This window comes from Streptomyces sp. NPDC051104, assembly GCF_040682835.1.
Classification (GTDB): Bacteria; Actinomycetota; Actinomycetes; order Streptomycetales; family Streptomycetaceae; genus Streptomyces; species Streptomyces cynarae.
In genome coordinates this window covers 1-57,671 of the sequence record NZ_JBFBBS010000019.1, presented here as the reverse complement: position 1 = coordinate 57,671, position 57,671 = coordinate 1, and the positions used below count along the sequence as shown (strand labels likewise).

The following is a 57,671-nucleotide window of genomic DNA, read 5'->3' as shown; positions in this document are numbered from 1 at the left end:
CGGCGCCGACGTCCGCCTGACGGGCATCAGCAAGACCTACGGCTCCTTCACCGCCGTGCACCCGCTCGACCTGACCGTGCCGCAGGGCTCCTTCTTCGCCCTGCTCGGCGCCTCGGGCTGCGGCAAGACCACCACGCTGCGCATGATCGCGGGCCTGGAGGAGCCCACGAGCGGCACCGTCCACCTCGGCGACCAGGACGTCACGCACCTGCCGCCGTACAAGCGCCCGGTGAACACGGTCTTCCAGTCCTACGCCCTCTTCCCGCATCTGGACATCTTCGAGAACGTCGCCTTCGGCCTGCGCCGGCGCGGCATCAAGTCGGTGAAGAAGCAGGTGGAGGACATGCTGGAGCTGGTGCAGCTCGGCGAGCAGGCGCGCAAGAAGCCGCACCAGCTCTCCGGTGGGCAGCAACAGCGCGTCGCTGTGGCCCGTGCGCTGATCAACCAGCCCAAGGTGCTCCTCCTGGACGAGCCGCTCGGCGCCCTCGACCTCAAGCTGCGCCGCCAGATGCAACTGGAGCTCAAGCGGATCCAGACCGAGGTCGGCATCACCTTCATCCATGTCACGCACGACCAGGAGGAGGCCATGACGATGGCCGACACGGTCGCCGTGATGAACGCGGGCCGGGTCGAGCAACTCGGCTCGCCCACCGACCTGTACGAGAACCCGCGGACGACGTTCGTCGCCAACTTCCTCGGCACCTCCAACCTGATCGAGGCCGAGGTCGACTCCAAGAACGGCTCGGAGATCGTCCTCAAGGCGGGCGGCGGCAAGCTCACCCTGCCCGAGGCGCGCTGCTCCGCGCCGACGAGGCCCGGCGGCAAGGTCCTGGTCGGGGTCCGCCCGGAGAAGATCTCCCTCACCCACGCCGACGACGCGGGCGAGGTCCCCGAGGGCCGCAACCGCATCACCGGCAAGATCGCCGACGCGAGCTTCATCGGCGTCTCCACCCAGTACGTCGTCGACAGCCCCGTCTGTCCCGAGTTCGCGGTCTACGCCCAGAACATCGACCGCGACCCCCGTCTGGTGCCCGGCGCGGAGGTCGTCCTGCACTGGAGCCCGGCCCACACCTTCGGCCTGGACGCGGCCCAGTCCCTGCTTGCCGGGACAACGGGCGACGCCGGCGTCGAGACCGTGGAGCCGGAAGAAGGGGTGGCCGCCTGATGGCCGCCGTCACCGAGGCGCCCCCGCCCCTCGCGCCCACCGCCCCCCAGAAGCAGAAGCCCCCGCGCAGACGGGGCCGCCTCACGCCGTACTGGCTGCTGCTGCCCGGCATCCTGTGGCTGCTGGTCTTCTTCGCGCTGCCGATGATCTACCAGGCGTCCACGTCCGTGCAGACGGGCTCCCTGGAACAGGGCTACAAGGTCACCTGGCACTTCGCCACCTACTGGGACGCGCTGTCCGCGTACTGGCCGCAGTTCGTGCGGTCGGTCCTCTACGCGGCCGCCGCGACGCTGCTGTGTCTGCTCCTCGGCTACCCGCTCGCGTACCTCATCGCCTTCCGCGCGGGCCGCTGGCGGAACCTGATCATGATCCTGGTGATCGCGCCGTTCTTCACCAGCTTCCTGATCCGTACGCTCGCCTGGAAGACGATCCTCGCGGACGGCGGCCCGGTCGTCGGCGCCCTGAACACCCTGCACGTCCTGGACGTCACCAACTGGCTCGGCTGGACCTCCGGCGACCGCGTGCTCGCCACCCCGCTCGCGGTGGTGTGCGGACTGACGTACAACTTCCTGCCGTTCATGATCCTGCCGCTGTACACCTCGCTGGAGCGCATCGACCCGCGCCTGCACGAGGCGGCCGGCGACCTGTACGCGAAGCCCTTCACCACCTTCCGGAAGGTCACCTTCCGGCTGTCGATGCCGGGCGTGGTCTCCGGCACCCTGCTGACCTTCATCCCGGCGGCCGGCGACTACGTCAACGCAGATCTGCTCGGCTCCACGGACACCCGCATGGTCGGCAACGTCATCCAGACACAGTTCCTGACCGTCCTCGACTATCCGAAGGCCGCCGCCCTCTCGTTCATCCTGATGGCCGCGATCCTCGTCATGGTCACGGTCTACATCCGCAGGTCCGGCACGGAGGATCTGGTTTAAATGAACACGCGACGGAGTCGCACATTCGGCACGAGCGTCAACTGGCTCAAGCGCCATCTCGTCGTCATCGCCGGACTGCTGACGCTCGGATACCTCCTGCTTCCGAACGTCGTCGTCACGGTGTTCTCCTTCAACAAGCCGACGGGTCGCTTCAATTACGAGTGGCAGCAGTTCTCCATGGACGCCTGGAAAGATCCGTGCGGCGTCGCCGGAATGTGCGGCTCGCTGGCGGTCAGCCTCCAGATCGCCGTGTGGGCGACGCTCGGCGCCACGGTCCTCGGCACGATGATCGCCTTCGCGCTGGTCCGCTACCGCTTCCGCGCGCGCGGCGCCGTGAACTCGCTGATCTTCCTGCCGATGGCGATGCCCGAGGTCGTCATGGCGGCCTCGCTTCTCACCCTGTTCCTCAACATGGGCGCTCGGCTCGGCTTCTGGACCATCCTGATCGCGCACGTCATGTTCTGCCTCAGCTTCGTCGTCACGGCGGTCAAGGCGCGTGTGATGTCGATGGACCCGAGGCTGGAACAGGCGGCGCAGGACCTGTACGCGGGCCCGGCGCAGACCTTCCTGAGGGTCACGCTCCCCATCGCCGCCCCCGGAATCGCCGCGGGCGCGCTGCTGGCCTTCGCGCTGTCCTTCGACGATTTCATCATCACCAATTTCAACGCGGGCTCCACCGTCACCTTCCCCATGTTCGTGTGGGGTTCGGCGCAGCGCGGAACGCCCGTCCAGATCAATGTCATCGGCACGACGATGTTCATCGTCGCCGTCCTGTTCGTGCTGGCGTCCATGGCCGTCGGCAACCGCAGAAAGCGCCAGAAGGCGTAGTCCTCCGTTCCTTGGAATTCCGTAGGGAGTTGACATCATGGCCCCGAGCGCCATGACCCGTTGGACGAGATCCCTCTCCGAAGCCCGGCCGGTCCCGTACTGGCTGGACGACCCCACAAGGCCCCGCCCCGAGCCCGCGCTCACCGGCGCCGAGACCTGCGACCTGCTGGTCGTGGGCGGCGGCTACAGCGGACTGTGGACCGCGCTGATCGCCAAGGAGCGCGACCCCGGGCGGGACGTGGTGCTGATGGAGGGCCGTGAGGTGGGCTGGGCCGCCTCCGGCCGCAACGGAGGCTTCTGCGCCGCCTCCCTCACCCACGGCCTGGCCAACGGTCTTGCCCGCTGGCCGGACGAGATCCACAAGCTGCAGGAACTGGGCGCCCGCAACCTCGACGAGATCGAGAAGGCGGTCGCCCGCCACGCGCTGGACTGCGACTTCGAGCGCACCGGTGAGATCGATGTGGCGACCGAGACGTACCAGGCGTGGGAACTGAAGGACTGGTACGAGGAGATGGAACGCCGGGGCCTCGCGGACGGCGTCGAGTACCTGGACGCGGACGCGGTGAGGGAACAGGTCGACTCGCCGACCTTCCTGGCGGGCCTCCACGACCGCCGGGGCGTGGCCCTGGTGCACCCGGCGAAGCTCGCCTGGGGCCTCAAGCGGGCCTGCCTGCGGCTCGGCGTCCGCATCCACGAGCACACGCCCGCCCTCACCCTGAAGCCGTACGGCGCCGGCATGGCCGTCCGCACCCCGTACGGCGAGGTGCGCGCGCGGCGCGTCGCGCTCGGCACGAACGTCTTCCCGAACCTGGTGCGGCGCGTCCGCTCGTACACGATCCCGGTCTACGACTACGCGCTGATGACCGAGCCGCTCACCGCCGACCAACTGGCCTCGGTCGGCTGGAAGAACCGCCAGGGCCTCGGGGACTCGGCGAACCAGTTCCACTACTTCCGACGCTCGGCCGACAACCGCGTCCTGTGGGGCGGCTACGACGCGATCTACCCGTACGGCGGCCGGGTGCGCGCCGAGTACGACGACCGCCCGGAGACGTACGCCAAGCTCGCCGGGCACTTCTTCACCTGTTTCCCGCAACTGGAGGGCGTCCGCTTCACCCACGCGTGGGGCGGGGCGATCGACACCTGCTCGCGCTTCTCGGCGTTCTTCGGCACGGCCCACCAGGGGCGGGTGGCGTACGCGGCCGGTTACACGGGCCTCGGGGTCGGCGCGACCCGTTTCGGCGCGGAGGTGATGCTGGACCTGCTGGCGGGGGAGCGCACCGAGCGGACGGAACTCCAGATGGTCCGCAGGAAGCCACTGCCGTTCCCGCCGGAGCCGTTCGCCTGGACGGGCATCGCGCTGACGAAGTGGTCGCTGGCGCGGGCGGACGCGCACGCGGGGCGGCGCAACCTGTGGCTGAGGACCATGGACAGACTGGGCCTGGGCTTCGACAGCTGAGGGCCTGGCGCCGCCTACCGCCGGTCGTCCCGGCCGAGGAACACCGCGAGCCCGGTCAGCAGCACGGCGCACAGGCACCAACTGGCCACGACGTCCAGGGGCCAGTGATAGCCGTGGCGGACCAGTCCGAAGGCCACACCGAGGTTGAGGGCGAGACAGCCGAGGAGCACGCCGCGGCGGGCGTACGACGTGCGCAGCCAGGGCCACAGGACGAGGGCCGCAGAACCGTAGGCGACGGCGGCGGTGGCCGTGTGGCCGGAGGGAAAGAAGCCGGTGGCCGGGCCCATCACGGGTGGGCCCGGCCGTGCGACGAGGTCCTTGAGCGGGACGACGACCACCGGGACGACGGCCATCAGGACGGCCGCGGCGACGGACGGCAGCCACCACCGCCGCGTACCGGCGCGCCTGGCCCGCCAGGCGACGCACACGAGCACCACGGCGAGGATCGGGACGGCGACGGAGATGTTCCCCAGGTCGGCGAGAGCCCCGGAGACCCGGTCGGGACGGACCAGGTCCCCGCTCAGCCGCCGGTCCGCCCGGGCGAGCGGCCCCTGAGCGACGACCTGCCAGGTGAGGAGGAGGAAGAGGAGGACGGCGGTGGCCAGGACGCAGGCCGGCCGCCTGCGCCGAGGGGCGGGTTCTCGGGACGTTGACACGCCGAACAGCTTCGCAGGGCCGGTCGGGCCGCCGTGATCGGGTGCCGTCCGGTGTCCGTGCCGGTGGTTAGGGTGGAGCAGCACGCGAGCCGGGGAGGGACAGCAATGGCCGATGCGCCGATCGAGTTGATGCGCCTGGAGGGCGAGGGCAACAGCGTGGTGCTGCGGATCACCGGGGAGCAGCCACGGAAGGATCCGGACGCAACCCGTGTGCTGGCCGGGGAGTTCCTGGTGGACACACCGTTCGTGCGGGGCAGTGCGGCGGCCTGGCTCTTCCCCGAGGACCTGCGGCAGTGGCAGCAGGCCCTGGACGCGCTGGACGCCGGGCAGGACATCGCGTGGCGCGAGGGCGCACGGGGTCCCCGGCTGTTCATCGAACGCGATGAGGACGGCGAACGGTGCCGCGTCACCGTCGAGGACGCCTCGGCGCCCGGGACGTCGGTGACCGTGACGGTCCCCCTGAAGGACGCGTGGTTCGACGACGCGTACCACCGCCTGGACCTCGTTTGGGAGACCTGGCCCCTGAACGAGTGAGGCGGGACGCGGGACGGCCGCCCCGGAACAGGGGGGGGTGGTTCCGAGGCGGCCGTAGTGATCGGGGTGCCGCCCGCCCCGGGGGGTTTGGGGCGTGCGGCCGTCCGATCATGAGGAGATCCGGAGCCGAAGGCTCCTTGTGTGCGCGAGGGCACGACCAGGTCGAAGCTGGGGAGGCCCCGGCCCAGTGCCGCCCACAGTCCCCTGTGAGCGGGTGTATCTCTCATCCGGGTAGAACCTACGGCAGGGAAAACCGCTCCGACAGCCGGAATCGCGTCCCGCCATCCACCTCGCACACCTTCTTCACACCCTCTGACGTTGGTGGTCAGATGCGCGCGAACGCCTGCTCGATGATGTCCAGTCCCTCGTTCAGCAGGTCCTGGCCGATCACCAGCGGCGGCAGGAAGCGCAGCACGTTGCCGTAGGTGCCACAGGTCAGGACCAGCAGGCCCTCCTGGTGGCAGGCCTTGGCGAGCGCCGAGGTCGCCTCCGGGTTGGGCTCCTTCGTCGTACGGTCCTTCACCAGCTCGATCGCGATCATCGCGCCGCGGCCGCGGACGTCGCCGATCACGTCGAACTTCTCGGCCATCGCCGTCAGGCGGGCCTTCATGGTCTCCTCGATCTCCTTCGCCCGGGCGTTGAGGTCGAGCTCCTTCATCGTCTCGATCGCGCCGAGCGCGCCCGCGCAGGCGACCGGGTTGCCGCCGTAGGTGCCGCCCAGACCGCCCGCGTGCGCGGCGTCCATGATCTCGGCGCGGCCGGTGACCGCCGCGAGCGGGAGGCCGCCCGCGATGCCCTTGGCGGTGGTGATCAGGTCCGGGACGATGCCCTCGTCCTCGCACGCGAACCACTGGCCGGTGCGGCAGAAGCCCGACTGGATCTCGTCGGCGACGAAGACGATGCCGTTGTCCGTGGCGAACTTCCGCAGCGCGGGCAGGAAGCCCTTCGCCGGCTCGATGAAGCCGCCCTCGCCGAGCACCGGCTCGATGATGATCGCGGCCACGTTGTCCGCGCCGACCTGCTTGGTGATCTGGTCGACGGCCTGCGCGGCGGCCTCGGGGCCGCAGTTCTCCGGGCCGGTCGGCCAGCGGTAGGCGTACGCCATCGGCATCCGGTAGACCTCGGGCGCGAACGGCCCGAAGCCGTGCTTGTACGGCATGTTCTTCGCCGTCAGCGCCATCGTGAGGTTCGTACGGCCGTGGTAGCCGTGGTCGAAGACGACGACCGCCTGGCGCTTGGTGTAGGCGCGGGCGATCTTGACCGCGTTCTCGACGGCCTCGGCGCCCGAGTTGAACAGCGCCGACTTCTTGGCGTGGTCACCCGGCGTGAGCTCGGCCAGCGCCTCGGCGACGGCCACATAGCCCTCGTACGGCGTGACCATGAAACAGGTGTGCGTGAAGTCCTGCAGCTGGGCGGAGGCCCGGCGTACGACGGCCTCGGCGGAGGCGCCCACGGACGTCACGGCGATACCGGAACCGAAGTCGATCAGCCGGTTGCCGTCGACGTCCTCGATGATCCCGCCGCCCGCGCGCGTGGTGAAGACCGGCAGCACGGAGCCCACGCCCTGCGCGACCGCGGCGGTGCGACGGGCCTGCAGCTCGAGCGACTTCGGGCCGGGGATGGCGGTGACGACGCGGCGCTCCTGCGGAAGTGCGGTCATGGGGGCTCCCTGATGATCTTGCGTTCGGCATGTCGACGGCCGTGTCGACGAAGGTGTTTTTCGGACGCTTGCCTTCTTTTCTCGCAGGCTAAGACGGGCCGCGTAGGGTGTGCATGCTCCATGTGGGCGCCTTGCGCGGGCCCGCTTGTCCGCCGTGGACATAGCGGTGGACGCCACGGAAGGGGACGCGTCACCGGACACCCGGTCGCGTATGCGGTGAACTCCCCTTGCGGGGACGTTAGATTGACTCGCTGATGGTGGACGGAGCGGCTGGTCAGGGGGCAACGGCGATGGACAGCGACGGAACGCAGGACGCACGGAGCACACGGGCCGATCCCGTGCCGCGTCCGGCGGGGCCGCCCCCGGTGCCGCCCCGCCCGGCGCACGCCCCCGGGCTGCCGCCGCGGCCGGACGGCTCGGCGTTCCTGGCCTGGCTGCGGGCGCCACGGCCGCCCGCGCTGCCCGGCGTGTGGCGCTTCGGGCACCGGCCACGGCCCGAGCAGGAACCGGAGCGGACCCCGACACGGCAGCTGCTCAGCGGAGCGCTGATCGCCTTCCTGGTCGGCTGGCTGATCTGGTCGCTGCTGTGGAACGGCTACCTCGGCGGCTGGTGGGTCGTACCGCTGGACCTCTTCACCCCCGACTCCTGGCGGCACAGCAACGACCGCGTCGGCAACGCCGTCCTCTGGTACGGCTACTACACGGTGATCGCCCTCGCCATCATGCTCACGGTCGGCAAGATCGGCCGCTGGGGCGAGGTCTGGCGCCGCTTCGGACCGCCCGCCTGGCGCGCCGCCGCCCCCGAGGCCGAGAAGCCCCCGGCGCCCGAGGACGACCCCGCCCGTTTCAACCAGCTCCGCGCCGCCGGGGCCCACGAGGCCGCCGACCGGCTCGCCGCCGACGCGCACGCCGGACTGATGCGCGACGTCGACCACGCCCGCATCACCCGCGCCTGGCAGGGCGTGCTCAGCGGGAGGCACGACCTGACCACGTTCACCGGCGCGGTCCTCAAGGACGGCGCCGCCGCCTGCCCGCACCCCTCCGGGGAGCGAGACCTGCCCGCCCGGCTCGCCCGCCACGACCTGTTCACCGGCCAGGTCCGGCTCGGCACCACCGTGGACGACCCCCGCAACCCCTACGCCTACCGCGGCAGCGGACTCGCCCTCGGCCCCGACCTGCTCGCCACCTCCCTGGTCGCCGTGGGGCCCGCCGGGTCCGGCAAGACCGGCTCGTTGGTGTGGCCGCTCGCCGAGTCGCTGTGCCTGCACGCGCTCACCGGGCGGGCCGCCGTCGTCGTGGTCGGGGCGGCCGGCGCCGGGCTCGGACCGGCGGACGCCTACGACGTCGTCGTGCGCGTCGGACACCCCGAATCCGTCTACGACCTGGACCTGTACGGCGGGACCACCGACCCGGACGAGGCGGCGTCCGTGCTCGCCGAGGCGCTCGTCGGCGACCTCGCCGACCCGCACCCCGGCGGGGACAGCCGCCGCTCCACCACCGTCCTCGCCCAGCTCCTCGGGCCCTACCGGGCCGTCCACGGCCGCTTCCCGTCCGTACCGGAGCTGCGCCAGCTCCTCGACGGCGCGCCCGGGCCCCTCGCGGCCCTGCGCAAGGCCCTGCAGGACACCGGGCAGGACGCCCTGCTGCGCGAACTGGACGCCCGGGAGCGGCAGTCCCGGCACCCCGGCGACGTCGGTGGCGTCCTCGCCGACCGGGTCGCGCTGCTCGACCGGCCCGCCTTCGCACAGTTCTTCGACACTTCCGGGCAGACCCGGCCGTTCTCGCTGCGCGCCCTCGACCACCCGGTGCGGGTCCGCATCGACCTGCCCGAGCGCGGTCACGCCGACGCCTCGCGGATCCTCGCGCGACTGGTGCTCGCCCAGTTCACGGCCAGTGTCGCCACCCGTGAGGACCGCTCGCTCTTCGCCTGCCTGCTCCTCGACGACGCGAGCGGCGTCGTCACGCCCGAGGCCGTCCGCGGCATCCAGCGGCTCAGGTCCGCGAACGCCGGTGTCGTCCTCACCCTGCGCACCTTGGACGACGTGCCCCGGCCGCTGCGCGGGCCCCTGCTCGGCGCCACCGGGTGCCGGATGGCGCTGTCCGGCCTCACCCCCTGGGACGGCCAGGACTTCGCCGAGGTGTGGGGCAAGGAGTGGACCGAGACCCGGGACGTCACCGACCGGCAGATCATCGCCGAGACCCCGGCGGGCAAGGCCCTGCACATGCTGCGCCGGGTGATCACCGGCCACGCGCCCACCGCGCGCGCGGTGACCGTCCGCCAGGTGGAGCGCGAGCGGTGGTCCGCGTCCGAGCTGGCGCACGCCGTGCCGCCGGGGCACGCGGTGCTGTCCCTGACGAATGTGAAGGGCGAGCACGCCCCGCCGCTGCTGGTGGATCTACGGAACTGACGGGGATCAGGGCACGCGCCGACCGTACGGTGAGGCAGAATCGGCATAGGTCGTTCATACGCGGCGGCCAAAGGATCACGACGATCACACGATGATCGCAGCGATCGCAGCGATCACACAGGACCCGAAGGCCTCATGCCCCTCACCCTCGCCTCGCTCGTCCACCACTCCGCGCTCAAGCTGACCGTGCGCGCGGGCGAGGACCGCCTGGACGTCCCCGTCCGCTGGGCACACGTCAGCGAACTCGCCGACCCCGTGCCCTACATGGAGGGCGGCGAACTGCTGCTGATCACCGCGCTGAAGCTGGACGCGGAGGACCCGGAGGCCATGCGCCGCTATGTGAAGCGGCTGGTGGGCGCGGGCGTGGTCGGCCTCGGCTTCGCCGTCGGCGTCAACTACGACGAGGTCCCCAAGGCCCTCGCGGACGCGGCCCGCGAGGAGGGGCTGCCGCTGCTCGAGGTGCCGCGCCGCACCCCGTTCCTCGCCATCAGCAAAGCCGTTTCCGCCGCGATCGCCGCCGACCAGTACCGGGCGGTGACCGCGGGGTTCGCCGCGCAGCGCGAGCTGACCAGACAGGCCCTCAGCGACGGCCCGGAGGGACTGCTCGCCGCGCTCGCCGCCCAGGTCGACGGCTGGGCGGCGCTGTACGACGCCTCGGGCGCCGTCGTCGCCGCCGCGCCCGAGTGGGCGGGACGGCGTGCGGCGCGGCTCACCGCCGACGTGGAGCGCCTGCGGGAGCGGCCCGCGCCGGCCACCTCCGTGGTCGGCGGGTCGAACGGAGAGGCGAACGGAGAGGACCGGGTCGAACTGCACTCCCTCGGCACCGGACGGCGCCCGCGCGCCGCGCTCGCCGTGGGCACGGCCGCCCCGCTGGGCACCGCCGAGCGGTACGCCGTGCACTCCGCCATCGCCCTGCTCACCCTCACCACCGAACGCTCCCGGTCCCTGCACGCCGCCGAGCAGCGGATCGGCGGGGCCGTGCTGCGGATGCTGCTGGCCGGGGAGCCGGACCACGCCCGCGCCGTGACCGGGGACCTGTACGGCGACCTCCTGGACGCGCCCTTCCGGGTGATCGTCGCCGAGTCGGCGTCCGCGTCGGCCGCCCGGGCGCACGCGGACGGGCACGCGCGCGTGGTGACCGCGCAGCCGACCGCCGCCGCGCTCGCTGCCGCCGACACGGACGGCGACCCGCTGGAAGGGCTCGCGGAGACCGTGGAGTCAGCCGCCGCCCGCTCCGGCGAGGCCGTGCTCGTCGTGCCCGAGGGGGAGGCCCGGCTCGTGATCCTCGCCGTCGACGGGGGCGCCGCCGTGGCCGCCTGCCAGGAGTACGCGCCGGCGGTCCAGGCGGCCCGGGCCGCCGCCCGCGAGCAGTCGGCCACCGACGAGGACGAACTGGTGGTCGGGATGTCGGCGCCCGCCGGGCCGATCGCCGCGGCTGCCGCCTACAAACAGGCCGAACAGGCGCTCTCGGTGGCCCGACGGCGAGGCCGGGCGCTGGTCGAGCACGAGGAACTGGCGACCGGATCGGTGCTGCCGCTGCTCCAGGACGACGCCGTACGCGCCTTCGCCGACGGACTGCTGCGCGCCCTGCGCGAACACGACGCGACGGGCCGCGGCGACCTGGTCGCCTCGCTGCGGGCCTGGCTGTCCCGCCACGGCCAGTGGGACGCGGCGGCGGCCGACCTCGGCGTCCACCGCCACACCCTGCGCTACCGGATGCGCCGGGTCGAGGAGATCCTGGGCCGCTCCCTGGACGACCCGGACGTCCGGATGGAACTGTGGCTCGCGCTCAAGGCCACGGCAGCGGCTGGGGAGTGACGCCGTACGCCGGACGGCACCACCGCCGTACGACCGCCGGACGGCACCACCGCCGTAGGCCGGACGGCACCACCGCCGTAGGCCGGACGGCACCACCGCCGTAGGCCGGACGGCACCACCGCCGTAGGCCGGACGGCACCACCGCCGTACGACCGCGGGACGGCAGCACCGCCGTACGACCGCCGGACGGCACCACCGCCGTAGGCCGGACGGCACCACCGCCGTACTCCGGACGGCACCACCGCCGTGCGGTTCTCCGCGGAGCCCCGCTGTACATCCCGTAGAAGCCCGCCCGGGCTGTGCTACTCCCCGGACAAACGACCCCTGGGCGTCCCGGCCCTACCGTGGACCACGCAACCCCAAGCACCAGCCAACCTCGGAAGGGCCGGGACCGAACGCTATGACTTCCACCCACGCCTTCTGGCTCGCCGGCCGCCAGGTCACCGGTGAGACCACCTTCGACGTCACCTCCCCGTGGGACGGCCGGCTCGCCGGCAAGGTCAGTGTCCCGACCGAGGCGCAGGTCGAGGAGGCCGTGGCCGCCGCGTACGCCGTGCGGGACGAGTTCGCCGCCACCCCGGCCCACGTCCGCGCCGCCGCCCTCGACCACGTCTCGAAGCGGCTCGCGGAGCGCACCGAGGAGATCGCGCAGCTGATCTCCGCCGAGAACGGCAAGCCCATCAAGTGGGCGCGAGGCGAGGTGGGCCGTGCCGTCTCCGTGTTCCGGTTCGCGGCCGAGGAGGCCCGCCGTTTCAACGGCGGCGAGGCCCAGCGCCTCGACACGGACGCCGGCGGCCAGGGCCGTCTGGCGCTGACCCGCCGCTTCCCCAAGGGCGTCGTCCTCGGCATCGCGCCGTTCAACTTCCCGCTGAACCTGTGCGCCCACAAGGTCGCCCCGGCCATCGCCGCCGGCGTCCCCATCATCCTCAAGCCCGCCCCGGCCACTCCGCTGTCCGGCCTGATCATCGGCGAGCTGCTCGCCGAGACCGAGCTGCCCGCCGGCTCCTGGTCGATCCTGCCGGTCCCCAACGACCGCATGCCCGCCCTCGTCCAGGACGAGCGCCTGCCGGTCATCTCCTTCACCGGCTCGGAGAAGGTCGGCTACGCGATCATGGACTCGGCGCCGCGCAAGCACTGCACGCTGGAACTGGGCGGCAACGGCGCGGCCGTCGTGCTCGCCGACTACGCGAGCGACGAGGACCTGGACTGGGCCGCGAACCGCATCGCCACCTTCTCCAACTACCAGGGCGGCCAGTCCTGCATCTCCGTGCAGCGCGTGATCGCCGACGCCTCGGTGTACGACCGGCTGCTGCCGCGCATCGTCGCCGCCGTCGAGGCCCAGGTCACCGGCGACCCCTCCGACGGCGCGACCGATGTCGGCCCGCTGGTCAGCGAGGACGCCGCGAAGCGCGTGGAGTCATGGGTCGACGAGGCGGTGAACGCGGGCGCCACGCTGCTCACCGGTGGCAAGCGGGACGGGGCCTCCTACGCGCCGACCGTCCTCACCGACGTCCCCGCCGATGTGACCATCTCCTGTGAGGAGGTCTTCGGGCCCGTCCTCACCGTGCAGAAGGTGGACGGCGAGGCCGAGGCGTTCGACGCGGTCAACGACTCCAAGTACGGCCTGCAGGCGGGCGTGTTCACCCATGACCTCCAGGTCGCCTTCCGCGCCCACCGTGCCCTCGAGGTCGGCGGCGTGGTCATCGGCGACGTGCCGTCCTACCGCGCCGACCAGATGCCCTACGGCGGTGCCAAGCTGTCCGGTGTCGGGCGCGAGGGCGTGAAGTTCGCGATGGAGGACTACACCTACGAGCGGGTCCTAGTCCTGACGGGCCTCGCCCTCTGACCCCACCTGCTCAACGACGGCCGGTGCCCGCTGTGCGGGGGCTCCGGCCGTCGGTGCGTCGGCCCGGTCCGGACCCTCAACCGGAGAAGCCGACGTGCGCGAGCCGCAACCGGCCGCGCAGCCTGAGACGGACGTCGTGCAGCCACGGCCGTGTACAGGCGCGGGCCCGGCCACCAGAAGTGGGCGCGCTCCTCGGCCGCCAGCTCGCCGCCGTCCTCCGTGCGCAGGAAGCGGATCAGGCCCTCGGCGTCCACGTCCACCGTGAGCGCGCCGACCGTGAGCCGCCCCCGCCCCTGTTCGATCTTGACGCTGCTCCCGGCGGCCGGCGGCTCGTCGAGCAGGGCGCCAGGCAGCCCGTCGAGGACCGGGCCGCCGAGCCGGGCCCGCACGCGCACGGCGTCCGGCCCCCACGGCTCGATGCGTACGGTCTCCTGACGTCCGCTCCACTCCAGCGCACCGTCCCGCTCACGGAAGGTGCCCACGGTGGGGGAGGACTGGGCGAGGCTGACCTCGGGCTGGTTTTCGGCAGGCTGATTCACGGTGGGGTGCTCCTGGAGGGGTGCAGACAGGATGGTGTCTGGAACGTCGGGCGCCGGGAACGGAAGGCGCCTGCGAGGAGTACGGCGTGGGGCGCCCCTGCGGCCGCGTGGTGCGGCGCGGAGCCCTGGTGTCAGGGCGCGGACGGCGCCGGGCCGGTGCTCGCCCGGACCGCGAGCTCCGGTGCGAGCAGCACCACTTCGTCCGTGGCGTGGCCGTCCAGCTTGGCGACCAGCAGTTCGACCGCGCGCCGGCCCATCTCCTGCGCGGGGATGGCGACGGACGTCAGCCGCACCGACGCCTGGGTGGCGACCTGGTCCGGGCAGACGGCGATCACCGAGACGTCCTCGGGGACGGCCCGGCCCTGCTGGCGCAGCAGCGCGAGCAGCGGTTCGACCGCGGACTCGTTCTGCACGACGAACCCGGTGGTCCCCGGCCGCTCGTCCAGGATCCGGGCCAGGGTGACGGCCATCGCGTCGTACCCGCCCTCGCAGGGGCGGTGCAGCACCCTGAGGCCGAGCTCCCGGGAGCGGGACCTGAGGCCCTCGAGGGTGCGCTCCGCGAAGCCGGTGTGCCGTTCGTAGACGGCGGGCGCCTCGCCGATGACAGCGATGTCACGGTGGCCGAGGACCGCGAGGTGCTCGGCACACAACGCGCCCGTCGCCCCGAAGTCGAGGTCCACGCAGGTCAGTCCGGAGGTGCTGGCGGGCAGGCCGATGAGCACCGACGGCTGGTCCGTCTCGCGCAGCAGGGGCAGCCGCTCGTCGTCCAGCTCGACGTCCATGAGGATCATGGCGTCCGCGAGGCCGCTGCCCGTGACCCGGCGCACCGCGTCCGGGTCCTCCTCACCGGTGAGCAGCAGGATGTCGTACCCGTGAGCGCGCGCGGTGGTCGCCACGGCGATGGCGATCTCCATCATCACCGGCACGTACATGTCGGTGCGGAGCGGGATCATCAGCGCGATGATGTTCGACTTGTTGCTCGCCAGGGCGCGCGCCCCGGCGTTCGGGTGGTAGCCGAGCTCCCGGATGCTCCGCTCGACCCGCTGCCGGGTGGTCGCGGAGATGGACCGCTTGCCGCTGAGGACATAGCTCACCGTGCTCGCCGACACTCCGGCGTGCTGGGCGACCTCGGCGAGGGTGACCATCCAGCTCTCCAAGCGTGAGTGAAGCGCTTCGACAGTGCGCGCGTCGTGGAACAGGGGCGTGTGAGGGTGGATCGACAGTAGCTTGGCGAGAGAGGGCTGTCCATAGGCTATCGAAGCGCTTCGACAATCCAAGGGAATTCACCGAGCGCCCAGGGCGAGCTCAGTGGCTCCCGGGCGGCCACTGAACGGGCGTATCCGAACCGCCCCCCGGAAGGCCCCCCGACGCAAGGACTTCGAGGGCGCCGGCCGACTTGACACCGAGGCGTACCCGGTGGACGTCGGCTGAGCGTTTTTCCGCGGCCGGTCGCTGCGCGAGGACTGGTGACCTTGCCCGGATCGGGGTACCAACGATCGAGTAGCACCGGTCAGTAACGTACCCCCGCAAGATCGTCGTGCGGCACCCCTTGGTCGCCGTACGACGCCTCGAGCGGCGTACGCCCCAAACATCCCGATTCGCGGCGAGGTGAGCCTCATGACCGCACCAACAGCCCCCACTCCCAAACCGACGGTCACCGAGCGTGAGGCCCGCCAGGTCGCGGAGGCCGCGCGCGAGCAGGACTGGCGCAAGCCCAGCTTCGCCAAGGAACTGTTCCTCGGCCGCTTCCGGCTCGACCTCATCCACCCCCACCCGATGCCCGCCGAGGAGGCCGTGCAGCGCGGCGAGGAGTTCCTCGCCAAGCTGCGCGACTTCTGCGAGACGCACATCGACGGCGCCCTTATCGAGCGCAAGGCCCGGATCCCCGACGAGACGATCACCGGGCTCAAGGAGCTCGGCGCCTTCGGCATGAAGATCGACACGAAGTACGGCGGTCTCGGCCTCACCCAGGTGTACTACAACAAGGCGCTCGCCCTCGTCGGCTCCGCGAGCCCCGCGATCGGCGCGCTGCTGTCCGCGCATCAGTCGATCGGAGTACCGCAGCCGCTGAAGTTGTTCGGCACGCAGGAGCAGAAGGAGACGTTCCTTCCGCGCTGCGCCCGCACCGACATCTCCGCGTTCCTGCTCACCGAGCCGGACGTGGGCTCCGACCCGGCCCGCCTGGCCACCACGGCCGTCCCCGACGGCGACGACTACGTCCTCGACGGGGTGAAGCTGTGGACCACCAACGGCGTCGTCGCCGACCTGCTGGTCGTCATGGCGCGGGTGCCGAAGTCCGAGGGCCACAGGGGCGGCATCACGGCGTTCGTCGTGGAGTCGGCCTCCGAGGGCATCACCGTCGAGAACCGCAACGCCTTCATGGGTCTGCGGGGCCTGGAGAACGGCGTGACCCGCTTCCACCGCGTGCGCGTCCCGGCGGCCAACCGCATCGGCGAGGAGGGTCAGGGCCTCAAGATCGCCCTGACCACGCTGAACACCGGGCGGCTTTCCCTGCCCGCGATGTGCGTGGGCGCGGGCAAGTGGTGCCTGAAGATCGCCCGCGAGTGGTCGGCGGCCCGGGAGCAGTGGGGCAAACCCGTCGCGCTGCACGAGGCGGTCGGCTCGAAGATCTCGTTCATCGCGGCGACCACCTTCGCCCTGGAGGCCGTCGTCGACCTCTCGTCGCAGATGGCCGACGAGGACCGCAACGACATCCGCATCGAGGCCGCCCTCGCCAAGCTGTACGGCTCCGAGATGGCCTGGCTGATGGCCGACGAGCTGGTCCAGATCCGCGGCGGGCGCGGCTTCGAGACGGCGGAATCCCTCCGGGCCCGCGGCGAGCGGGGCGTGCCGGCCGAGCAGATGCTGCGCGACCTGCGCATCAACCGAATCTTCGAGGGCTCCACGGAGATCATGCACCTGCTGATCGCGCGGGAGGCGGTCGACGCCCACCTGTCGGTGGCCGGTGACCTGATCGATCCGGAGAAGTCCCTGTCCGACAAGGCGAAGGCGGGCGCGAACGCGGGCGTCTTCTACGCCAAGTGGCTGCCGAAGCTGGTCGCCGGGCAGGGGCAGGTGCCGGGCGCGTTCGGGGAGTTCCGCCGGGAGGTCGACCTCTCGGGGCATTTGCGCTACGTCGAGCGCAGCGCCCGCAAGCTGGCCCGTTCCACCTTCTACGGCATGTCCCGCTGGCAGGGACGCATGGAGACCAAGCAGGGCTTCCTCGGCCGGGTCGTGGACATCGGCGCCGAGTTGTTCGCGATGGCCGCGGCCTGCGTACGCGCCGAGCACCTGCGCAGGACCGGGGACCACGGCCGCGAGGCCTACCAGCTGGCCGACGCCTTCTGCCGGCAGTCCCGCATCCGTGTCGACGAACTGTTCGACCGCCTGTGGACCAACACGGACGACCTGGACCGCAAGGTGGTCAAGGGTGTGCTGACCGGCACGTACGAGTGGCTGGAGCAGGGGATCATCGACCCGTCCGGCGACGGCCCGTGGATCGCGGAGGCGACGCCGGGTCCGTCGCAACGGGAGAACGTGCACCGGCCGATCCGGTGACGGACGGCTCCAGGCTGCCTGGGGGCATCAGCCACCGGGCAGCCCGGCCGGTGACCGACGCGACGGTCTCCAGGTCGCTGTCGTAGCGCAGCACGGTGAGCCCCCGCAGCTCGGCGGTGTCGCGGCGAGAAGCAGATCGACCGCGCCCGCCGAGCGGCGCCGGCCCACACCTGCCGAACGACGCAGCCCTCGGGGGGGACCCTGTCCTCCCCGCCCCGCCGTACCGCAACAATGGAGGGATGAGCGACAGCCCAGCCCCTCTTGCCGACCCCCATCTCGTCTTCGACCCCGTGGACGGAGTGCGGGACGTCGTGATCCTCGGCTCCACCGGCTCGATCGGCACCCAGGCCATCGACCTCGTGCTGCGCAACCCCGACCGGTTCCGCGTCACCGGGCTCTCCGCCAACGGCGGCCGGGTCGGCCTGCTCGCCGAGCAGGCGCACCGCCTGCGCGTGCGCACGGTCGCGGTCGCCCGCGAGGACGTCGTACCGGCCCTGAGGGAGGCCCTGAGCGCACGGTACGGGCCGGGGGAGGCGCTCCCCGAGATACTCGCCGGAGCCGACGCGGCCACCCGGCTCGCCACCTCGGACTGCCACACCGTCCTGAACGGCATCACCGGTTCCGTCGGCCTCGCGCCCACCCTCGCCGCCCTCGAGGCGGGCCGCACGCTCGCGCTCGCCAACAAGGAGTCGCTCATCGTCGGCGGCCCGCTGGTGAAGGCCCTGGCCAAGCCCGGCCAGATCATCCCGGTGGACTCCGAGCACGCCGCCCTGTTCCAGGCCCTGGCCTCCGGCACCCGGGCCGACGTGCGCAAACTCGTCGTCACCGCCTCCGGCGGGCCGTTCCGCGGCCGCACCAAGGCGGAGCTCGCGAACGTGACGCCCGAGGACGCGCTCGCCCACCCCACCTGGGCCATGGGCCCGGTCATCACGGTCAACTCCGCGACCCTCGTCAACAAGGGCCTGGAAGTGATCGAGGCGCACCTGCTGTACGACATTCCCTTCGATCGCATTGAGGTTGTCGTACACCCGCAGTCGTATGTCCACTCGATGGTGGAATTCACGGATGGATCGACCCTGGCGCAGGCGACGCCCCCCGACATGCGGGGGCCGATCGCCATCGGACTCGGCTGGCCCGAACGGGTGCCCGACGCAGCACCCGCCTTCGACTGGAGCAAGGCGTCGACCTGGGAGTTCTTCCCGCTCGACATCGAGGCCTTCCCGTCGGTGGGACTCGCCCGGCACGTCGGGCAGCTCGCGGGCACGGCCCCGGCGGTGTTCAATGCGGCCAACGAGGAGTGCGTGGACGCGTTCCTGAACGGCGGCCTGCCGTATCTCGGCATCATGGATACGGTCACACGGGTGGTCGAGGAGCACGGCACCCCTCGTCAGGGAACTTCCCTGACCGTCGCGGACGTCCTTGAAGCGGAGACCTGGGCGCGCGCCCGGGCCAGGGAACTGACGGCGCAGACGGCAACGGCGGAGGCTCGTGCATGACGACCCTGATGATGATCCTCGGCATAGTCGTCTTCGTGGTCGGCCTGCTGTTCTCGATCGCGTGGCACGAGCTCGGGCATCTGTCGACGGCCAAGCTCTTCGGCATCCGCGTGCCGCAGTACATGGTCGGCTTCGGCCCGACCATCTGGTCACGGAAGAAGGGCGAGACCGAGTACGGCGTCAAGGCGGTCCCGCTCGGCGGCTACATCCGCATGATCGGCATGTTCCCGCCCGGCCCCGACGGCCGGATCGAGGCCCGCTCCACCTCGCCGTGGCGCGGGATGATCGAGGACGCCCGGGCGCAGTCCTTCGAGGAGCTGCAGCCCGGTGACGAGGCGCGGCTCTTCTACACGCGCAAGCCGTGGAAGCGCGTCATCGTCATGTTCGCGGGCCCCTTCATGAACCTGATCCTCGCCGTGGTGGTCTTCCTCGGCGTGATGATGACCTTCGGCGTCCAGACCCAGACCACCACGGTCTCCAAGATCTCCGACTGCGTCATCCAGCAGAGCGAGAACCGCACCAAGTGCGAGAAGGACGACCCGGCCGCGCCCGCCCTGGCCGCCGGGCTGAAGCCGGGTGACAAGATCGTCGGGTTCGACGGGAAGCAGGTGAAGGACTGGTCCACCCTCCAGTCCGACATCCGCGCCAACCCCGGCAGGGACGTCACGATCACCGTCGAGCGCAAGGGACAGACGGTCGACCTGCACGCCCACCTGATCAAGAACCAGGTCAGCAAGACGGACGGCAACGGCGGCTACGTGGAGGGCAAGTACGTCTACGCCGGCTTCCTCGGCTTCACCCCGGCCACCGGCATCGTGCAGCAGTCCTTCGACCAGTCCGTGCAGCGCATGGGCGACATGATGGGGAACGGCGTCGAGTCGATCGTCTCCCTGCCCGGCAAGATCCCCGGCCTGTGGGACGCGGCCTTCGGCAACGCCCCGCGCCAGCCGGACTCCCCGATGGGCGTGGTCGGCGCGGCCCGGGTCGGCGGCGAGGTCTTCACCCTCGACATCCCGCCGTCCCAGCAGATCGCGATGATGCTCATGCTGGTCGCGGGCTTCAACCTGTCCCTGTTCCTGTTCAACATGCTTCCGCTGCTCCCGCTGGATGGCGGGCACATCGCGGGCGCCCTGTGGGAGTCGCTGCGCCGCAACCTGGCCAAGCTGCTGCGCCGCCCCGACCCGGGACCCTTCGACGTGGCGAAGCTGATGCCGGTGGCGTACGTGGTCGCCGGGATCTTCGTCTGCTTCACCCTGCTCGTGCTGATCGCGGACGTGGTCAACCCTGTGAAAATCTCCTAGCCGCGCGGTGTTGGCGGCGGCCGGAAACACTGTCTCCCCGACCGCCGCCCACTGGGTGGATCTACGGACGGTGATGTGCCGGCGTCCGCGCCCGTGGCGTAATCTCGGAGCCGGAGCCCGCCCTGTCCGGGACCGGACCTTGATCCACAACTTGGGGTTGCACAGCAGATGACTGCGATTTCACTCGGCATGCCGTCCCTTCCGACCAAGCTCGCCGAGCGCCGGAAGAGCCGGCAGATCCAGGTCGGACCGGTGGCGGTGGGGGGAGACGCCCCGGTGTCCGTGCAGTCGATGACGACCACCCGCACGTCGGACATCGGCGCCACCCTGCAGCAGATCGCGGAGCTGACGGCGTCGGGCTGCCAGATCGTCCGCGTCGCGTGCCCCACGCAGGACGACGCGGACGCCCTCGCGACCATCGCGAAGAAGTCGCAGATCCCGGTGATCGCGGACATCCACTTCCAGCCGAAGTACGTCTTCGCCGCGATCGAGGCCGGCTGCGCCGCCGTCCGCGTCAACCCGGGCAACATCAAGCAGTTCGACGACAAGGTCAAGGAGATCGCCAAGGCCGCCAAGGACCACGGCACTCCCGTCCGGATCGGCGTCAACGCGGGCTCCCTGGACAAGCGGCTGCTCCAGAAGTACGGCAAGGCGACCCCCGAGGCGCTCGTCGAGTCCGCCCTGTGGGAGGCGTCCCTCTTCGAGGAGCACGACTTCCGGGACATCAAGATCTCCGTCAAGCACAACGACCCGGTCGTGATGATCGAGGCCTACCGGCAGCTCGCCGCCCAGTGCGACTACCCGCTGCACCTGGGCGTCACCGAGGCCGGTCCCGCCTTCCAGGGCACGATCAAGTCGGCGGTCGCCTTCGGTGCGCTGCTGTCCCAGGGCATCGGCGACACCATCCGTGTCTCCCTGTCCGCGCCTCCGGTCGAGGAGGTCAAGGTCGGCATCCAGATCCTGGAGTCCCTCGGCCTGCGTGAGCGCGGCCTGGAGATCGTCTCCTGCCCGTCCTGCGGCCGCGCCCAGGTCGACGTCTACAAGCTGGCCGAGGAGGTCACCGCAGGCCTGACCGGCATGGACGTGCCGCTGCGGGTCGCGGTCATGGGCTGTGTGGTCAACGGCCCCGGCGAGGCCCGCGAGGCCGACCTCGGCGTCGCGTCCGGCAACGGCAAGGGCCAGATCTTCGTCAAGGGCGAGGTCATCAAGACCGTGCCCGAGTCCAAGATCGTGGAGACCCTGATCGAGGAGGCCATGAAGCTGGCCGAGCAGATGCAGAAGGACGGCGCGGCCTCCGGCGAGCCGTCGGTGTCGGTCGCGGGCTGACGCCCCCTTCGCGCCCGTCTGACCGGAGCCCCGTCACCGATCGGTGACGGGGCTCCGGCACGAGAACGCTCATCCTCCCGCCTGCCGCACGGCAGGCCTTCCACAGCTCTGTGCGCTGACCTGATCCCTTGACAGGTCCGATGTATGACGGGACCTTTGGCGAGTCCAGGGGGTGTTGACGCTCAACTGTGGTACCCCTCACGGGAATTCGTCGGATGGGTGGCCGTATGAGACATCGCAGAGTCCTGGCCCTGTGGGCCGCCCTCCTCGCGCTCGTGGGGAGCGCGCTGCTCACCTCCGCACCCACGGCGCCGGCCGCCACCGCCTTCGTCCCCTCGTTCCGCTCCACCGCCCCCGTGCCCTATCCGGCCCGCCAGGCCACGCTCCGCAACGCCACCGTGGGCCTCTTCCTGCACTGGGGCATGTTCACCGCCCCCAAGCACTACGACTGCGCCTCCTGGGAGCAGGCCGTCACCGACGGCGGCTGGAAGCCGGACTACTGGGTCGACGAGGCCCGCAAGATCCGTGCGAGCTACATCGTCCTCGCCACCTTCCACTCCCGCCTCGGCTACGCCCGCCCCTGGCCGTCGCAGATCCCCGGCTCGTGTTCGACCGAGCGGGACATCCTCGGTGAGCTGATCGACGCTGCGAGCCGAAAGGGCCTCAAGGTCATCCTCTATATGACCGACGACCCCAAGTGGCACAACGAGCAGGGCGTCGAGACCCTGAACTCCGCCGCCTACTCCGCGTACAAGGGCCACGGCGTCGACCTCACCACCCGCGAGGGCTTCGGGGAGTTCTCCTACGACAACTTCTTCGAGGTCATGCGGAACTACCCGAAGCTCGCGGGCTTCTGGATCGACAACGACAACGAGTACTGGGAGCAGCACCAGCTCTACGAGCAGATCCGGCAGCTCCGCCCGGACATGACGCTGAGCAACAACAACGAGGACACCCCGATCATGGACATGGTGTCCCACGAGCAGAAGACCGGGATGACCTCGCCGTACGACCAGCCCTCGGCGATCTGGACCCCGATGCCGCGCCTGGCGGAATCCTGCTACAAGGTCCCCGACACGGGCAGTTGGTGGTACGACGGCCAGGACCGGCCGGTGTCGACCGGACTCAACGTCGACCGGTACATCGCCAACGCGGGCAACTCGGTCCTGTCCCTCATGGACTTCACCGCCATGGTCGACGGCAGGTTCCCGCCGCAGCAGGAGAAGTTCATCGACCTGCTGAAGGACTACCTCCCACCCGTCTGGGAGTCCCTGCACGGCGTGTACGGCGGCGGCTTCATGTACGGCGGCATGCAGCCCGGCGCGTGGAACGACGGCGCCTACGGCTACATCACGGTCAGCCGCGCCCGCCCCGCGACCACGCAGTACGTCCACGTCACCACGCGGCCCACCTCCGGTGACGAGGTCCGCATCCGCGACAACGGTTACCGCATCGAGCGGATCACCGACCTGCGGACGGGCAAGCGGCCGCACTTCGACCAGCGGGGCGGGACGCTCACCGTCAAGGGCATCACCGACTGGGACCCGTACGACACGGTGTTCAAGGTGACGACGGCCGCACACCGCCAAGGCGTCTACCCGACGGGACTCGTCAAGGCGAGCGAACCCGCGCTCACCGACGGGGACTTCACCACGTACAGCGACAACAAGGGTGTGCTGCCCGTCGGCTACACGCTCGACCTCGGCCGGGTCCGCAAGGCCGCCTTCCTCGGAATCAACCAGCGTGAGTGGTCGCCCACTCACAACCGGGAGACCTTCGGCCGCAAGGAGGATTCCGCTCGGATCAAGGACTACACGGTGCCCGTAAGTGACGACGGCGCCACATGGCGTGAGGAGAAGGCAGGTGTCCTGGAGAGCGCCCGGGGCATCCGGTTCATCGACCTCGGCGACCGCCTCCGCACCCGCTACATCCGGCTCGACGTGTCCAGCACCTGGGCCGCGGCGACGGTCCCGAACTTCTACCAGCAGCTCAAGATCGACGAGGTCCAGGTCGGTTACGGCCACCCCCTCGGTCACGGCTGACCCGGCTGTCCCACCGCGCCGCTCCCCGGGGGCGGCGCGGTCCGGATCCGGCAGGTACAGTGCGGAGATCAGCAGACCCAAGGGTGAGGCTCCCGTACGTGTTGACGCAGACGACCACCCGGGTCCTCGAACCGAGTGACCTGGATGCCGCACTCGCCGTCCTCGACCGCGAGCCGGTCGCGAACGCCTTCGTGACGTCCCGCGTCCGTGTCGCGGGCCTCGATCCCTGGCGCCTCGGCGGGGAGATGTGGGGCTGGTACGAGGACGGCATGCTGACCTCGCTGTGCTACGCCGGCGCCAACCTCGTCCCGATCTGCGCCGGCCCGCGCGCGGTGCGCGCCTTCGCCGACCGCGCCCGGCGCACCGGCCGCCGCTGCTCCTCGATCGTCGGCCCCGCCGAATCCACCGCCCAGTTGTGGCGCCTGCTGGAGCCGAGCTGGGGCCCCGCCCGCGAGGTCCGCGCCCACCAGCCGCTCATGGTCACCGACCGCATGCCCGACGGCATCGCCCCCGATCCGCACGTCCGCCGCATCCGCAAGGACGAGATGGAGACGATCATGCCGGCGTGCGTGGCGATGTTCACCGAGGAGGTCGGCGTCTCCCCGCTGGCCGGCGACGGAGGGCTGCTCTACCAGGCACGGGTCGCCGAACTCGTCGGCGCGGGCCGCTCCTTCGCCCGCCTCGACGACACCGGCAGGGTCGTCTTCAAGGCGGAGATCGGCGCCGCGACCCCACTGGCCTGCCAGATCCAGGGGGTGTGGGTGGCTCCCGAGTACCGGGGGATGGGCCTGGCCGCACCGGGTATGGCGGCGGTGCTGCGCTACGCGCTGACCGATGTGGCCCCGGTGGTGAGCCTGTACGTCAACGACTTCAACACCCCCGCGCGGCGGACGTACCACAGGGTGGGCTTCCAGGAGGTCGGGGCGTTCATGAGCGTCCTGTTCTGAGCGCCGCCACAGGTGCTTCGGGCGCTGAAGGGCAAGCGGCGGACGGCCCGCAGCCGACGCCGCCGCGTGCCCCTGTAGGCTCACGACCATGCCTCGTACCGTCGACGACGTCGTGATCGGCCCCCTGGACCTGTCCGCCCGCCTCGACGAGGCGCTCGCCGTCCAGGCCCTCGCGTTCGGGCTGGGAGCCGACGAGGTCGCCGTACGCCGCCAGATCGTGCTGCGGCACATGACCTACCCGGCAGCCCGCGCGTTCGGCGCCACGACCGCGGACGGACGGCTCGTCGGGTTCGTGTACGGCATGCCCAACGACCGTGCGCACTGGTGGTCCACCGTCGTCGAACCGTATCTGCGCGCCCAGGGCCACGACGACTGGCTCGACAACTCGTTCGTGATCACCGAGTTGCACGTCCACCCCCGATACCAGAACCGCGGCATCGGCCGCGCCCTGATCACCACCATCACCGACGGCGCCACCGAGCCCCGCTCGATCCTCTCCGCGATCGACACCGACAGCCCGGCCCGCGGCCTGTACCACTCGCTGGGCTATGTGGATCTCGCGCGGCAGGTCCTCTTCCCCAGCGCGCCGAAACCGTACGCGGTGATGGGCGCCCCGCTGCCCCTGCGACGCCGTTAACGGATTTCCACCCGCACGGCAAGCCCGGCTAACCTCCTAGCCATCACCCTTACGCGGCAGGAGTACCAGAACCATGGCCAACGCACCGGTCCAGCGCATGTCCCAGTTGATGGCGAAGACGCTGCGCGACGACCCGGCCGACGCCGAGGTCCTCAGCCACAAGTTGCTGGTCCGCGCGGGCTACGTCCGCCGCACCGCCGCCGGTGTGTGGACCTGGCTGCCGCTCGGCCGGAAGGTCCTCGCCAACGTGGAGCGGATCGTCCGCGAGGAGATGGACGCCATCGGCGCCCAGGAGGTGCTGCTGCCCGCCCTGCTGCCCCGCGAGCCCTATGACGCGACCGGCCGCTGGGACGAGTACGGCGCCGAACTGTTCCGCCTGAAGGACCGCAAGGGCGGCGACTACCTGCTCGGTCCCACCCACGAGGAGATCTTCACCCTGCTGGTGAAGGACCAGGCGTCCTCGTACAAGGACCTGCCGGTGATCCTCTACCAGATCCAGACCAAGTTCCGTGACGAGGCCCGGCCCCGCGCGGGCATCCTGCGCGGCCGTGAGTTCCTGATGAAGGATTCGTACTCCTTCGACCTCGCCGACGAGGGACTGGCCCACTCCTACGCCCTGCACCGCCAGGCCTACCAGCGCGTCTTCGAGCGCCTCGGCCTCGACTACCGGATCGTCGCCGCGACCGCGGGCGCGATGGGCGGCTCCAAGTCCGAGGAGTTCCTCGCCCCGGCCGACGCCGGCGAGGACACCTTCGCGGACTGCCCGAACTGCGACTTCGCCGCCAACACCGAGGCGATCACCTACGCGCTCCAGCCGGTCGACGCCTCCGGTGTCCCGGCCGCCGAGGAGATCCCCACCCCGGACACCCCCACCATCGAGACCCTCGCCGCCTCCCTCGGCGTCCCGGCCTCGGCCACCCTGAAGAACCTCCTCGTCAAGGTCGACGGCGAGATCGTCGCCGTCGGCGTCCCCGGCGACCGTGAGGTCGACATGGACAAGGTCGAGGCGCACTTCGCCCCGGCCGTCGTCGAGATGGTCACCGAGGCCGACTTCGCGGGCCGGCCCGACCTCGTCCGCGGCTACGTCGGCCCCCAGGGTCTGGAGAAGGTCCGCTGCATCGCCGATCCGCGCGTGGCGCCGGGCACCGCGTGGATCACGGGCGCCAACAAGGAGCACACCCACGCCAGGAACGTGGTCGCCGGCCGCGACTTCGAGGTCGACGAGTACGTGGACGTCGTGGTGGTGCAGGAGGGCGACCCGTGTCCGAAGTGCGGCACCGCGCTCAAGCTGGACCGCGCCATCGAGATCGGCCACATCTTCCAGCTCGGCCGCAAGTACGCCGACGCCCTCAAGCTCGACGTCCTCGGTCAGAACGGCAAGCCGGTCCGCGTCACCATGGGCTCCTACGGCATCGGCGTCTCCCGCGCGGTCGCCGCGCTCGCCGAGCAGACCGCCGACGAGCAGGGCCTGTGCTGGCCCAAGGAGGTCGCCCCGGCCGACGTGCACGTGGTGGCAGCCGGCAAGGCCCTGCAGACCGAGGTGGCGCTCGACGTCTCCGAGAAGCTGGCGGCGGCCGGAGTCCGCGTCCTGGTCGACGACCGGGCCGGTGTCTCGCCGGGCGTGAAGTTCACCGACGCGGAGCTGATCGGCGTGCCCCAGATCCTGGTGGCCGGGCGTCGCGCGGGCGAGGGCGTGGTCGAGCTCAAGGACCGCCGGACGGGCGAGCGTGAGGAGCTCACGGTGGACGAGGCGATCGCCCGCCTCACCGCCTGATCCGCGAATTAAGGCACCTCTCAGAGACCTCTGCGGGGGCGCACGGGCGCCTCACAGACTTCTCCCAGGCCGTTCCCCGACCGTAGGGCGTGACAGAACGTCACTGCGGAGGGGAACGGTCACAACATCCAGGCAACGAGGTGCCGCGGCAGCGGTCCGCAGAGGGGCACGGCGCACGGCGACGGCCGCGGCGGCGATCACGCTGTCGGCTGCCGCCGGGGTGTTTGCGGTGCGACCCGCTGCCGCTGCCGGTGCCGGTGGTGCGGGTGACGGTGGTGCGGGTGCCGGCCCGCTTCGTGTCCGGGGAGTCCTCGGCGCTCGCCCGGTACCTGTCCGGCCACGCCGCCCTGCCCCGCCACCAGCGCCCCCCGGTCCGCGAGCAGGGCGTGCGCACGGCACCGAACCTGGTGCAGAACGTGGAGACCCTGGCGCACCTGGCACTGGTCGCCCGCTACGGCGCCGAGTGGATCCGCTCCGCCGGCACGCCCGCCGACCCGGGCGCCCTGTGCACGGTGCACGCGCCGGGCCGGGACGTGCGGATCGTGGAGGCGCCGTACGGCCTGCCGCTGCACCCCTGCTGCCGCTCGACGGCCTGGCGGCGGTCCTCGTCGGCGGCTACCACGGCACCTGGGTCCCGGCCGGACAGGCAGCGCAGCTCGCTCTGGACGCCCGGTCGCTGAGCGCCGGGTGATCGCGGGGCTGCCCGCCGACCGGTGCGGCCTCGCCGAGACCGCGCGTGTGCTGCGATACCTCGCCCTGGAATCGGCCGGACCGTGCGGGCCCTGCCTGAACGGGCTGCCGCGCATCGCCGCCGCGTTCCAGGTGCCGGCAGCGCCCGGACCCCAGGGCACCGCCCGCGCGGACGTCGCCCGCTGGGCGGGGCTCGTCGAGGGCCGCGGCGCCTGCCACCACCCCGACGGCACGGTCCGCCTGGTGCGCAGCGCGCTCACCGTCTTCGCGGCCGAACTGGACGCCCACGCCCGAGCACGGTGCACGGCGACCGACCGCACGCCCTTGCTGCCCGTCCCCGAGAACCGGAGCTGACACGGAAGCCGCCGACCGGCACCTCGACATCGACGGGACCGCCTGCCAGGACCACACGGCCTGTGCGCCGAACTCCTCCCCGAGCACATCACCCTCGACGAGTTGGGCTACCCCGTGGCCGACAGCGCCCCCTCCCGAGCGGCGCGCTGAAACGGGCCCGGCGGGCGGCGGCGGACGGCCCGGCCTCGCCTTGAAGCTCACGAAGGCCAGCTGAAGCTCACGAAGGCTTGCTGAAGCTCACGAAGGCTTGCTGAAGCTCACGGAGCGCTAGAGCCAGCTCGCGAACTCCAGCAACAGCTCCGCGTCCCCCGGGCGGCCGACCCGGCGAGCCCGCACCCCCGACTCCACCGCCCGGAACAGTGTCCAGCCGCGCAGCCGCTCCTGGTCCAGCTCCAGGGACTCCGCGAGCCGTTTCACCCGGCGGCGGGTGATCGCCGCTCCGGAGGGCGCCGCGATCAGGTCCTCCACCCGGTCGCGCACCAGGCGGGCCAGGTCGAAGGCGCACTCGCCGACCACCGGGTCCGGCCCCACCGCGAGCCACGGCATCCGCTCCCCGGCGAGGATCTTGCTCTGCCGGAAGGTGCCGTGCAGCAGCCGCTCCTCGGGCGGGGCGGCGAGCAGCTGCTCACGGGCCGCCAGCGCCGCCTCGACCAGCGGCGCGGCCTCCGGGTCCGTCTCCGCGCCCCTCCGCATCGCCTCGGCCTGCCGTCCCGTGCGTGCGGCCACCGTCTCGAAGGAGTGAGCGGCGGGCGGCTCGACCCACAGCCGCCGCAGCGTGCCGGCCGCCTCCAGCAGGGCCTTCGCCTCCGGCAGCGAGCGCACGGACATCTCCGGGTGCAGGCGCTCCAGCAGAAGCAAGCCCTCCCCGGCGTCCGGAGCGTCCGCGTCCAGGAGCCGTACGGCCCCGAAGCCGTCCCACCGCACGAGCGCGGCCCGCTCGCCGCCCGGGCGGGCCCAGGGCGGTACCAGCTTCAGCACGGCGGGCGTCCCGTCGGCCTGCCGCACCAGCAGCACCAGGCTGCTGCGGCCGCCCGGCGCCTGCACCCGCTCCACGGTCAACTCGCGTAGACCGACGGCCCGCCGGACCAGCTCCGGCAGCCTGCCCAGCCAGTCGGCGCCACCGTCCCGCTGCGTCTCGCCGAGCGCCCTCACCAGGCGCTGCGGCGGTTCGAAAGCCATGCGCGAGTTGTTCCCTTCCAGGTCGGCTTCGCACGCGTACGGTCGAGTGTGTACGCGTCAGGTTCGCGGTGTCGCCGACGCGGTGGGGGTGGCTGCCGCCCGCTCGGCGAGACCAGGGAAGGCTACGCTCTCGCCGCTCCAGCGCACCGCCCGCACCGCGGCTTCCCGCAGCGCCCCGGCGGCGAATCCGCGCCGCGCACCGGTCGAGGCCCGTACGAGATCCGAGTACACCCCGGCCACCCGCTCCTCCAGTTCGGCGGCCAGCCGCACGGCGGCGGCGGAGTCGGGCACCGGGAACGGCAGCGCGTACGCGGCCGCGGCGGCGTCCGGTGTGCCGCCCAGGTCCCGTACCGCCCGGGCCAGTTCATCCCGCCGGGCCCGGTGGGCGTCGTAGGCGGCCCGCGCTTCCTCACGCCGTGCCTGCTGGATGCGGCCGCCGACGACGCCGTAGCCGTAGACGGCGGCGTGCTCGGCGCGCAGGGCGGCCCGCAGGGCCGTCAGCTCGTCGCTCACGGGCGTCGGCGTGCCGGTGCTGCTCGTGCTCACTTTCGGCCTTCCGTCAGCAGGTACGCGTGCGCGGCCCCGGCCGCGGCCACCGACGCCATCAGCCGTGCCAGCTCGCCCGGCACCTCCAGCAACGCCCTGCCGCGCCGGTCGGCCAGGGCGCGCTCGGCGGCGGCCAGGCCGGCCAGTGCGGACTTCGCGTCCGCCGGTACGGGGGAGGCGGAGACCGAGGGGGACCCGGAGGCGCCGGCCGAGCCGGCGGAGGGGGACGCCGAGGCGCCGGCCCCGCCGCCGAACGCCTGCGCGTGCCGGACGACCTCCGCCCGCAGTGGCCGCAGCCGAGCGGCCAGGTCCGGATGGGCGTCGATGACCGCCGCGTAGCGCGCCACCAGTGCCTCGCTGTCCCGGGCCGCACGCGCGCGTGCCCGGTCGGCGGCCGCCGGGCTGCCGCCCGAGGCGCCCGAATCGGAGGCGCCGGAGCAGCCCGCCAGCAGCGCGGCACCCGCGGCCGAGGCGAACAGGCTCCTTCTGCGCAGCGGGGCGCGTGCAGGCGGGGGGAGGGGCACGGCAGACCGTCCTCGGAGGCTTCGGTGCGAACGGATGGGCGGGACCCCAACTCATGCGCGGGAGCCCGATGATCACCGTACCCGTGCACCCCGCCCGTGCCTGCCATCGGCTCGGCTCGACAGCGCGCACGCACGCGTGGCGCCCGCCGGACCGCCGTTCGCCGTGCGGCCCAGGTGGACGGCATCACCCTCCTGGACCGGATACCCTTTGACCTGACAGCGACCATCCCACAACAGCACACGCGGCCGAGGAGTCACCCGGATGAGCACCACCCAGAGCGAGAGGCTGCGAGAACTGCTGGAACCGCTCGTCACATCCCAGGGGCTCGATCTCGAGGAGATCGCGGTGGACTCCGTCGGGCGCAAGCGTGTGCTGCGCGTCGTCGTCGACTCCGACACCGGTGCCGACCTGGACCAGATCGCCGATGTGAGCCGCGCGCTCTCGGCGAAGCTCGACGAGACGGACGCGATGGGCGAGGGCGAATACACCCTCGAGGTCGGAACCCCGGGCGCGGAGCGCCTCCTCAAGGAACACCGGCACTACGTACGGGCCCTGGGCCGGCTGGTGAGGTTCCAGCTGGCCGAGGGCGGAGAACTGGTCGCCAGGATTCAGCAAGTCGACGACGACGGTGTCGACCTCGAGGTGCCCGGTGTGAAGGGCCGCAAGGCCACCACCCGCAGACTCGCCTTCCCGGACATCGCCAGGGCGCGGGTCCAGGTGGAGTTCAGCCGCAAGGACACGAAGGACATGAAGGAAGAGGAGGAGGCGTAGCCGTGGACATCGACATGAGTGCCCTGCGGGGCTTGGTGCGGGAGAAGGAGATCTCCTTCTCCCTGCTGGTCGAGGCGATCGAGGCGGCCCTCCTCATCGCCTACCACCGCACCGAGGGAAGCCGCCGCCACGCGCGCGTGGAGCTCGACCGGGAGACCGGCCATGTGACCGTGTGGGCGAAGGAGGATCCCGAGGATCTTCAGGAGGGGCAGGAGCCGCGCGAGTTCGACGACACCCCGTCGGGCTTCGGCCGCATCGCCGCCACCACCGCCAAGCAGGTCATCCTGCAGCGTCTGCGCGACGCCGAGGACGACGCGACGCTCGGCGAGTACGCGGGCCGCGAGGGCGACATCGTCACCGGAGTGGTCCAGCAGGGCCGCGACCCGAAGAACGTGCTCGTCGACATCGGCAAGCTCGAGGCCATCCTGCCGGTGCAGGAGCAGGTGCCGGGGGAGACGTACGAACACGGCAAGCGCATCCGCTCGTACGTCGTCCGGGTGGCGAAGGGCGTGCGCGGTCCGTCCGTCACTCTTTCGCGCACCCACCCCAATCTGGTGAAGAAGCTGTTCGCGCTCGAGGTGCCGGAGATCGCCGACGGCTCCGTGGAGATCGCCGCGATCGCCCGTGAAGCCGGTCACCGTACGAAGATCGCCGTCAGGTCCACCCGTTCGGGCCTGAACGCCAAGGGCGCCTGCATCGGCCCCATGGGCGGCCGTGTGCGCAACGTCATGGGCGAGCTGAACGGTGAGAAGATCGACATCGTCGACTGGTCCGACGACCCGGCCGAGATGGTGGCGAACGCCCTGTCCCCGGCCCGTGTCACCAAGGTGGAGGTCGTGGACCTCGCGGCCCGCTCCGCGCGCGTGACGGTCCCCGACTACCAGCTGTCGCTGGCGATCGGCAAGGAAGGGCAGAACGCCCGTCTGGCGGCCCGGCTGACCGGCTGGCGGATCGACATCCGCCCCGACACCGAACAGCCCGCCGAGAGGCAGGCCTGAGGCGCGTGAGCTCGGCCGGGAATAGATCCCGGCCGCGCGGCGCTGAGATCACGACAGTTTTGTGTGCAGCAGCTGTTCGATCCTTGCCCCGAAGGGGGTGAGGTCGGTGCGGGGAGGTAGACTTAACCGTGTCTGGCCGGACGCACGCCGGAGCACGCCCTGAACGCACCTGTGTGGGGTGCCGGGAGCGAGCGGCCAAGATCGAACTGCTGCGCACCGTGGTGATCGAGGACGCCTGCGTCCCCGATCCTCGCGGTACGCTGCCCGGCCGGGGTGCGTACGTGCACCCCGCACTGTCCTGTTTCGACCTGGCGGTCCGCCGCCGGGCGTTCCCACGGGCGCTTCGCGCCCCGGGTCCGCTCGACACAAAGGCGTTGCGCCAGTACGTCGAGCAGGAAGAAAGTTGTCAGCAGCACCCAGCTGGGCAGGCAACACCGTAAGACGTGCCGCATGGATCTCCGTGCGGTCCTGGTACCTCGCGAGTCGAAAGCAGGTCGAGATTGCGATGAGCACTCGATGAGTACGCGATGAGTACGCCCATGAACTAGCGACGGTCCGGCTTCAACCCGGACCTCAGAGGAGCGAAGTGGCTAAGGTCCGGGTCTACGAACTCGCCAAGGAGTTCGGTGTGGAGAGCAAGGTCGTCATGGCCAAGCTCCAGGAACTCGGTGAATTCGTCCGTTCGGCGTCTTCGACCATCGAAGCGCCCGTAGTACGCAAGCTGACCGACGCCCTCCAGCAGGGCAACGGCGGTGGCGCGAAGTCCGCCGCCCCGCGCAAGGCCTCCCCGGCGAAGCCGGCCGCGCCCTCCCCGGCGCAGGCCGCACGTCCGGCTGCCCCGCGTCCGGCGGCACCCAAGCCCCCGGCCGCCGAGAAGCCCGCGGCTCCCGCCGCGGGTCCGCGCCCGACGCCGGGTCCCAAGCCCGCGCCGCGGCCCGCCCCGGCGTCCCCGGCCCCGGGTGCCCCGGAGTTCACGGCACCCCCGGCGGCTCCGGCCGGCTCCAGCAGCCCGCGCCCGGGTGCCCGTCCCGGCGCCCCCAAGCCCGGCGCACGTCCGGCCGCGCAGGGGCAGGGGCAGGGCCAGGGCGGTGCCCAGGGTGCGCGTCCCGGCGCCCCGCGTCCGGGTGGTTCCGGCGCGCGTCCGGGTGCCCGTCCGGCCGGTCCCCGCCCGGGCAACAACCCCTTCACCTCCGGTGGCTCCACCGGTATGGCGCGCCCGCAGGCGCCCCGTCCGCAGGGCCAGCGTCCGGGTGGTCCCGGTGCTCCGGGTGCCCCGCGTCCGCAGGCCGCCCAGGGCGGTCCCCGCCCGCAGGCTTCCGGCGGCCCGCGTCCGCAGGCTCCGGGCGGTCCGCGCCCGACCCCGGGCTCGATGCCGCGTCCGCAGGGCGGTCCGCGTCCCGGCGGCGGCCCCGCCGGTCCGCGTCCGAACCCGGGCATGATGCCGCAGCGTCCCGCTGCCGGCCCGCGTCCCGGTGGCGGTGGCCCCGGCGGCCGCGGTCCCGGTGGCGGCGGTCGTCCCGGTGGCGGCGGCGGTCGTCCGGGTGGCGGCGGCTTCGCCGGTCGTCCCGGTGGCGGCGGCGGTGGCGGTTTCGCCGGTCGTCCCGGTGCTCCCGGTGGCGGCGGCGGTGGCGGTTTCGCCGGTCGTCCGGGTGGTCCCGGCGGTGGCGGCGGTGGCCGTCCCGGCTTCGGTGGCCGTCCCGGCGGTCCCGGTGGCCGTGGTGGCACGCAGGGCGCCTTCGGCCGTCCCGGCGGTCCCGCGCGTCGTGGCCGCAAGTCGAAGCGGCAGAGGCGCCAGGAGTACGAGGCCATGCAGGCCCCGAGCGTCGGCGGCGTGATGCTGCCGCGCGGCAACGGCGAGACCATCCGTCTCTCCCGCGGCGCGTCGCTCACCGACTTCGCGGAGAAGATCAACGCCAACCCGGCGTCCCTCGTCGCGGTCATGATGAACCTCGGCGAGATGGTCACGGCCACGCAGTCCGTCTCCGACGAGACGCTGCAGCTCCTCGCCGACGAGATGAACTACACGGTTCAGATCGTCAGCCCGGAGGAGGAGGACCGCGAGCTGCTCGAGTCCTTCGACATCGAGTTCGGCGAGGACGAGGGCGACGAGGAGGACCTGGTGGTCCGTCCGCCGGTCGTCACCGTCATGGGTCACGTCGACCACGGTAAGACCCGACTGCTCGACGCCATCCGCAAGACGAACGTCATCGCGGGCGAGGCCGGCGGCATCACCCAGCACATCGGTGCCTACCAGGTCGCGACCGAGGTCAACGACGAAGAGCGCAAGATCACCTTCATCGACACCCCGGGTCACGAGGCGTTCACCGCCATGCGTGCCCGTGGTGCGAAGTCGACCGACATCGCGATCCTGGTCGTCGCGGCCAACGACGGCGTCATGCCGCAGACGGTCGAGGCGCTCAACCACGCCAAGGCGGCCGAGGTGCCGATCGTGGTCGCGGTCAACAAGATCGACGTCGAGGGTGCCGACCCGACCAAGGTGCGCGGTCAGCTGACCGAGTACGGCCTGGTGGCCGAGGAGTACGGCGGCGACACCATGTTCGTCGACATCTCCGCCAAGCAGGGTCTGCACATCGACTCGCTGCTGGAGGCCGTGATCCTCACGGCCGACGCCTCGCTCGACCTGCGGGCCAACCCGCACCAGGACGCGCAGGGCATCTCGATCGAGTCCCGCCTCGACCGCGGCCGCGGTGCCGTGGCGACGGTCCTCGTCCAGCGAGGCACGCTGCGGGTCGGCGACACGATGGTCGTGGGCGACGCCTACGGCCGAGTCCGCGCCATGCTCGACGACAACGGCAACAATGTCGCCGAGGCCGGCCCGTCGACGCCGGTCCAGGTCCTGGGCCTGACCAACGTCCCGGGTGCGGGTGACAACTTCCTGGTGGTCGACGAGGACCGCACGGCCCGTCAGATCGCCGAGAAGCGTGCCGCCCGTGAGCGCAACGCGGCCTTCGCGAAGCGCACGCGCCGTGTGTCGCTGGAGGACCTGGACAAGGTGCTCAAGGCCGGCGAGGTCCAGCAGCTGAACCTGATCATCAAGGGTGACGCTTCTGGTTCCGTCGAGGCCCTGGAGTCCTCCCTGCTCCAGCTGGACGTCGGCGAAGAGGTCGACATCCGCGTCCTGCACCGCGGCGTCGGTGCGGTCACGGAGTCCGACATCGACCTGGCGATGGGCTCCGACGCCATCGTGATCGGCTTCAACGTGCGTGCGGCCGGCCGCGCGGCGCAGATGGCCGAGCGCGAGGGTGTGGACGTCCGGTACTACTCGGTCATCTACCAGGCGATCGAGGAGATCGAGGCGGCCCTCAAGGGCATGCTCAAGCCGGAGTTCGAAGAGGTCGAGCTGGGTACGGCGGAGATCCGCGAGGTCTTCAAGTCGTCCAAGCTGGGCAACATCGCCGGTGTCCTCATCCGCTCGGGCGAGGTGCGCCGCAACACCAAGGCCCGCCTCATCCGCGACGGCAAGGTGGTCGCGGAGAACCTCACCATCGAGGGCCTGCGTCGCTTCAAGGACGACGTCACCGAGATCCGCGAAGGCTACGAGGGCGGTATCAACCTCGGCAACTTCAACGACATCAAGGTCGACGACGTCATCGCGACGTACGAGATGCGGGAGAAGCCGCGGGCGTAAGCCCGGGGTTCATCGCCGGCCGACGGAACCACGGTTCCGTCGGCCGGCGGTCGCGTGCAGCTGGGCGGTGAGGGGTTTTCGCCCCCGCCGCCCCTGCCCTTCCCGTCCCTGGGGGCTGCGCCCCCAGACCCCCGCTGCCGCCCTCACGGCATCGTCCTCGAACTCCCCCAAGCGCTTCGAGCAGGGGGGACCCCAGAACAGGCTGAATGATGCCGACCCGGCGCTGACACATCAGCTCGTCCGGCGGAAATTCAGCCCCTCCGGCGTTTGAGGAGCGGGGGTCCGGGGGCCGGCCCCCGAACGGGACATGGGGCGAAGCCTCAGCGGCTTTGCCGGGCGGTGCCCCGTGAGGGGTGCAGGGATGTGGTCCGCGCCTGGGTCGGGGGGCGGAGTCGCGGCGGCTTTGCCGGGCGGTGCCCCGTGAGGGGTGCAGGGGACGTGGTCCCCATACGGGTCCGGGGCCGGAGCGCCGGTGGGGTTGAAGGGGCGGAGCCCCTGGAGGACGGGAAGGGTAGGCGCGGCGGGGGCGAGAACAATCCCGTCGAGTGGCCCGGACGGTTCGTTGTACGGTTTTCGTGTCCCTGCCCGCACCGACGGCAGGGCCACCGATCCCGTACCGGCGGGTCATCCGGACACACATGTACGTGGGGACCCTGTCCTTCGACCTCCTCCTCGGCGACGTACGGTCGCTGAAGGAGAAGCGTTCCGTCGTCCGCCCGATCGTCGCCGAGCTCCAGCGCAAGTACGCGGTGAGCGCCGCGGAGGTGGACCACATGGATCTCTACCGGCGGGCCGTCATCGGGCTCGCGGCGGTCTCCGGCGACGCGGGGCACCTGACCGACGTACTCGACCGGTGCGAGCGGCTGGTCGCCGGACGCCCCGAGGTGGAGCTGTTGTCCGTCAGACGGCGCCTCCACGGCGATGACGACTGACGACTGACCGAAGAACAATGACAGGAAAGACAGGGAGACGGACCAGTGGCCGACAACGCGCGGGCTAAGAGGCTGGCGGACCTCATCCGAGAGGTGGTGGCCCAGAAGCTGCAGCGCGGGATCAAGGACCCGCGGCTCGGCTCGCACGTCACCATCACGGACACCCGGGTGACGGGCGATCTGAGGGAGGCGACCGTCTTCTACACGGTGTACGGGGACGACGAGGAGCGGGAGGCCGCGGCGGCCGGCCTGGAGAGCGCCAAGGGCATCCTGCGCTCCGAGGTCGGACGCGCCGCCGGCGTGAAGTTCACCCCCACCCTCACCTTCGTCGCGGACGCCCTCCCGGACACCGCCCGGAACATCGAGGACCTCCTCGACAAGGCGCGCGCCTCCGACGCGAAGGTGCGCGAGGCGGCCACGGGCAAGTCGTTCGCCGGTGAGGCCGACCCGTACCGGAAGCCCGGCTCCGACGACGAGACGGACGACACCGCCGAATGACCCAGCAGCAGCACACCACGCCCGACGGCCTCGTCATCGTCGACAAGCCGTCGGGCTTCACTTCGCACGACGTCGTCGCCAAGATGCGCGGGATCGCGAAGACCCGGCGCGTCGGCCACGCCGGCACCCTCGACCCGATGGCGACCGGCGTCCTCGTCCTCGGCGTGGAGAAGGCCACCAAGCTCCTCGGCCACCTCGCCCTGACCGAGAAGGAGTACGTGGGCACCGTCCGCCTCGGGCAGACGACGGTCACGGACGACGCCGAGGGGGAGGTCACCTCCTCCACCGACGCCTCCAAGGTCACCCGGGACGCCATCGACGCCGGGATCGCCAAGCTGACCGGCGACATCATGCAGGTGCCGTCCAAGGTCAGCGCCATCAAGATCAACGGCGTACGGTCGTACAAGCGTGCCCGGGACGGCGAGGACTTCGACATCCCGGCCCGGCCGGTCACCGTCTCGTCCTTCGCGGTGTACGACGTCCGGGACGCCGTCGCCGAGGACGGCACGCCGGTGCGCGACCTGCTGGTGTCCGTGGTCTGCTCGTCCGGCACCTACATCCGGGCCCTCGCCCGCGACCTCGGCGCGGACCTGGGCGTCGGCGGCCACCTCACCGCGCTCCGCCGCACCCGGGTGGGGCCTTACAAGCTGGACGCCGCCCGCACCCTGGACCAGCTCCAGCAGGAGCTGACCGTGATGCCGATCGCCGAGGCCGCCGCGGCCGCCTTCCCGCGCTGGGACGTGGACGCCAAGCGGGCACGGCTGCTCGCCAACGGCGTGCGGCTGGAGATGCCCGACGAGTACGCGGGCGCGGGCCCCGTCGCCGTCTTCGGCCCCGAAGACCGCCTCCTGGCGCTCGTGGAGGCCCACCGGGGCAAGGCGAAGAGCCTGGCCGTGTTCGGCTGACGCACGCCGTGCCTGCCCGTGGAGCGACGATCGCGGGGATGCCGGTCGCCGCTCCACGGTCCCCCCTCGGTTCCCCCTCACAGAGGTGTATCCATCCACCCGTATCCATTCACCCCGGGCAGCAGGCGCTCGGAGTGAACCGAGGGAGCGGAAGGGGGCGCGTTCGCCGCACGATGGTCCCGGCCGGTGCCACGGGCCCCGCACGGCGGGCGCCTGTCCACCGTCCACCCCGTGATCTGCCTGCCTGGCCCCTTGATACGACGTGCCGCCCGTCACAGCCCCCATGCCGATGCGGGCCGACGCCGCCCGGCATGGCACCCTTAGACCTGCGTACAAGGCAGAGACGGACACGGGTTCGACAAGGAGCGGTCACAGTGCAGCGCTGGCGTGGCTTGGAGGACATCCCCGAGGACTGGGGGCGCAGCGTCGTCACCATCGGCTCCTACGACGGAGTCCACCGCGGTCACCAGCTGATCATCCGGCATACCGTGGAACGCGCCCGAGAGCTGGGCGTTCCCTCGGTCGTCGTGACCTTCGACCCGCACCCCAGCGAGGTCGTGCGCCCCGGCAGCCACCCGCCGCTGCTCGCCCCGCACCACCGCCGAGCCGAACTGTGCGCGGAACTGGGTGTCGACGCGGTCCTCGTCCTGCCCTTCACCACCGAGTTCTCCCGGCTCTCGCCCGCCGACTTCGTGGTCAAGGTGCTGGTGGACAAGCTGCACGCCAAGGCCGTCGTCGAGGGCCCGAACTTCCGCTTCGGCCACAAGGCCGCCGGCAACGTGGAGTTCCTGGCCGAGCAGGGCAAGACGTACGACTTCGAGGTCGAGGTGGTCGATCTCCACGTGAGCGGTGAGGCAGGCGGCGGCGAGCCCTTCTCCTCCACCCTGACCCGCCGGCTGATCGCCGAGGGCGACGTCGAGGGCGCGCGCGAGATCCTCGGACGTCCGCACCGCGTGGAGGGTGTGGTGGTACGGGGTGCCCAGCGCGGCCGCGACCTCGGCTACCCGACCGCCAACGTCGAGACGCTCCCGCACACCGCGATCCCGGCCGACGGTGTCTACGCCGGCTGGCTGCAGGTCGAGGGCGAGTCGATGCCGGCTGCGATCTCCGTCGGGACCAACCCCCAGTTCGACGGCACCGAGCGCACCGTGGAGGCGTACGCCATCGACCGGGTGGGACTGGATCTGTACGGGCTGCACGTCGCCGTCGACTTCCTGGCGTTCGTCCGCGGCCAGGCCAAGTTCGACTCGCTGGACGGGTTGCTGGCACAGATGGCGGAGGACGTGAAGCGCTGCCGCGAACTGATCGCGGCGGCCGGAGACCCCGTCTGAACAACGGCCGTGTCCGGTTCGCTCGCAAACCCCCCGCCGCCGCCCCCAGTTGTACAATTCCCCTCGTCCGTAAGGTCGGTGGAACGGAGTGGACCCGGTGGCGACCGAGCAGGAGAAGGAAGCGCTGTACGCCATGGACATCAGCGGCGTCGAGTGGGTCGGCTCCCCTGATGGTCCCCAGGACGAGCGGGTGGAGATCGCCTACCTGCCGGGCGGCGCCGTCGCGATGCGCAACTCCGCGGACCCCGACACGGTGCTCCGCTACACCGCGGCGGAGTGGCGGGCGTTCGTACTCGGGGCGCGCGACGGGGAGTTCGACCTGAAGTAGTGCTGAAGCAGTGCTCCCGGAGTGATATCGGGGACGAGTGCGCTCGCGCCGCGACGTACGCGGACGCCGGAGGGCCGGCACCGTGAAGGTGCCGGCCCTCCGGCGTTGCGGGCCGGTTCGCTACTGCTGCGTCCAGCCGGGCGGCACGGCGCCTTGCTGGGGCTGGGGCTGCTGCGGGTTCTGGTCCGGGGCCGGCTGCTGCCAACTCTGGCCCGGCCCGGGCTGCTGCTGCCAGCCCTGCCCCGGCTGCGGGGCGCCGCCGGGCTGGGCGTAGGGCTGCTGGGGCTGCTGCGGGGCCGCGTATCCCTGCGGCGGCTGCTGGAAGTGCAGGTTCGGGTTGCCGAAGCCCTGCTGCGTACGGGCGATGTCCTCGGCGACGACGGCGGCGAGGTCGAAGTAGGCTTCGCGGGTCTTGGGACGCATCATGTCGAGGTCCACCTCGGCGCCTGCCGCGAGGTGTTCGTCGAAGGGGATCACGACGACACCGCGGCAGCGCGTCTCGAAGTGCGCGACGATGTCCTCCACCTTGATCATCTTGCCGGTCTCGCGGACACCGGAGATCACGGTGACCGACCGCTGGACGAGATCGGCGAAGCCGTTCGCCGACAGCCAGTCCAGCGTGGTCGAGGCGCTGCTCGCGCCGTCGACCGAGGGCGTGGAGATGATGATCAACTGGTGGGCGAGGTCCAGGACTCCACGCATCGCGCTGTAGAGCAGACCGGTACCCGAGTCCGTGAGGATGATCGGGTACTGCCGGCCCAGCACGTCGAGCGCGGCACGGTAGTCCTGGTCGTTGAAGGTCGTGGAGACCGCCGGGTCCACGTCGTTGGCGATGATCTCCAGCCCCGACGGCGCCTGCGAGGTGAAGCGGCGGATGTCCATGTAGCTGTTCAGCCGTGGGATCTCCTGGACCAGGTCGCGGATGGTGGCGCCGGTCTCGCGCCGCACCCGTCGGCCGAGGGTGCCGGCGTCCGGGTTGGCGTCGATCGCCAGGATCTTGTCCTGACGCTCGGTGGCGAGCGTCGCTCCGAGCGACATGGTCGTCGTGGTCTTGCCGACGCCGCCCTTGAGGCTGATCACCGCGATCCGGTAGCAGGACATCACCGGCGTACGGATCAGCTCCAGCTTCCGCTGCCGCTCGGCCTCCTCCTTCTTGGCACCGAACTTGAAGCGGGACGGGCCCGTGTTGTTCTTGCGCGCCTTGGGCTGATGGCGCAGCAGCCGGTCGGAGGAGAGCTCCACGGCGGCGTTGTAGCCGAGCGGCGTGCCCGGCGCGGCCTGCTGCTGGGGGGCACCGGGGCCCGCCTGGGGGCCGACCGGGGCGGTCCAGCCCTGGTTGCCGTAGGCAGCGGGCGGGGCAGCGGGAGGCTGCTGGGGCGCCTGCTGCTGCGGCAGTGGCTGTGCCGGGGGCTGCTGCTGGGCCGAAGCCGGTTGCTGGGCCCCGGGGTGCTGGTGCGGCGCGGGGTGCTGGTGCGGCGCGGGCTGCTGCGGCTGGGCGGGCTGCGGGTAGCCGTAGCCGGCCTGCTGGGGCGGATAACCGTAACCGACCGGTCCGGGCTGCTGCGGCAACGGCTGGGCGGGCGGCTGCGGGTAGCCGTATCCGGCGGCCTGCGGCTGCGGCTGCGGCTGCGGGGGCTGCGGCGCCTGCCGCGGGTCCACCGGTGCGGGCTGCCCGCCCTGCGCCGGGTAGGCGGGAGGCTGGGCCGGGTACGCGGGAGGCTGGGCCGGGCCGAACGTGCCCTGCGGAGGCGTCGGGTACCCGGGCTGCCCGGGTACCGGCTGAGCGGGCGGCTGCGGGTAGCCGTATCCGGCGGCCTGTGCGGCTGCCGCCGCGGCCTGCTGGTCCGGCTGCCCTGCCTGCTGCGGTGCCCCCTGAGCGGGCTGTGCGGGCACGTAGCCCTGGGGCAGCGGCGGAAGCTCCTGGCCGGCCGGAGGCCGGCCGGCTGAGGGCTGACCGGCCTGGGGCCCGGCGGGGGCCTGTGCGGCGGGCGCCGCCTGTGGCTGCTGCCCCTGCCCCTGCTCCGCGGGCGCGGGTCCGGGAGCGGCGGGCGCCGGCTCCGGCTCCGCGTCTGTTTCCGGCTCTGCTTCCCCGGTCGCCGACGTGGCCTCGGCATCGGTCCGCGCGGCGGATTCCGCATCGGAACGGGCGTGCGCCGTCTCATCGCCCTCCGCACCGGAGACCCCGGATCCGGCGGAGTCACCCGACTCCGGCTCGTCGCTCCGCCCCTTCTCCGGCTTCTCGTCGTCGTCGGCACCGGCGAACAGCCTCGCCGCCTCGGCGTCGGCGGCGGCATGGTTGAGCTCCGCCATCGACTGCTCGGGCATCGGCTGCGCGGAGGCAGGCTGTTGGGGAGCGCCCGCCGCCGGGACAGCGGCCTGGGACGGGGCGGCCTGGGCGTCCTCGTCGACGGGCCGCAGCACGGGGAAGCCCGGCGCGGGCGGCTGGGCCGGCGCCTGCGGCTGAGGCTGTCCGTGACCGACCGACGTGTCCTGGCCCCGCTGGGGTGCGGCCGCTCCCGTCTGCTGGGGGTAGCCGTACCCTCCGGGCGCCGGCGCGCCCCCCGCCGCCTGCGGGGTGCTCGGAGCGGACTGCTGCTGCGGAAAACCGTAGCCACCCGTGCTGTTCTGGTTCGCTCCGGGCATGCCCTGCGCGGGCTGCTGCGGAACTCCCTGGGCGTACGGCTGCGCCGGCGCGGTCGCCTGGGGCGCGGGGGCCTGGGGTGGGGGAGCCTGCGGCGCGGGAGCCTGGGGTGCGGGACCGCCTGGCGGCCCGGTGGGCGGACCGACGGGTGGACCGGGCGGCGGAGGCGGCGAGGCCGGTCCGGCGTCGCGCTGTCCGCCGGCCGCGGAGCCACCCTGCGTGCTTTGGGCGTACCAGGCGGGAGGGGTGTAGACGATTTCGAACTCGCCGGTGAGGTCCACGTCTTGATCGTCCCCGTCCGAGGACGGGCTGCCGCCGTTGTACTCGGACCGATCGCTGTTCACTGCTTGCCTCCTGGTCAGCCACTGCTGCTGAGTTGGTCGTCGTCGCGGCCGGGCGGACCGAGTGGCGATTCCCACGCGGCTGCGATCGTCACCGCATCACCAGAAGAGACTAATCACTTGGATCGCGGTACGGAAAAGTGACTGTCGACCCGACCGGCAGGCACCGCGATCCGGGGACGACAAGGCGTCGGACGAGCCGCCGGACGAGCCGTCGGACGACGCGTCAGTCCATACGGCGGGCCACGCCCAGCAGGCCCGTCTCCGCATCGGTGGGCTCGGTCATGACGAACTTGCGATGCTTACGGGTGCACCACAGGGCGACGCCGTCGTAAAGCGTGGGCAGCAGCTGGAGATGCTCGTCCGGAATGCCTAGAGTGTCGCGTACGATCTCGGTCTCCTGGGGCGAGATGCGCTGGATACCCACCAGTTGGGCCTGGGCCAGCCAACGCGGCGCGTGCTCGCCGACGAACGGCAGCACCGTCACCACGGCCTGCCACGGCAGGGAGGTGACCCGCCCGCGGGGCGGACGAACGCCGCAGTCCCGGATCAGCACCACCGGGCTCGAGACGGAGGGGCCCTGCGCGGGCACCCGTCCCACCGGATAGACCGTCACGCACTGCTGGCCGCCACCCGCGACCTGGGCCAACTGCTGCCAGGCCTGCGGACGGCCCGTCTCGACGCCCACGCGCGCCCCCGTCGCGGCGGCGCGCAGCGCCAGCACCTGGGCGAGCCAGAGGCCGCCCACGAGCACGACGTCGAAGGGGGTGGGACGGGACAGGCCGAGCACGGCCGGCTGCGACTCCGGGTCGGTGCCGATGATCACGCCGTCGTCGCCGATCGGCATGCTGACGGCCGCGAGCTCGTCGACGGTGACGACATGGCGGTTCCGGCGCGGGCCGCGCAGCCCGAAACCCGGGCTGAAGATGCGCCGTTGCTGCTGCAGAGACTCCGGCTGCCGGATGATGGGGATCATGCCGGTGTCGGTGGGCGAGGCCACGTGCGCCGGCGTGCGTCCGGAGGCCCGGCCGTGCTGCCGCGGGTCCGTGGCCGTGACGGGGTGGGACATCAGTACGTACCTCCGAGCGGCAAAGTGGCGAGGGCTCCGGGGACCTGCTCCCGGTCGAGGCGGACCAGACCGACCTTCGCGGCACTCGCGGCCCGCTCCAACTCACGGGCGACCTCGGCGAGTTCGCTGTCTCCACGGGCGGTGACGCGCAGGTGCCCGGTCAGGGAGACGCCCCGGCTGCCGGCCTTGCCCAGCGTCACGCTGAACGTCGTGGCGAGCACCGGGAGCGAGGTGAACCGCGTGATCAGCTCGGGCAGCGCCACACCCCCGTTCCCCAACTGCGGCCAACGGGACAGCCAGTACGTCGTGTGCCACCGGTCGTCGACCCGCCAGCTCCGTACCGACTCGACCGTACGCCGCTGGGGAGACCGCCCGTCCTGAGCGTGCTGCGCGTTGGCCCGCGGGTTCAGGCAGCTGGACGTCGCCAGCGCCTGCACCAGCTCGGTCTCGTCCAGGATGGTCGCCTGGAAGCCGGCCCCGGCCAGTCGGCTCGCCAGCTGGTCCGCCACCCGCAGCAGTGCGCGCTGCGCCCCGGGAACGCCGTCCCCGCGTGCCTGAACCGCCTCCGGGCACAGTTCCGGGTCGAGTTTGAGGGCGACCCAGGTGAGCCGGAGCGCGGGCGAACCCGTCTGCGCCTGAAGGGGGCCGTACGACCGCGCGGCGACCGACTGCTGGGGCAGATGCGGCGCGGGCGCCGGCTGGGTGTGCTGCACGACCTGTGCGGACGCCAGACGGATCCCGTCGACCTCCAGCGCCTCCTGGACCAGGTGCAGCGGCAGTTGCCGCCCGGCGGACTCGGGACGCAGCGGCTGGTCTCCCGGCTGCACGAAGAGCACGGTGGTCAGGAAGGTCCCGTCGCCGATCATGCCGATCGAGCGATCGTCACGGGACACGAAGCGGTACGTCCGCAGGGCCGGGTCGCACTCGACGGTGGGGGCCAGCATCGGGTCCGTCCCGGGCGGGGCGGGCAGCTTGGCCTCGCGCCGACGGCGCCTGAGGGCGCGCGTCGTCTCGTACCACTCGGGCAGCGGGCGGCGGCCCCGGCGCAGGACCGCCAGGAGCAGCAGCAGCGCCGCCACCCCACCGGCCGGGGCCAGCAGCCAGGACGCGTCCGCGGCCCAGGCGGCCAGCATGACGGCCGCCGCGAGCTCCACCAGGATGAGCTGCTGCAGCCGCAGCGGACCCATACCGCCCGGGCTGGGCAGCATGCGCGGCGACGCGGCGGCGGGGGCCGGAGCCGGCCCGCGTCTGCGGCCCGGACCGTCCTGTTGCTGCTGTGCGCGGCCTCCGCGCCGAGTGCTCGTAGCGCTGGTCATCCCCCGGGACATCCCTTTCGCGAAGTAGTGGCCATATGTCGGGCGGAGATCCTCTGTTGGAGATCCCGGCGACGGGCCAGGGGCACCGATGGCCCACATCATCCATGCGAGTGGCTCACGGTACCCGCTGCTGCACGCGGGCGGACACAGGGGACACCGAAACCCCAGGTGGCCAGCCTTTCACGGACCGGCCGCGCATGGTGGGGCGCAGGGGTTGAGGCTCTGTGAAGATGCGGGGCCCGCCACGGACCTGAGGGAACGTCGCCTGGCGGCACAGGGCATAGTAAGTGCCTGCTCGGCCTGGGCGGCCTTTCGAGCGCATCGAGCTGCTCGATGGAACAGCTCCATCGAGCAGCACAACCGAGCAGCACATCGAGAGCACAACCGAGCAGCACATCGAGCATCACACAACGGGAGACCTGGGGACCATGGCAAAGCGTCGCGATGAGCTCGCTGCCTATACGTTCGCTCGCAAGCGCACCGTCGCGGCGTTCCTGGCGCCATCACCGGGGGGCTCGGACGAAGGCGCGCCGCGTCCCATGCAGACGGTGATGCCCAGCCTCGCGGTGGGCGTCGTGCTGGTGGTGGGCTTCATCGCCTGGGGCGTGATCAAGCCGTCCGCGCCGGCAGGCTGGGACACTCCCGGCGAGTACATCATCGTCGACAGCGACTCCACGACGCGCTACGTCGTCCTCAAGGACAAGGCGACGAACGGCAAGGAGACCCCGACACTCCACCCCGTCCTCAACTACGCCTCCGCCAAGCTCCTCCTGGACAAGGGCAAGGGCAGCGTCATCGAGGTTCCCGGCAAGGAGATCGACAAGAGCGGCATCCCGCACGGGGCGACCCTCGGCATCCCGTACGCCCCCGACCGGCTGCCCGCCGCGGCGGACGCGGAGAAGGCCAAGACCTGGGCGGTGTGCGAGCGGCCGGCCCCCGGATCGGACGACGCCATCGACCGTGCCGTCTTCGTCCTCGACGCCGACGACGCGAAGGCGCTGGGGAACGACGGGAAGGTCGACGCCCGCGAGGCCCTGTACGTCATCGACCCCAAGACCTCGCGCGAATACCTGGTCGACGGCAAGGGCAACGCCTTCCTGCTGGGCGGCCCCTCCGGTCTCGACAGCACCACCATGGAGCAGCTGCGCGCCGCGGTCATCGGTACCACGGCCAAGCCGCAGCCGGTGAGCCAGCAGTGGCTGCACACCCTCAACGAAGGCGGCCTCATCACCTTCCCGACGGTTGCGTCCGCGGGCCAGCCGACTTCGGTCTCGGGGCTCCCCCAGGAGGCACGGACGGTGGGCCGGGTGCTCAAGGCGCAGGACGCGCAGGGCACTCAGTACTACGTCGTCCTGCGGGACCGGGTCGCCGCCATCACGCCGTTCGTGGCCAACCTGCTCAAGAGCTCGCCGTCCGCCAAACTGGCGTACGGGACGGACGCGATCACCGACATCCGGGTCGACACCCCGGACATCATCGCGGCCAACGGCGGCCAGGCGGACACCTTCTACGCGGACAAGGGCTGGCCCCAGACCGTTCCCCGGCAGGCCAACCCCGCGGCGACGGCGACGGAGGAGGCCCGCACCACCTCGTGCAGTGTCTACGACGGCACCATCGGCGAGGGCAGGAAGCCGCAGCTCGCCGCCTGGGCCGGGACGGCCTACCCGAAGAAGGTCGTCGCGGATTCGCTGAGCGCCTACGTCTCGTCCGGCTCCGGGCTGCTCTTCCAGGAGGTCACGGGGACGGCGCAGGGAGGCGGTGCGACGTATCTGCTGACGGACACGGGCCTGCGCTACTCCCTGCCGTCGAACAACGACAGCGCCGCGCAGGGCAGCGGCACCGGCTCGTCCTCTTCGGGAGACGCGAGTTCCTCCTCGGATGGGGCGAGCGAGACGGACAAGGCGCGCACCCGGCTGGGCTACGAGAAGGTGTCCAACCCCGCGGTCGTGCCCCAGTCCTGGGCGACGTTCATCCCGAAGGGCCCCACCCTGGACACCGGCAGCGCGGCACAGCCGCAGAGCCAGTGACAGGCCAACTGGCCGAAAGCAGGCCCTACTTGGCGGTGGTGGATCACAGGATCATCGCTCAACTGTGTGAACCCTGTAACGCATAGCCCTTGCTTGTGGATGTGTGACGGCCGGACGATAGAGTGCTTTCAGCGCTCACGGATGGGCCGCTTCTCCGGGGTACTGGTGCAGGTTTCCCGGATCAACGACGACATGGGGGAAGGTTCAACATGGCCGGCCAGTTCCGGGTAACAGAAGACGAACTGACGAAGCTCTCGGGCGACATCAACACCGTGAACGGTCAGCTGCAGGGCGAGATCCGCCGCCTCAACGGAGTGATCGACCAGATCGCGGGCGGCTGGCAGGGCCAGGCGGCCCAGTCCTACCACCAGCTGCAGGAACGCTGGAACACGGACGCGAAGAGGATGAGCGACATCCTCAACGACATCAAGGAAGCGGTGGACTCCACGCGGAGCAACTACTCCGCGTCGGAAGAGCAGCAGAACTCCGAGATCAGCAAGATCATGTCCGACTTCGGCTGAGCCGAACGCCTCAGGACTCGACTCTTCCTGCTCTCCAGCGCTCTTCACCACTTTCCACGGGTGACACCGGTTGCCACCGATTGCGACCGGTTGCCACCGATTTCCTTCGACTCTTCCTGAAAGGGAACGACGATGTCGGGCATCCTCGTAAATTACGCCACCATCACCAACGCGTCCTCGGACGTGCGCACCACCGCCGGTCGCATCAAGCAGCAGCTCGACGACCTCGAGGCCGCGGTCAAGCGCGTCGCCAACACCTGGGAAGGCGAGGCCCAGGAGGGCTACCAGCGCAAGCAGCGCGAGTGGGACAAGACCGCCGCGGACCTGCACGCGACGCTGCTGAAGATCGCCGCGGCCCTGCAGAACGCGGCCGAGAACTACCAGGCCACCGAGAAGAGCAACGCCTCGACCTGGGGCTGAGCCGTCGGCGGCCCGAGGGACATGAGATGAGGAGAATCGGCCCAGCCGACGCCGCGGCGTCCGCTGGGCCGAGCCCTTGTCCGGGGCCGGTGCACAGTAAATCCCTGGAATCTCCACACGCGTCGGCGCATCTTCACCTACGTACACATGACCAAGCTTCGAAGGAAGCAAGGAAGCAAGAAAGCCCTCAGGGCGGAACACGGGGGACCTGAACATGCGGGGCACGACCGCTAGTTCGCGTAGCCGCACCGCTGGAACCCGCGCAGTGCGGCGGGCCTTCGGCGTGCTCGCAGCCACGGGAATCTGCCTCGCACCGGGTACGCCGGCACTGGCCGGCCCGGCGCCGGCCGTCCCGGCGGTACCCACCCACCTCACCGACTCGGACCCCGGCTCCGGCGACACGGCCACTACCGAATGTGCGTTCGGCGGCCCCGTCATCAAGTCGACGCCGTGGGCACTCCAGCGGATCCTCCTGGACCAACTGCGCGCACAGGCGACGGGCAGGGGCGTCACGGTCGCGGTGATCGACACGGGCGTGGACAGCTCCAACCGCCAGCTGAGCGCAGCCGTGGCGTCAGGCAGCAAGTCCTACGTCGGCGGCTCCGGCACCCAGGACCTGGAAGGCCACGGCACGCGGGTGGCGGGCATCATCGCGGCTCGTCCGATGAAGGGTACGGGTTTCGAGGGCATCGCTCCGGACGCCAAGATCCTTTCTCTCCGCTACACGGGCGGGGAGAACAAGCAGGGCAACTCGGGGACGATGGCCTCGGCGATCCGCGACGCGGTCGCCAAGGGTGTGGACATCATCAACATCTCGTCGGACACCGCGAACAAGAAGGACGACCCGACCCTGCGGAGCGCCGTGGCAGCGGCCGTGAATGCGGGCGCCTTGATTGTCGCCGCCGCAGGCAACGACGGAGCCGACGGTAAATCCGCGGACACGTATCCGGCTTCGTACCCGGGCGTCCTGGCGGTGGCGGCCTCCGATCGCAACGACGAACGCGCCTTCTTCTCACAGGCGGGCGACTTCGTCGACGTGGCGGCACCGGGCGTCGGCATGGTCTCCACGGTCCCGAAGGGCGGCCAGTGCACCGCCGACGGCACGAGCTTCGCGGCCCCGTACGTCGCGGGCGTCGCGGCCCTGCTCAAGGAGAAGCACCCGAACTGGACGGCGGCCCAGATCGCCACGCGGATCGAGCAAACGGCCCAACGCCCGGGCCGCGGCCCCAACCGCTTCACCGGCTGGGGCGTCGTCGACCCGGTCGCCGCACTGTCGGACGACTCGACACCGGGTTCGTCCCCGACGCCGGATCCGCCGGTGAAGGCTGGGTCTGGCGGAGTCATTCCGATGGCGGTGACGATGGGGGAGAGCGAGGCGGAACGGCAACGCCGGATCGCCGTGTACGTACTGGGTGCCGGACTGCTCTTGGTGGGCGTGGCTGCGGGGAGCGGGGTGGCTGTGCGGGATTGGCGGAGCAAGCGAGGCGAACGGGACGGAACGGGCGGTCGGGCTGGTCGGTCTGGCCGCGTCGGGCGTGCTGGGCTGTCGGGCTAGGCGATGACTTGGGCGCCAGAAGTTGGCGCGGACAACTCGGAAAACAGGGGAGAGGACAACGGGGTATGAGCAACGGAATGCGGGTCGATCTGAGTGCGCTGGATGAGGTCATCCGCAAGCTCAACGGCCTTCTCTCGGACATGGACAACGCCCACAACAAGGCCAAGTACGAGACGGACATCCCAAGCACTGCGTTCGGCAGCATGAAGTTCCTGGAATCAAACGACCTTCATGACGCCCACCAGAAGCAGAAGACCCGGATCGAAACCATGATCAAGGACCTGCACCAGCTGATCGACGACTTCAGCACGAGCACCTCCAAGGTCAGGGACAAGTACAACAACCAGGAGCACGCGAACAAGCAGGGTGTCACTGCTGCTCCAAACGGCGGGTCCACGGGTTCGGCCTACTAAGCGGCCACACTGACGAAGGGGGACTTCGACGATGGTCTACGGCGGCGAGTACTACAACAATCCTGAGTACATCAAGGCTCAGGAGCAGGCGCGCGAGCAGCGCATCAAGGACAAGCACGACGAGAAGCTCGAATCGCTGTCCGACGGAGGTATGGGCGGCCCGGACCGCAGCCAGATCAAGACGCCCTTCATGAAGATGGGCATCCCTGAGCTGCGCTCCATGATCCTGGACGCGGACCCAAACCGGATCTACGAGGTCAGCCAGCACTGGAAGTCGGTCCACAACACCCTGTCGGGTGGCGACGGTGACGCGAAGACCGGTGGCGTGGACCAGGTTTCCGCCAAGGACAGCGTCGCGGGCATGATGCAGAGCGCGGTCGAGAACGTCCTGGAGCACTGGCAGGGCGAAGCGGCCGAGGCATTCCGCAAGAAGGCCAACGAGATCCTGCAGAACATCCGCAATGGGGCTGCGTGGGCGAATCACTACGCGGAGACCATGCACGCCGTGCAGAACGACCTGCGGACGTCCATGGAGAAGATGCGGGACGTCAAAGAACCGTCTGGCTGGGACAGGGCCTGGGACAAACTTACGGACGATGATCGTAGTGATAAGCAGCTGCTGGAAGACATCAACAGGGGCGTGAGTACGGACGCTGCGCGGCAGGCGAACGCCGACTCTCTGTCGAAGGGCAAGGAGGAGCAGCTTAAAGGGGTGGCGATCATGGAGCAGCTGGCGGTCAACTACAAGGCGTATGCACAGAGGCAGCCTTACGATGCTGGTAAGGAGGACCCGTTCTCCCCTCCGAACCCCAATACGCCGATGCCTCCCCCTATCACCATGCCCCCTGCTGGCGGCTCAGGCCCCCGTACTGGAGGCAGCACCGCTAAGCCGTGGAGCGCAGGGCCGACCACCAGCATCAAGCCGGCCCCCACGGTGCCCCTGCCCCGCGACAAGGGCATCGCGGGCGGAACCCAACTCCCCACGGGCGGAACGCAACTCCCGACTGCCAAGACGAACGTGGACAGCATCACGCCCGGTCTGACGGGACCCACTCCTGGCACCGGCCCTGCAGGAGTCGGCGGCGGTGGCGTCGGAATCGGCACTGGCGGGGCTCAGGGCCCAGGCATTGTGGCTCCCGCAGGAGGACTTGGTGTCGGCGGCAGTACCGCCGGTCGTGGCGGCATCGGAGGTATGGGTGCTCGCGGTGGCGTGACTGGTGGCGGTGCGGCAGCAGGTCGGGGCGCCGGAGGCCGAGCTGGCATGGGCGGCATGGGCGGCGGAGCCGGCGCGGCTGGCCGAGGGGGTGCTGGCATCGGCGGCCGTGGAGCACTTGCGAAGGCTCGTGGCGGTGTGGTCGGCGCCGCCAAGGGGGTCGGCAAGGGCACCGGTGGCGGTGCAGGGCTGCACGGCAGTCGTGGCGGAACCCAGCGCGGCGGCAAGGCTGGCGCTATGGCCGGTGGTGCGGGCGGCCGTAACGGCCGACGGTCCGAGGAAGAGACCACCCGCGGCGAGCGTCCCGACTACCTGGTCGAGGACGAAGAGACCTGGATCTCGGAAGAGGACCGCAACCGAAACGTGCCGCGAACCATCGAGTAAGCCAACAAACGGGCCGGACAGAATGTCATCCGTCCACGTATGAGGGCTGGCGCAGCCAACAGCTGAGTGAGGAGCAAGGAATTGGGTTTCAAGCGAGTCTGGACCACGACAGGAGTCGTGGCGTTGACGGGAGCCTTGCTCCTCACTTCAGCCCCAATCGCCTCGGCAGACGCCGTACGGGATGCGCAATGGCCCCTGACGGTTTACGACGCGGAAAAGGTTTGGAAGACTTCACAGGGGGCGGGAGTAACCGTCGCTGTGGTCGACTCAGGGGTCGAGGCCAACCAACCTGATCTCACAGGACAAGTCTTGGCCGGTAAAGACTTTACTGGTGGCGGAGATCCTCACAATGATACTGATGGTCACGGAACTGGAATGGCGAGCCTAATTGCTGGCCATGGACATGGTCCGCACCATTCCGCCGGCGTGATGGGTTTGGCGCCGAAGGCCAAGATCTTGCCGGTGAAGGCTCCGGCGAGCGCGGGTACTGAAACCTGGGCTGCTGGTGTCCGCTACGCGGTGGATCAGGGAGCGTCGATTATAAACCTGTCATTCGGTGACAGCAGTGCGTATCCGGGATCGGCGGGTGCCGAGGCCATTAAATACGCTCAAAAGCATGATGTTGTAGTAGTGGCAGCTACAGGCAACGACTCAGGAACCGTGAGCTATCCGGCTGCCCTTCCTGGAGTAGTGGCTGTTTCAGCTGTGGACAAGGACCTCAAGTACTGGTCCAGCTCAAACAAAGGGAATGTCACTGTCGCAGCGCCAGGCGTGCAAACAGCTCAGGCTGATCCGACTACCCGCAGCGGTTACGCGGTGGCGGACGGAACTTCTGGCTCCGCTGCCTACGTCTCAGCCATCGTGGCGCTCCTTCGATCCAAATACCATGACCTAACAGCAGGTCAGATCATCAACCGACTGGTCAAGTCGGCGTCGTTCCTGAACAACACGGGCAGGACGGCCCCAGACAAGGAACTCGGCTACGGCATCGCCCGCCCGGGCTCTGCGCTAACGATGAACATTCCCGCAGGCTCGAAGGAGGGCCCCCTCGCCCAGGCCTCGCCGCCCACGTCCACGAACTCCGGTAGTGCCTCGACGGGCAATGACGGTACGAACCCGGTCAAGAACGAGAAGAAGTCCTCCTCGGGCAGCATCTTCCTCATCGCCGGCATCGCAGCCCTCGTGGTCGTCATCGCGATCGTCTTCGCGGTAATCCGCAGCCGCCGCAACCGAGGTAGCGGCGGCCCCAGCTCCGGCGGCGGAGTCCCACCTCAGGGCGCGGGCTACCCGCCTGCCCACCAGCCTTACCCCAATGCAGCTTCCAACCAGGGGTACCCAGCTCCTCCGGGACAGTTCCCGCAACACCCTAACCCCTATACCCAGCAGCCCCCGAGCCAGGGACAGTAAGGTAATTCTCAGCCGGAGCGGCTGTGAACTCGGAACGGTCCGCGGAATCCCAAGCCGTCACCTCGATGAGGCCCTCACGTGGGATATCCCAAGCGACCCCAGGATAAGTGTTCGCTCGGTGGGATCCAGTTGGCCACCAGGGAGCCTGGAAACAACGACACGACAGCGAATCAGCCCGAGAAGGGACTCTCCTCAATGGGTGCCATCGTCCCTATTGTAGGCATCATCGGCATCGGAGCCGTGATTGGCGCCGTAGTCGTCTTTACCGTAATTCGTAGCCGCCGCAACTCAGGGACCAGCCCCGTCAAGCCTGGGATGGAAACTTATTCTCCTCACCTGGGTTACCCGCCGCAGCAGCCGATCTACCCACCCGCCCAGCAGTCGTACTCCTCAGGTCCTAATCAGGGATACCCCGCTCCTCCCGGACAGCCGACCCAGCCTCCCAACCCATACGCCCACTAAACCATATTCCGTGGGCAATGAATCTGAATTGCTGCTTGAATGAGGGGCAATAGGGATCCCATTCTCGCTGCGGCTCCAGGCTCAGTGGATACCTAAAGGAGGGGAGGTCTCATGGCGGGGTACTACAAAGTGGAGCTGGACTCTCTCGCCGGTCTCATCACTCAACTCGGCGAATGTGTCGACGAAATGCGCTCTGCGATGAGGGCGCTGAAAGATATCGGGCTCAAGGGGACTGGACTGGCAGAGCTAGAAAAGGCTTGCGATGACTTCCAGGAATCATGGGGTTATGGTATTGGCCTTATTGCAGACGCGGCAGATGGGGTAACCAAAGGGCTTGCCGAGACAAAGAATGCCTATGAAGCCATCGAAAAGAAGATCGCTGAGGAATTCAACGTCCCCGGTGATTAGCCGGAATTATTATGCTGACCCGCCCAGGCGGCGCATCGCCCCCTAAAGGAGGGTGATGACCGAGCGAGCGCGATATGCAGTACATCGAAAGGGGCCATGGCCGACGTGCCCGGTAAGAGTCCTGCATCCGATGCGACCACTGATTCCGACGAATCAGTGGCATTCCGATTCCAAACACAGCCAGAGTTTCATGAGGTCCCACTCGGGATCGGTATAGAGGAGGATGCGCTCGATGAGCAGATGCGCTCCTTTGCCCGCGACTACTGGGGAGACAGAGAGGATTGGGAGCCTCTTCGTAGAATGTTCGCGGCCGTCCATACCGCTAACGCGCAGCAACTCTCTTCCCAGGGGGTCGTGTACCACGCACTGGGAGTATTCCCCATCGGCGGCACGGCAGATGGAGCCGTGCCGCCCGAACGGATCAGTCGTTGCACGCTACTCGTCAGCACAAGGGAGTTGGGCAACTCGAATCCCGTCGTCAGCGCGGCTGGGATCGCGAAGGCACTGGCCCAATCGAATCCTGATGGTGAAGTTCTGCCTGTCAGAATTCCAGCTGGCCCTGCCGTTATTAGTGTCGGGGCGTCCCGTGCGGTGTGGACTCTTCCAGACGGGGGGGAACAGGAGCGTTTCCTTGTTCGCATCGAACTCTGGGTCCCCTTTCCAGCCGACAACCGGCTCCTTTTGTTTTGTTTGAGCACTTCAGACGTGGATGACCTTTATCGGTACCAGGCCATCTTGGCCGACATTGCGGACACGATTTCCTTCGGTGACGTGAAGAGAGATCGCGATGTTATAGCGGCAAGCGCCCACGATATAGGTGCCACCTTCGGGTGAATGCGCCAGGAGGAAGAGGAAGAACTTATGGGCCCGCAATCCTTCGACGCGCTCGGATTTAACCCCGCCCCGGGAAGTCCGGAATCTATGGAGATGCTCGCCGCGACTCTTAGTAAAGTCGGGAATCAGCTCAACAGCACCCACAGTACTCTGGCGCGTATTGGCAGACCTGGAGGTATTTGGGAAGGAGACGCAGCTGAGGGATTCTCCAAAAAGGTCGGCGAACTGCCGAAGTATCTTGAAGATGGCCATAGTTCACTTATCGAGGCTGCGACTGCGCTCGCCAAGTGGAAGTCGCAGCTGATTGATTTCCAGATGCTCGCTTCCCGCTATGAGACCGAGGCAGAAGAAGCGCGTCGGGCGCTACAACAGGCTGAGAATAATCCAGATCTGAAGCTCGCTGGTCAGGTTTTCGAAACAGATGAGGCACTGCAGAACGCCCAGCAGCGTCTTGATTTCGCCTCTAGGAAGGTGAACGAGGCCACGGAATCGCTCAACACGATTCTGCGAAAGGCTCAAGAGTTACTCAGGGAACATGAAGAGGGCGCACGTATGACGGCTGCCGTCATACGCATGGCCTCCGAGCGGGCGCCGGATACGCCCGGGTTCTTCGATCGCTTCATGGACCTCCTGAAGGGCATCGGGGACAAAGCCCAGGATTTTGCGAATGACATCTATAAGTGGCTCAAGGAGCATGCCGACACCATATATAAGATCGGTGACTGGCTGGGCTGGGCCAGTGCGGCATGTGATGTTCTTGCGATCATCTTCTCCGAGACGGTTATTGGAGCCGTTGTCTTTGAAGCAATTGGTAGGGTGCTGAACGCTGGAGCTTTTGCCTTTCATGCGGGTGGCTGGGCGCTAGGGGCCAAGAAGGGCTCCTGGGTGGACATCGGTCTCGACCTCGTGGGATTCGTTCCCTTCGGTGACTTGGCGAAGGTCGGAAAGACGGGGCTAGGCGCGCTCAAGGGCGTGACGATCCCACTGCATGTAGCGGAAGCCGGATCAAAGGCAGCGGATTCCCTCAAGCGTGCGGATGATCTCGTACGCGAAGTAGGTGGAACCGCGCGGAACTTCATCGAAGAAGACGGCATGCGTTCCCTCGGCGTGGTGGGCGGAAAAATCGATGCAGTAAAGATCACTGCAGATAATTTCAAAGATCGTCTCGCAGTGTCGGTTGCCAGGCATTTTGGCGATGCTAGCCTGTATCGGGCCGCAAGCGGGAAGTTCGGCGGTGTGTTGGACCAGACGATTCCGAAACTGGTCGAGAGCACACCCTTGGGTCGTATCCCTGCTCTGGCAGATTCGGTCAAGCCGATCATGAACGACGCGGGAGAAGTCGTTGGTAAGTACGTCGATCCTCGCTCGTGGCCGGCACGTGGTTACGAAGCCGTCACCGGGGCGCGGAACCTGTACAAGGAGGGTGTCAGGATCGCAACAGGCGACGTCGAGTACCTGTCGGATAAGGTTCACGATACAGTTGGTGAGATTCGTGATACCACGGGCAAGGTTTTCGATGGCATTAGAGACTTTGGGTAGCATGCAGCGGACGGGCTGTGGGGATGAATGCGAATAGAGCTGATCTATTGATGGCCGCACGGCCCTCGAAGTCTCTGGCGGTCGCGCGCCTGCGCTACGCAGCGCAGTGGCTATGGTTCCCCCTATTGGCAGTGCTGTGGCTGGCGCCGTACACCATTGCGTTCTGCTTGTATGTTGCTTTTCTTCCTTTCTGTATGGTATGGGGCCTTGACGCCCCGGGCCTGCCCGGGAGCGGGCGTCGCTTTCGCTGGCGGAGGCGCATGTGGCTGGACCGCAAGCGCATGCAGAGGGAGGTTTCCACTGATCTCCTTTGGCTGGAGGATCAACTCAGGGCCCTGTTCGACGGCAGGGTTCCCATCCTGCTGGGGCGGCAGAGCAGCGGAACGCTGTGGCGACACCGGGACGGGCGGGTAGAGATTCATAACAGTTATTTCCGGCAATTGGGGGCGACGCGAGCACTACAGGTGGCTCGTGAATACGGCTACGTGCCAAGTGGCGATGGAATGAAAGAGATCCCGCGGTGGCTCGTGTTGCGCCGAGTCGATGACATGCAGGGAGTGGGAGCGGGCGGTCGGGCATGAACTACATGAGGATGCTGCACAGATTGACGGTCGGTGGTGATGGAGACAAAGCCGTTCGAGGGCGGTACCTCAGGACTGGGCAGTACCATCACGAGGGTGCTGGGGGCGCGGAGAGCCGAGCAACGGAAATTACCTTGCCATCGAGACTAATGCCGGGGGAGGCACTTTCTGGCAACCCACGATGACCATTTCCCGTACCCGAAGCCCCGTGACCCGGGTGATCCTCTGGATCTGCGGATGCATCGCCGCGTTCGTCGCCGCGTTCTGGGCCGTCACCGCGACCGCCGATCTCGCTCTTTCCGCGGGCGTCTACGGCACGCCGGGCACGTACAGGGTGGAGAACTGCTACGACACGAACGACAGCCGCAAGAACTCTGACATCTCCTGCTACGGGGAATTCATTCCGGAGGGTGGCAGCGCCGACGACGCCGTCTATGTGCTCCTCAAGGACACCGGGCACGACTATTCGGACGGCACCGAGTTCGACGCGCGACAGGGGCTTGAGCCGCAGATGATTCAGCGAGCCGGGCTCAGGGGCGTCGTGGGGGAGCTGTGGCAGGTCGGGTTTGCTGCGGCCGCCCTCTGCTGGCTCGCGTACCTGGTGATCAGGCCCCCCAAGTCGGGCAAGCCGCACCGGAGCCGGGAGACTTCGCGGCGCGAGAAGGCCGCCCAGCGGGTGGGCTTCGGTGCCGTCGGCGCCATCGCTGTCGGTGTCCTGGGCTGGATCGCCAACCTGCTGGAGTCGATTGCTTCCTAGCCTCGCGCTTTCGCGAGTGTGAGTGTCCGAGGCTTGATCAAATAAGCGAAGAGTGCTTCTGACCTGCAATGCCGGTGAGTTAGGGCATCAGTGCAGGTCAGATGGGGTGCTTGGTGACTCTCAGTGTGTAGTGGACGTTACTGGGAGTGCGGGG

At 70.0% G+C, this 57,671-nt stretch carries 47 protein-coding genes and 1 pseudogene (1 of these 48 running past the window's edge); 38 read left to right on the top strand and 10 right to left on the bottom strand.

Translation table 11 applies throughout. From position 1 onward, the window contains the following. The 4 genes in view from AB0N14_RS24375 to AB0N14_RS24360 are tightly spaced (at most 37 nt apart) and all read left to right on the top strand, a layout consistent with a single transcriptional unit that may run on beyond the window. Positions 1-1,165: the 3' portion of an ABC transporter ATP-binding protein gene (locus tag AB0N14_RS24375; RefSeq protein ID WP_366027822.1), read on the top strand. The gene continues 20 nt to the left of window position 1, outside the view; only the last 1,165 of its 1,185 coding nucleotides appear in the window; its start codon lies off the left edge, out of view; it ends in the stop codon at positions 1,163-1,165. After that, entirely contained in the window at positions 1,165-2,097 is a 933-nt protein-coding gene (locus AB0N14_RS24370; RefSeq protein WP_366027821.1) for an ABC transporter permease, read from the top strand. Before AB0N14_RS24375 ends, AB0N14_RS24370 begins: the two co-directional genes overlap by 1 nt. Beyond that, positions 2,098-2,925, top strand: a complete 828-nt coding sequence (locus tag AB0N14_RS24365) for an ABC transporter permease (RefSeq protein WP_366027820.1) — start codon at positions 2,098-2,100, stop codon at positions 2,923-2,925. A gap of 37 nt (positions 2,926-2,962) precedes the next feature. After that, complete coding sequence (locus AB0N14_RS24360) at positions 2,963-4,381, top strand: FAD-dependent oxidoreductase (protein ID WP_366027819.1); 1,419 nt, start codon at positions 2,963-2,965, stop codon at positions 4,379-4,381. A gap of 14 nt (positions 4,382-4,395) precedes the next feature. On the opposite strand, the gene AB0N14_RS24355 is transcribed toward AB0N14_RS24360, so the two are convergent. Then, positions 4,396-4,986, bottom strand: coding sequence for a phosphatase PAP2 family protein (locus AB0N14_RS24355; RefSeq protein WP_366027877.1), 591 nt, complete (start codon positions 4,984-4,986; stop codon positions 4,396-4,398). A gap of 156 nt (positions 4,987-5,142) precedes the next feature. Between AB0N14_RS24355 and AB0N14_RS24350 the strand changes: the two genes are divergently transcribed. Further along, complete coding sequence (locus tag AB0N14_RS24350) at positions 5,143-5,571, top strand: DUF5959 family protein (RefSeq protein WP_366027818.1); 429 nt, start codon at positions 5,143-5,145, stop codon at positions 5,569-5,571. A gap of 325 nt (positions 5,572-5,896) precedes the next feature. Here the strand turns inward: AB0N14_RS24350 and gabT are convergent, their stop codons facing one another. Next, positions 5,897-7,231, bottom strand: a complete 1,335-nt coding sequence (gene gabT, locus AB0N14_RS24345; protein ID WP_366027817.1) for a 4-aminobutyrate--2-oxoglutarate transaminase — start codon at positions 7,229-7,231, stop codon at positions 5,897-5,899. Positions 7,232-7,521: 290 nt separating this feature from the next. Between gabT and AB0N14_RS24340 the strand changes: the two genes are divergently transcribed. The 3 genes from AB0N14_RS24340 (at position 7,522) to AB0N14_RS24330 (ending at position 13,303) form a co-directional block, all read left to right on the top strand. Next, positions 7,522-9,639, top strand: a complete 2,118-nt coding sequence (locus AB0N14_RS24340; protein ID WP_366027816.1) for an ATP-binding protein — start codon at positions 7,522-7,524, stop codon at positions 9,637-9,639. Between the two features lie 135 nt (positions 9,640-9,774). Then, a complete protein-coding gene (locus AB0N14_RS24335; protein ID WP_366027815.1) occupies positions 9,775-11,457 on the top strand; it encodes a PucR family transcriptional regulator in 1,683 nt (560 codons plus the stop codon). 400 nt (positions 11,458-11,857) lie between these two features. Then, entirely contained in the window at positions 11,858-13,303 is a 1,446-nt protein-coding gene (locus tag AB0N14_RS24330; protein WP_366027814.1) for an aldehyde dehydrogenase family protein, read from the top strand. Between the two features lie 143 nt (positions 13,304-13,446). On the opposite strand, the pseudogene AB0N14_RS24325 reads toward AB0N14_RS24330, so the two are convergent. Together AB0N14_RS24325 and AB0N14_RS24320 are read right to left on the bottom strand one after the other, a co-directional pair. Continuing rightward, positions 13,447-13,842, bottom strand: a pseudogene (locus tag AB0N14_RS24325) (family 31 glucosidase); the annotation flags it as partial. Between the two features lie 131 nt (positions 13,843-13,973). Continuing rightward, entirely contained in the window at positions 13,974-14,987 is a 1,014-nt protein-coding gene (locus AB0N14_RS24320; protein ID WP_366027813.1) for a LacI family DNA-binding transcriptional regulator, read from the bottom strand. A gap of 472 nt (positions 14,988-15,459) precedes the next feature. On the opposite strand from AB0N14_RS24320, the gene AB0N14_RS24315 reads away from it, so the two are divergent. From AB0N14_RS24315 to AB0N14_RS24270, 10 genes are all read left to right on the top strand, one after another. After that, positions 15,460-17,400, top strand: a complete 1,941-nt coding sequence (locus AB0N14_RS24315; RefSeq protein WP_366027812.1) for an acyl-CoA dehydrogenase family protein — start codon at positions 15,460-15,462, stop codon at positions 17,398-17,400. Between the two features lie 239 nt (positions 17,401-17,639). Continuing rightward, the gene (gene dxr / locus AB0N14_RS24310; protein ID WP_366027811.1) at positions 17,640-18,896 is read left to right on the top strand and encodes a 1-deoxy-D-xylulose-5-phosphate reductoisomerase; all 1,257 of its coding nucleotides are present in this window, start codon (positions 17,640-17,642) and stop codon (positions 18,894-18,896) included. Next, positions 18,893-20,197, top strand: a complete 1,305-nt coding sequence (locus AB0N14_RS24305) for a site-2 protease family protein (RefSeq protein ID WP_366027810.1) — start codon at positions 18,893-18,895, stop codon at positions 20,195-20,197. The genes dxr and AB0N14_RS24305 overlap by 4 nt, the downstream gene beginning before the upstream one ends. 168 nt (positions 20,198-20,365) lie before the next feature. After that, positions 20,366-21,523, top strand: coding sequence for a flavodoxin-dependent (E)-4-hydroxy-3-methylbut-2-enyl-diphosphate synthase (ispG, locus tag AB0N14_RS24300; RefSeq protein ID WP_366027809.1), 1,158 nt, complete (start codon positions 20,366-20,368; stop codon positions 21,521-21,523). 227 nt (positions 21,524-21,750) lie between these two features. Next, positions 21,751-23,565, top strand: a complete 1,815-nt coding sequence (locus AB0N14_RS24295; RefSeq protein WP_366027808.1) for an alpha-L-fucosidase — start codon at positions 21,751-21,753, stop codon at positions 23,563-23,565. Between the two features lie 98 nt (positions 23,566-23,663). Then, the gene (locus AB0N14_RS24290) at positions 23,664-24,512 is read left to right on the top strand and encodes a GNAT family N-acetyltransferase (protein ID WP_366027807.1); all 849 of its coding nucleotides are present in this window, start codon (positions 23,664-23,666) and stop codon (positions 24,510-24,512) included. An 88-nt stretch (positions 24,513-24,600) separates the two neighbouring features. Continuing rightward, positions 24,601-25,149, top strand: coding sequence for a GNAT family N-acetyltransferase (locus tag AB0N14_RS24285; protein WP_366027806.1), 549 nt, complete (start codon positions 24,601-24,603; stop codon positions 25,147-25,149). 73 nt (positions 25,150-25,222) lie between these two features. Continuing rightward, complete coding sequence (locus AB0N14_RS24280; protein ID WP_366027805.1) at positions 25,223-26,923, top strand: proline--tRNA ligase; 1,701 nt, start codon at positions 25,223-25,225, stop codon at positions 26,921-26,923. 224 nt (positions 26,924-27,147) lie between these two features. Next, a complete protein-coding gene (locus tag AB0N14_RS24275) occupies positions 27,148-27,603 on the top strand; it encodes a hypothetical protein (RefSeq protein WP_366027804.1) in 456 nt (151 codons plus the stop codon). Positions 27,604-27,610: 7 nt separating this feature from the next. Continuing rightward, positions 27,611-27,967: an NADH-ubiquinone oxidoreductase-F iron-sulfur binding region domain-containing protein gene (locus tag AB0N14_RS24270; protein ID WP_366027803.1), complete on the top strand. Its 357-nt coding sequence runs from the start codon at positions 27,611-27,613 to the stop codon at positions 27,965-27,967. A 267-nt stretch (positions 27,968-28,234) separates the two neighbouring features. Here AB0N14_RS24270 and AB0N14_RS24265 read toward each other — a convergent pair whose 3' ends face one another. Genes AB0N14_RS24265 through AB0N14_RS24255 form a run of 3 tightly spaced genes read right to left on the bottom strand, consistent with a single transcriptional unit; the run spans position 28,235 to position 30,216 of the window. Next, entirely contained in the window at positions 28,235-29,146 is a 912-nt protein-coding gene (locus AB0N14_RS24265) for an aminoglycoside phosphotransferase family protein (protein ID WP_366027802.1), read from the bottom strand. Between the two features lie 57 nt (positions 29,147-29,203). After that, positions 29,204-29,692, bottom strand: a complete 489-nt coding sequence (locus AB0N14_RS24260; protein WP_366027801.1) for a ferritin-like domain-containing protein — start codon at positions 29,690-29,692, stop codon at positions 29,204-29,206. Continuing rightward, entirely contained in the window at positions 29,689-30,216 is a 528-nt protein-coding gene (locus tag AB0N14_RS24255; RefSeq protein WP_366027800.1) for a hypothetical protein, read from the bottom strand. The genes AB0N14_RS24260 and AB0N14_RS24255 overlap by 4 nt, the downstream gene beginning before the upstream one ends. A 262-nt stretch (positions 30,217-30,478) precedes the next feature. On the opposite strand from AB0N14_RS24255, the gene rimP reads away from it, so the two are divergent. The 9 genes from rimP (at position 30,479) to AB0N14_RS24210 (ending at position 39,629) form a co-directional block, all read left to right on the top strand. Then, positions 30,479-30,988 (top strand): ribosome maturation factor RimP, encoded by a 510-nt coding sequence (gene rimP / locus AB0N14_RS24250; protein WP_366027799.1) that lies wholly within the window; start codon positions 30,479-30,481, stop codon positions 30,986-30,988. 2 nt (positions 30,989-30,990) lie between these two features. Continuing rightward, positions 30,991-31,986, top strand: a complete 996-nt coding sequence (nusA, locus tag AB0N14_RS24245) for a transcription termination factor NusA (RefSeq protein WP_366027798.1) — start codon at positions 30,991-30,993, stop codon at positions 31,984-31,986. A 128-nt stretch (positions 31,987-32,114) separates the two neighbouring features. After that, entirely contained in the window at positions 32,115-32,426 is a 312-nt protein-coding gene (locus AB0N14_RS24240) for a YlxR family protein (RefSeq protein ID WP_366027797.1), read from the top strand. Positions 32,427-32,572: 146 nt separating this feature from the next. Next, on the top strand, positions 32,573-35,635 hold the full coding sequence (gene infB, locus AB0N14_RS24235; protein ID WP_366027796.1) for a translation initiation factor IF-2: 3,063 nt from the start codon (positions 32,573-32,575) through the stop codon (positions 35,633-35,635). Positions 35,636-36,273: 638 nt separating this feature from the next. Then, a complete protein-coding gene (locus AB0N14_RS24230; protein ID WP_200422685.1) occupies positions 36,274-36,567 on the top strand; it encodes a DUF503 domain-containing protein in 294 nt (97 codons plus the stop codon). Positions 36,568-36,612: 45 nt separating this feature from the next. After that, the gene (gene rbfA, locus AB0N14_RS24225) at positions 36,613-37,065 is read left to right on the top strand and encodes a 30S ribosome-binding factor RbfA (protein ID WP_366027795.1); all 453 of its coding nucleotides are present in this window, start codon (positions 36,613-36,615) and stop codon (positions 37,063-37,065) included. Then, positions 37,062-37,970, top strand: a complete 909-nt coding sequence (gene truB / locus AB0N14_RS24220; protein WP_366027794.1) for a tRNA pseudouridine(55) synthase TruB — start codon at positions 37,062-37,064, stop codon at positions 37,968-37,970. Before rbfA ends, truB begins: the two co-directional genes overlap by 4 nt. Positions 37,971-38,344: 374 nt before the next feature. After that, complete coding sequence (locus AB0N14_RS24215) at positions 38,345-39,301, top strand: bifunctional riboflavin kinase/FAD synthetase (protein ID WP_366027793.1); 957 nt, start codon at positions 38,345-38,347, stop codon at positions 39,299-39,301. A gap of 97 nt (positions 39,302-39,398) precedes the next feature. Next, complete coding sequence (locus AB0N14_RS24210; protein WP_103845576.1) at positions 39,399-39,629, top strand: DUF397 domain-containing protein; 231 nt, start codon at positions 39,399-39,401, stop codon at positions 39,627-39,629. 120 nt (positions 39,630-39,749) lie between these two features. Here AB0N14_RS24210 and AB0N14_RS24205 read toward each other — a convergent pair whose 3' ends face one another. From AB0N14_RS24205 to eccE, 3 genes are all read right to left on the bottom strand, one after another. Further along, entirely contained in the window at positions 39,750-42,614 is a 2,865-nt protein-coding gene (locus AB0N14_RS24205) for an SCO5717 family growth-regulating ATPase (RefSeq protein ID WP_366027792.1), read from the bottom strand. A gap of 223 nt (positions 42,615-42,837) precedes the next feature. Beyond that, positions 42,838-43,587: a hypothetical protein gene (locus AB0N14_RS24200; protein ID WP_366027876.1), complete on the bottom strand. Its 750-nt coding sequence runs from the start codon at positions 43,585-43,587 to the stop codon at positions 42,838-42,840. Positions 43,588-43,679: 92 nt separating this feature from the next. Then, complete coding sequence (eccE, locus tag AB0N14_RS24195) at positions 43,680-44,996, bottom strand: type VII secretion protein EccE (protein ID WP_366027791.1); 1,317 nt, start codon at positions 44,994-44,996, stop codon at positions 43,680-43,682. A gap of 428 nt (positions 44,997-45,424) precedes the next feature. On the opposite strand from eccE, the gene eccB reads away from it, so the two are divergent. The 11 genes from eccB to AB0N14_RS24140 all read left to right on the top strand — a co-directional run bounded on the left by eccB (position 45,425) and on the right by AB0N14_RS24140 (position 57,517). Then, positions 45,425-47,023, top strand: coding sequence for a type VII secretion protein EccB (eccB, locus tag AB0N14_RS24190; protein ID WP_366027790.1), 1,599 nt, complete (start codon positions 45,425-45,427; stop codon positions 47,021-47,023). Between the two features lie 209 nt (positions 47,024-47,232). After that, positions 47,233-47,544 carry a WXG100 family type VII secretion target gene (locus tag AB0N14_RS24185; RefSeq protein WP_366027789.1) on the top strand — a complete coding sequence of 104 codons (312 nt, stop codon included), beginning with the start codon at positions 47,233-47,235 and terminating at the stop codon, positions 47,542-47,544. A gap of 132 nt (positions 47,545-47,676) precedes the next feature. Then, on the top strand, positions 47,677-47,964 hold the full coding sequence (locus AB0N14_RS24180; protein ID WP_200422694.1) for a WXG100 family type VII secretion target: 288 nt from the start codon (positions 47,677-47,679) through the stop codon (positions 47,962-47,964). 283 nt (positions 47,965-48,247) lie between these two features. Further along, entirely contained in the window at positions 48,248-49,519 is a 1,272-nt protein-coding gene (gene mycP / locus AB0N14_RS24175; RefSeq protein WP_366027788.1) for a type VII secretion-associated serine protease mycosin, read from the top strand. 65 nt (positions 49,520-49,584) lie between these two features. Then, entirely contained in the window at positions 49,585-49,932 is a 348-nt protein-coding gene (locus tag AB0N14_RS24170) for a hypothetical protein (RefSeq protein ID WP_366027787.1), read from the top strand. Between the two features lie 31 nt (positions 49,933-49,963). Then, the gene (locus tag AB0N14_RS24165; RefSeq protein WP_366027786.1) at positions 49,964-51,529 is read left to right on the top strand and encodes a hypothetical protein; all 1,566 of its coding nucleotides are present in this window, start codon (positions 49,964-49,966) and stop codon (positions 51,527-51,529) included. Positions 51,530-51,646: 117 nt separating this feature from the next. Next, entirely contained in the window at positions 51,647-52,936 is a 1,290-nt protein-coding gene (locus AB0N14_RS24160; protein ID WP_366027875.1) for a S8 family serine peptidase, read from the top strand. 573 nt (positions 52,937-53,509) lie between these two features. Further along, positions 53,510-53,806 carry a hypothetical protein gene (locus AB0N14_RS24155; protein ID WP_366027785.1) on the top strand — a complete coding sequence of 99 codons (297 nt, stop codon included), beginning with the start codon at positions 53,510-53,512 and terminating at the stop codon, positions 53,804-53,806. Between the two features lie 96 nt (positions 53,807-53,902). Continuing rightward, positions 53,903-54,640 (top strand): hypothetical protein, encoded by a 738-nt coding sequence (locus AB0N14_RS24150; protein ID WP_366027784.1) that lies wholly within the window; start codon positions 53,903-53,905, stop codon positions 54,638-54,640. Next, positions 54,641-56,179: a putative T7SS-secreted protein gene (locus tag AB0N14_RS24145; protein WP_366027783.1), complete on the top strand. Its 1,539-nt coding sequence runs from the start codon at positions 54,641-54,643 to the stop codon at positions 56,177-56,179. It abuts the gene before it with no gap. 789 nt (positions 56,180-56,968) lie between these two features. Further along, positions 56,969-57,517 carry a hypothetical protein gene (locus AB0N14_RS24140; RefSeq protein WP_366027782.1) on the top strand — a complete coding sequence of 183 codons (549 nt, stop codon included), beginning with the start codon at positions 56,969-56,971 and terminating at the stop codon, positions 57,515-57,517. Positions 57,518-57,671: the final 154 nt, after the last annotated feature.

Excerpts from the sequence above, each read along its gene's own strand:
- AB0N14_RS24370 (WP_366027821.1), top strand. The coding sequence starts at position 1,165 with ATGGCCGCCGTCACCGAGGCGCCCCCGCCCCTCGCGCCCACCGCCCCC.
- AB0N14_RS24365 (WP_366027820.1), top strand. The coding sequence starts at position 2,098 with ATGAACACGCGACGGAGTCGCACATTCGGCACGAGCGTCAACTGGCTC.
- AB0N14_RS24360 (WP_366027819.1), top strand. The coding sequence starts at position 2,963 with ATGGCCCCGAGCGCCATGACCCGTTGGACGAGATCCCTCTCCGAAGCC.
- AB0N14_RS24350 (WP_366027818.1), top strand. The coding sequence starts at position 5,143 with ATGGCCGATGCGCCGATCGAGTTGATGCGCCTGGAGGGCGAGGGCAAC.
- gabT (WP_366027817.1), bottom strand. The coding sequence starts at position 7,231 with ATGACCGCACTTCCGCAGGAGCGCCGCGTCGTCACCGCCATCCCCGGC.
- AB0N14_RS24340 (WP_366027816.1), top strand. The coding sequence starts at position 7,522 with ATGGACAGCGACGGAACGCAGGACGCACGGAGCACACGGGCCGATCCC.
- AB0N14_RS24335 (WP_366027815.1), top strand. The coding sequence starts at position 9,775 with ATGCCCCTCACCCTCGCCTCGCTCGTCCACCACTCCGCGCTCAAGCTG.
- AB0N14_RS24330 (WP_366027814.1), top strand. The coding sequence starts at position 11,858 with ATGACTTCCACCCACGCCTTCTGGCTCGCCGGCCGCCAGGTCACCGGT.
- AB0N14_RS24320 (WP_366027813.1), bottom strand. The coding sequence starts at position 14,987 with ATGGTCACCCTCGCCGAGGTCGCCCAGCACGCCGGAGTGTCGGCGAGC.
- AB0N14_RS24315 (WP_366027812.1), top strand. The coding sequence starts at position 15,460 with ATGACCGCACCAACAGCCCCCACTCCCAAACCGACGGTCACCGAGCGT.
- dxr (WP_366027811.1), top strand. The coding sequence starts at position 17,640 with ATGAGCGACAGCCCAGCCCCTCTTGCCGACCCCCATCTCGTCTTCGAC.
- AB0N14_RS24305 (WP_366027810.1), top strand. The coding sequence starts at position 18,893 with ATGACGACCCTGATGATGATCCTCGGCATAGTCGTCTTCGTGGTCGGC.
- ispG (WP_366027809.1), top strand. The coding sequence starts at position 20,366 with ATGACTGCGATTTCACTCGGCATGCCGTCCCTTCCGACCAAGCTCGCC.
- AB0N14_RS24295 (WP_366027808.1), top strand. The coding sequence starts at position 21,751 with ATGAGACATCGCAGAGTCCTGGCCCTGTGGGCCGCCCTCCTCGCGCTC.
- AB0N14_RS24285 (WP_366027806.1), top strand. The coding sequence starts at position 24,601 with ATGCCTCGTACCGTCGACGACGTCGTGATCGGCCCCCTGGACCTGTCC.
- AB0N14_RS24280 (WP_366027805.1), top strand. The coding sequence starts at position 25,223 with ATGGCCAACGCACCGGTCCAGCGCATGTCCCAGTTGATGGCGAAGACG.
- AB0N14_RS24265 (WP_366027802.1), bottom strand. The coding sequence starts at position 29,146 with ATGGCTTTCGAACCGCCGCAGCGCCTGGTGAGGGCGCTCGGCGAGACG.
- rimP (WP_366027799.1), top strand. The coding sequence starts at position 30,479 with ATGAGCACCACCCAGAGCGAGAGGCTGCGAGAACTGCTGGAACCGCTC.
- AB0N14_RS24230 (WP_200422685.1), top strand. The coding sequence starts at position 36,274 with ATGTACGTGGGGACCCTGTCCTTCGACCTCCTCCTCGGCGACGTACGG.
- truB (WP_366027794.1), top strand. The coding sequence starts at position 37,062 with ATGACCCAGCAGCAGCACACCACGCCCGACGGCCTCGTCATCGTCGAC.
- AB0N14_RS24200 (WP_366027876.1), bottom strand. The coding sequence starts at position 43,587 with ATGATCCCCATCATCCGGCAGCCGGAGTCTCTGCAGCAGCAACGGCGC.
- eccE (WP_366027791.1), bottom strand. The coding sequence starts at position 44,996 with ATGACCAGCGCTACGAGCACTCGGCGCGGAGGCCGCGCACAGCAGCAA.
- eccB (WP_366027790.1), top strand. The coding sequence starts at position 45,425 with ATGGCAAAGCGTCGCGATGAGCTCGCTGCCTATACGTTCGCTCGCAAG.
- AB0N14_RS24185 (WP_366027789.1), top strand. The coding sequence starts at position 47,233 with ATGGCCGGCCAGTTCCGGGTAACAGAAGACGAACTGACGAAGCTCTCG.
- AB0N14_RS24180 (WP_200422694.1), top strand. The coding sequence starts at position 47,677 with ATGTCGGGCATCCTCGTAAATTACGCCACCATCACCAACGCGTCCTCG.
- AB0N14_RS24170 (WP_366027787.1), top strand. The coding sequence starts at position 49,585 with ATGAGCAACGGAATGCGGGTCGATCTGAGTGCGCTGGATGAGGTCATC.
- AB0N14_RS24165 (WP_366027786.1), top strand. The coding sequence starts at position 49,964 with ATGGTCTACGGCGGCGAGTACTACAACAATCCTGAGTACATCAAGGCT.
- AB0N14_RS24155 (WP_366027785.1), top strand. The coding sequence starts at position 53,510 with ATGGCGGGGTACTACAAAGTGGAGCTGGACTCTCTCGCCGGTCTCATC.
- AB0N14_RS24150 (WP_366027784.1), top strand. The coding sequence starts at position 53,903 with ATGGCCGACGTGCCCGGTAAGAGTCCTGCATCCGATGCGACCACTGAT.
- AB0N14_RS24145 (WP_366027783.1), top strand. The coding sequence starts at position 54,641 with ATGCGCCAGGAGGAAGAGGAAGAACTTATGGGCCCGCAATCCTTCGAC.